This is a genomic window from Polyangium jinanense (assembly GCF_028435365.1).
Map to the genome: position 1 here is coordinate 344,459 of NZ_JAGTJJ010000003.1, position 57,671 is coordinate 402,129.

The window sequence follows — 57,671 nt, forward strand, 5'->3', positions numbered from 1 at the left end:
ACCCGCGCGGAGCAGCCAGCGTGCCTCGCTCGGCAACGCTTCGAGGCGCGCTTGCAGCATCGCGAGCACCGTCTTCGGCAGCGCGGTCTCCTGGCCCTCGGCGACGGCGCGCAAGAGTTCCTCCAGGTAAAACGGATTCCCCGCGGCCTGCGCCACGACGCGCGCGAGCAAGGACGGCGGCGCGTCGTCGCCGAGCACGTGCCGCGCGAGCCGCTCGCTCGCGCGCCGCGAGAGCTCGCCGAGCCGGATCTCCTGCATGCCGCGATCCGCCCAGAGCCCCGGAAACCTCTCGTGCACGTCGGGCCGCGCGAGCGCGAGGACGAACAGCGAGCGCTCGCGCGCGAGCCGGAGCGCCGCATCGAGGAGCTGCACGCTCGGCGTGTCGGCCCAGTGCAGATCCTCGAGCACCAGCACCACGGGCCGCGCCGCGCTCGCCGCGCTCACGAAGTCCTCGAAGCCGCGGCGGAGTTGATCACCCATGAGCACGGGATCTTTCCGTGCCGCGCGCAGGAACGTGCTCGCCTCCTCGGCCGCCCACGGCGCGCCCACGAGCTCGCCGTAGAGCTCCATCACGCGCCCCGCGTCCACGCCGAGGTGCCGCGTCACCGCGCCGCGGATCTTCTCCCGCCGCACCTCGATCGGATCCTCCTCGTGCAGCGAAGAAGCCCGCCGCAAGAGCTCCGCGGCCATGCCGAAGGGCGCACCCGTACGCGTCGGATCTCCCTGCGCCAGCCAGATCTCGGGCCGCGGCTCGGAGGCGGCGAGCTTCTGCAAGAGCTCGTGCCGGATGCGCGACTTGCCGATGCCGGCCACGCCCGTCACGAGCACCGCGCGCGCCTGGGGCTCGCTCGCGCACTCCTCGTAGAGCGCGAGCAGCGTCGAGAGCTCACGCTCGCGGCCTACGCACGGCGTCAAACGCCCGAGCAAAAGCCGCGATCCATCCTGTGCCTGCGCCTCGCCGAGGAGCGACCGAACCTCCTCGCTCCCCTCGATCACGAAGCGCGCTTCGAGCAGCTCCGCCGTCAGCTCGTCGAGGCGCACCGGCCGACGCGCGCCGCTCTCCGCATCCTCGCTCTTCGCCCTGCGCAGCTCCTCCTCGCGCAAGAGCTTCGCCGCGCGATCGATGCCTTCCCCGACGGGCAGCGCATGCGACAGCACCCCTCGTCCCGTCACGAGCACCATCGGCGCATCCGGCACCATCGCCTGCAATGCGAGCGCGCACCGCGCGGCTTGTGTCGCCTGATCCGTCGCCATCCCCGCGCCCGACAGCACGAGCGCCGCCGACCCGTCTGCCAGCGCCTCCACGCGCGCCCCGTACGATCGCGCCACCGCGCGCAGCGCCGCGAGAGGCGCGATGCCGGTCGAATCCATCGTCATGCCCAGCGGATCGATGGGCAGGACCTCCTTCGGCGCGGACACCAGGATCACGCTCACGAGACGTTGCTCCCCGCTGCCGAGCGCGCCCTTCGATCGCAGCGTATGCGGCGGCTCGCTCGTGGTCTCGTCGTTCGCCACGCGCGCGAGCGCGCCCATCACCGCGTCTCCATCGGCGAGCCGCTCTTCCGGCTGCTTCGCGACCATCCGCGCGATGAGCATGTCGAGCGCGGGTGGCACGCCGGGCCGGAGTGCCGAAACCTTTGGCACTTCCTCGAAGAGCACCTTCGCCAGCACGGCCACCACGTGTTGCCCGGTGAACGCGGGCTTGCCTGCGAGGCACTCGAAGAGCACGCATCCGAGGGCGAACACGTCGGCCCGCGCGTTCACCGCGCGATCTCCGCGGGCTTGCTCGGGCGCCACGTAGCCCGGCGTCCCCATGAACACGCCCGTCTTCGTGACGACGTTCGGATCCGAGGCGCGCCGCGCGATCCCGAAGTCGAGCAGCATCGCGCGCCGCACGTCGCCGTCGAGCAGGAAGATGTTGCTCGGCTTGATGTCGCGGTGGACGATCCCGTGCCGGTGCGCGATCGCGAGCGCGCCGGCGATGCGCTCGGCGAGCGCCATCGTCTCCTCGACGCTCAGCCGTTCCCGTGCGATGCGCGCGTCGAGGCCTTCGCCCGAGAGCCACTCCATCGCGAGGTACGGCTCGCCCGAGTCGAGCTCGCCGTAGCCGAGGTATCGCACGATGGCCGGGTGCGAGAGCGTGGCGAGCACGCGCGCCTCGCGATCGAACCGCGCGCGCTCCTCGACGCTCGCGCCGTTCATGATCTTGATCGCGACCTTGTCGCCGGTCTCGCGGTCGCGGGCCTCGAAGACGGCGCCCATGCCGCCTTGGCCTGCGAGACGCACGAGCTCGAAGCGCTCGCCAACCGACACTCCTACCCGCATCTCCAGCATTATCGCACGTCAGGCGTGGGCTTCGAGGAGGCAGTTCGGTTGCGCTGCTTCTTTCCCGGTCTGTCGCGACCGGATATCTTGCGCGCCCCTTTTCCCCATGTCCATCCCTCTCGGAGAGATCGCGGCCCTCGGCACGGCCCTTTGCTGGACCGCGAGCTCGCTCGCGTTCGCGGCCGCCGGCCGCCGCATGGGCTCCTTGTCGCTCAACCTCGTTCGCCTCGTCCTCGCGTTCGTTTTTCTCGGCTTGTACAATTTCGCTCGTCGTGGCCTCCCATTGCCCCTCGACGCCTCCGCGGAGGCGTGGGGCTGGCTCTTCGTGAGTGGCCTCGTGGGATTCGTCTTTGGCGACATGTGCCTCTTTCGGGCATTTTTGCTCATTGGCCCGCGCGTCGCGATGCTCGTCATGTCGCTCGCCCCGCCGATGGCGGCCGTCCTCGGGTGGCTCGTCCTCGGCGAGCGGATCTCGAGCCTCGGCATCGCGGGAATGATCGTGACGCTCGTGGGGGTCGCGATCGTCGTGCGCGAACGAACGGACCTTACGAATACCGCGGGCACCGGGCCGAAAGGGGAATCGGGCAAGGGCGTCCTGCTCGCCTTGGGCGGCGCCACCGGCCAGGCTGTGGGCCTCGTGCTGAGCAAGATCGGCATGAAGACCTACGACCCGTTCGCCGCGACGCAAATCCGCATCATCGCGGGCATCGTGGGTTTTTCCTTCCTGTTCACGTTCATCCAATGGTGGGGCCGTGCGGCCGTGGCGGTCCGCGACCGCACGGCGCTCGGATTCGCGGCGCTCGGCGCGATTGCGGGCCCGTTTGTCGGCGTATCGCTATCACTCCTCTCCATTCAGCACACGGAAACGGGCGTCGCGGCCACGATCATGGCGACGACCCCCGTCCTCCTCATTCCGGCCGTCATTCTGGTCCACAAGGAGTACGTGAGCCTGCGCGCCATCCTCGGCGCGCTCGTCGCCGTCAGTGGCGTCGCGCTGCTTTGCATCCGGTAACGGAATGCGGTCACTGCACCCGGTAACGGAATGCGGTAAGCGCCTCCGGTAAGCGAATGCGGTAAGACGATTGTGCACTGGTTTCACGAATTTCCATAGCGAAATTCGTGCTGGACCCGGCGACATGGCTTCGGACCTTTGTTATGGTCTCGTTGTCGCTTTGCGAAAACCAATGGGAGGTCCTTCCTGATGAACTTCCGAAAGCTTTCTTGGCTGAAGGGCGCTGCGTTTTCCCTCGCTTTTGCCGCCATCGGCTGCGGGCCCACGCCCGAAAAGATCGGCGATGCGTGCGAGACCGACGGCGATCCGTGTCCCTCGGGCGCGGTCTGCGCTCCCGGCGGCGAGGACCACATCTGTCAGATCCCTCCGGGCGGCTCCTGCACACAGGGCGGCACCGACTATTGCCAGGGTAGCACCGTCTGCGGCCCCGATAACACGTGCTCGATCCCTCTCGGCGAGGCCTGCGAGTCGGCCACCCCCGATCACTGCATCGCCGACGCCGTGTGCACCGACGCGAAGATTTGCGAGATCCCCGTGGGCGGCGCCTGCGACCCGGCCGGCCCGGACCACTGCCAGGGCGACAACGTCTGCGGCCAGAACCTCGACGGCACGGGCACGTGTGGCATCGCCGAGGGCGGCGCCTGCGACCCGGCGAATAACCAGTGCGCCGGCGGCCTGACCTGCGCCGAGCTCGCCGCGGGCGGCAACGCTTGTTATCCGCCCGTCCTCATCAAAGGCATGGTGTTCGACTCGCAGACGAAAGGCCCCGTCGTCGATGCGCAGGTCATGGCGCTCGACGATCAGGGCGCCTCCGTCAGCGACGTCGCGATCACCGACGACAAAGGCAATTACCTCCTCGCGGTCCCCGTGCCGCGGCAGGACGACGGCGTGCCGGCCCCGGACGTCGCCTTCACGCTCCGCGCGAGCGCCACCGATTACCAGACCTTCCCGGGCGGCCTGCGCACGGCGCTGCCCATCCTGTCGAGCGAGGCGAAATCGGACGTGGATGGCTGGAACATCAAGTCCACGCTCACCGACATCGCGCTCATCGGTGTGCCCGCGGATCAGAAGGGTTTGCCCTCGATCTCCGGCAAGGTCGCCGCCGACGACCTGTCGGCCGGCGTGCTCGTCGTGGCCGAGGACGCGATGAACCGCGGCTTCTCCGCGATCACCGACAAGAGCGGCGCCTACACGATCTTCAACGTCCCGGCCGGCGCCTACACCGTGCGTGGTTATGCCGCGGGCCTGCAGCTCACGCCCGCCTCGGCCGACGTGGCCATGGCGAACCTCACGGGCATCGACCTCGCGCGCTCGGACAATGGCCTCGGCGTCGTGTCCGGCAACCTCAACATCGTCAATGCGCCCGGCGGCTCCGCCACGAGTGTCGTCCTCGTCGTCGCCTCCACGTTCAGCGACACGTTCGTCCGCGGCGAGGTCCCGCGCGGCCTGCGCACGCCGCTCTCCGGCCCGCCCAACGTCACCGCGGCCTTCAGCATCAAGGACGTGCCCGAGGGCCGCTACAAGGTCCTCGCCGCGTTCGAGAACGACAAACTCGTCCGTGATCCGGATCCGAACATCGCCGGCACGCAGATCGTCGAGGTGAACATGCCGAGCCCGGGCGTCGACATGCCGCTCTCGGATTCGTTCAAGATCACCGAGGCCCTGACCGTCGTGAGCCCCGGCGCCGACAAGGCCGAGGCCGTCACGACCGCGCCCATGCTCACCTGGGCCGACGACAGCAGCGAAGATTTCTATACGGTCGTCGTCTACAATGCCTACGGCGAGCTCGTCTGGTGCCTCTCCGACCAGATGATGGGCTGCGCCGGATCGAGCATCCCCGGCGTGAGCGGCGAGCCGAACGTCTCCGTGCCTTACGGCGGCCCGCTCGAGACCGGCATGTATTACCAGTTCCGGGCCACCGCGTGGCGCGCCTCCGGCGGCACGCCCGGCCCGATCTCGAACACCGAGGATCTCCGCGGCGTGTTCTACGTGGACGTCATGCCCTGAACGGGCGTCTGTCCCGTAAAACCTGAGCCGATCTACGCGCCCGGGCCGAGCCAGGCCCGGGCGAGTTCCAGCGTCCGCGCATTCTCGGGTGCGTCTTCGAGGAAGCTCCGCCGATACGCGGGGTCCGGCGTCCGATCCGCCATCCAAAGGAGCTTTTCGCGCGCCGCCGCGAGCGTCGCCCGTGCCTCGTCCCGCGCGCCCGCCGCGTCGAGGCATTCGGCGAGCACGAGCCGCAAAAACCCACCACGATAACCGAATCCGCGCACGGCCTCGTACCGCGCATGGGACTCCCGCGCCGCCGCGAGCGCCTCGTCCACGCGCCCCTCCGAGAGCAGCGCCCGCGCGAGCACCGCGCCTGCCGCGGCGCGATCGAGCGGCAGCACCCCGCCGAGCGCCATCGCCGCCCGCGCGTGCCGCGCCGCCTCCTCGTGATGGCCCGCGCGACGCGCCACCTCGGCGAGCCCCCAGCGCCCGCGCGCCTCGTCCGCCTCGTTGCCCGTCATCTTCGCCGCCGCGAAGAGCCGCATGGCCTCATCGCGCGCCTCGTCGAGCCGCCCTCCGTCCGAAAGCGCGAGCACCCGGAAGAGCGCGCGGAGCGAGGCCACGATCGCAAAATCCTCGTCGGTCCGCGCCTCCGGCCGGAGCGTCTCGGCCGCGCGCGCGTTCGCCCCGAGCATCCACTCGTTCATCCCGACGAACACCCGCGCGAGCACCACGCCCCGCCGCGAGCCGGCCTCGTTGAAGGCCTGGAGCGCCGCGAGCGACCGAGACAAACTCTGCCAGGGGTCCTCCTTGATCCACGCCTCCCAGCGTGGATACGAGAGGTGCCAGAAGGCCCGGGCCATCGGGTCGCGATCGGCGACGGGCTCGACGAGCACGTCGAGCCTGCGTTGAATGGGCTCGACAATATCGGTGCGCCCCTCCGTCAGGAGCAGGACCGTGGCCATCGCGAGCGCGAGCGAGACGGTGCCGAGGACCTCGGGCGCTGGCTCGATCGTGGCGATTGCGTCGAGAATCGCGATCGACTCGTCGACGTGCTTCATGCGGAGGGCGTACGTGAATTGCGCCAGCGCGCCGCGCACCCAGGGCGCGCTGCCGGGCGGGGCCCTGCGCGTGAGCCGCGCGCCGTGCGTCGCCGCCTCTTCGAGGTGGTTTTGCCACATGCGCGCCTCGGACACGATGCCGAGCAGCCCGATTTCGGTCTCGGGGTCGGGGCCGAGGGCAAGGGCGCGCTCGGCGCGGCGGACGGCGTCCTCGTCGTCGCCGGCGCGATGCGCCTGCTCGGCCGCGCGCAAAAGGTGGCGCACGGCGCGGCTCGGCTTCTGGCCACGCTCGAAATGGGTCGCGAGGACGAGCGGGTCCGTCTCGCCGTGGGATTCGAGCCACGCCCCCGCAAGCCTGTGCCCGAGCTCGCGGTCCTCCTCGGTCAGCATGGCATAGGCGCCCTCGCGCACGAGCGCGTGCCGGAACGCGATCTCTTCCTCCCCGGGGAGTCGGCTCTCTCCGCGGAGCGACAGAAGCTCCCGCTCTTCGAGCGCCACGAGCCGCTCGCGGAAGGCATTCTTGCCGACGCTTTCGCCGAGCAGCGCCCGCGCGCCGCCGGCCCAGAACACGTCCCCGAATACGCTGGCCGCGCGGAGCAGCCGTCGATCCTCGTCGTCGAGCGAGGCCAGGCGCGATTGCACCATCGCCACCACCGTCTCCGGCAGCTCCGCGTCCCGCCCCTCCGCCGCGGCGCGGATCAGTTCTTCCAGGTAAAACGCATTTCCCTGCGCGCGCTGGACGATCCGCTCGACGACCTCTTGCGGCGCGTTCTCGCCGAGCGCCCCCCGCACGAGTTTCTCGCTCGCCCGCTTGCCGAGCTCCGTGAGGCTGATCTCCTGCAATCGGCGCCCCTCCCAGAGCCGCGGGAATCGCTCCCGCACGTCGGGCCGCGCCGTGGCGAGGACGAAAAAGGGTTTGTCGGAAAGCGTGCGCAGCGCCGCGTCCACGAGCCGCACGCTCGGCAGGTCGCCCCATTGCAGATCCTCGAGCACCAGGAGCACCGGCGCCACGTCGCACTCGGCCCCGAGGAAATCGAGGAATGCCGCGCGGATCTGGTCGACCATGAGCTGCACGTCCGCGCGCGCGGCGCGGAGCGGCAGGTCGTCCTCGTCCGGGAACGGCGCGTCCACGATCTCGCCGAGAAACCGCGCCACGCGTCTCGCCTCCGCGCCCGAGAAGCGCGCCGACACCCGCGCGAGGAGTTTGTCACGGCGCACATTCGGCCCATCGCCGGCCGCGATGCCGAGCGCGGTGCAGAGCGCCGGCGACACGAGCCGGAACGCAGATCCCGCCCGGCGCGCGTCTCCGCCCGAGACCCACGCGTTCGCGAGCGGCGCCTCGCGCAGCACGATCTGCACGAACTCCTGCGCGAGCCTCGATTTGCCGAGGCCCGCGGCCGCCGTCACGAGCGCGGCCTGCGCGGCCGGCTCCTCGATGCAGTCCTCGAACAGGCCCGCGAGCGTGCGCAACTCGCGATCCCGGCCCACGCACGGCGTGGGATTGCCGAGCAGCGTGCGTGTGCCGAGCAGCGCCGGACGCTCGCCGTGCAGCGAGAAACCCGTGCCGTCCTTTCGCACCTCGAAGCGCGCGTCGAGCAGGCCCGCCGTGAGCTCGTCGAGCGCGATCGGACACTCCTCGTAGCTCGCGCCGCGATGCTCCGCGAGCGCGTGTGCCGCCCTGTCGATCGCGTCCCCGAGCGGGCTCGGCCCCGCGAGCGAGCCCCATCCGACCGCGAGGGCAAACGGCCGCCCGCCGCCGATCGACCGGAGCTCCATCGCGATGCGCGCCGCCCGCGCCGCGAGGTCCTTCGCGCCCGCGCCCGCGGTCCAGAGCGCGAGCGAGCCGTCCCGGAGGATCTCGCACGGCACCCCGCGCGCCTCGGCCTCGGCTTGCAGCAATCGATCGAGCTCCGAGGCGCGACGCTCGCGGCTCTCGAACGATCGGCCGAACGCCGGCGGCGGCAGCGAGTTTTTCGAGCGCCCGATGAGCAGCGCCGCGACGGGCCGGCGCTCGGTGCTCGTGAGCGAAGGCGGGCGGAGCGAGAGGGGCACGACGGCGCGTACCGTGGCCGCGCCGCTCTCCAAAAGCTGGAGCTCCTCCACCACGGCGCGCCCGTCGCGAGGCCTGTCCGCCGGGTCCTTCGCGAGCATGCGCATCACGAGTGCTTCGAGCTCGTACGGAATTTCCGGCCGGAGCTCCACGAGCGACGGCGGCTCGGCGAAGAGCACCTTCGCGAGGATCGCGTGCAGGTGATCGCCGGGGAACACGGGCGCGCCCGCGAGGCATTCGAAAAGAAGACAGCCGAGGGCAAACACGTCGGCCCGCGCGTCGACTTCGGCCTCGCCGCGCACTTGCTCGGGCGCCATGAAGCCCGGCGTGCCGACGATGCTGTCCGTCCCGGTGATGCGCGTGCGCCGCCCGAGCTTGGCGATGCCGAAGTCGAGCAGCTTCGGCTGGTCGGGCCGGCCGTTCACGAGAAAGACGTTCTCGGGCTTGAGGTCGCGGTGGACGATGAGTTTTTCGTGGGCCGCGGCGAGCGCCTCGGCCACCTTGCGCGCGAGGGCGATGGTGTCCTCGACCGACAGCCGCCCGCGCGCGAGCGTGCGCGCGAGCTCCTCGCCGTCGAGCCATTCCATCACGAGGTAGCGCGTCCCGTTCACGAGCGTGCCGTGCCCGAGGTAACGGACGATGCCCGGGTGATCGAGTGATCCGAGCGCCTCGATCTCGCGGTCGAAGCGCGCGTCGTCCACGGGGCTCGCCTCGGTGACGAGCTTCAGCGCGACCGGCGTCATGGTCTGCCGATCCCGCGCCCGGTGCACTTCGGCCATGCCGCCGGTCCCTGCAAGATGCAGGATCTCGTACCGCTCGGCGAAGACCGTGCCTTCCCTCATCCGTAACGAATCAGTCTACTTGCAGCGCGAGGGCCTTGCAAACCTGGAAGCACGCGCGCGTCCGCGCCGCCCCGAACATCCCTCGCTCAGCGCGCGGGCGGCATTTTCGCAATCTTGCGCTGGAGCGAACGCCGGTGCATCCGCAGACGCCGCGCGGCCTCGGAGATATTGCCGCCGCAATCGCCGAGCACCCGGTGCAGATACTCCCACTCCACACGATCGAGCGAGGGCACGTCGTCCGGCGCGCCCTCCGCGGACGGACGGCCGGCGAGGGCCCGCTCGCACGCGGCCGCGTTCACGGGCTTCGTCAGGTAATCGAATGCCCCCGCGCGCATCGCCTCCACCGCATTCGCGATCGTGCCGTATCCCGTGAGCACCACGATTCGTGTCCCCTCGTCGAGGGCTCTTAGCGAGCGCACGAGGTCGATCCCGCTGCCGCCCGGCATTCGCACGTCGACGAGCGCATATTCGAAGACCTGTCGCTCGGCGAGCGCGAGCGCCGCCGCGGGGCCTTCGGCGAGTGACACCGAAAAACCCCGACGTTCGAGGGCTTCCCCGAGCGCGGCTCGGAACGGGTCGTCGTCGTCCACCACGAGCAGCGTGGGTTTTCCCTCGGCCGCCGTCACGCCCGCGCCTCCGCGAGCCGGATCGTCACGCGTGTCCCCCGCGGCTCTCGTGGCCCGATATCGAGCGTGCCTCCGGCGATCTCCACAACGCGCCGCACGAGCCAGAGCCCGAGGCCCATTCCCTCGCCGGGCTCCTTCGTCGTCAAGAACGGCTCGCCGAGCCGCTCGCAGAGATCCGCGGGCACGCCCGTGCCTTCGTCCTCCACCGCCACGAGGATCCGCTCGCCTTCGCGCCGCACGTGCACGCCGATCGGCGCCGTCACCGACCCGGCCCGGCACGCGAAGAGCGCATTGTCGAGCAAGGCCCCGAGCGCGCCCTCCACCTCGGCCGCGGACAAACCCACGCGCACGCCTGGATCACACGTCGCGGTGATCGTGACATTCGCGTCCGGGTGCGCCGCGCGCCACGCCGAAACCGCGCGCGTCGCGGCGTCCGTGATGCTCGCGCGTTCGCTCTCGGCCCCGCGCGTGCTGCCTGCGGACAGACGCGTGATCACCTGCCGGCATCGCTCCACCTGCGCGCCGATCGCTGCGCCGTGCCGCTTCGCCGCGTCGGGCTCGCAGCCGTCGCCAATCTCGTACGCGAGCACGGCGATCGTCCCGAGCGGCGTGTTGAGCTCGTGCGCGGTGCCTGCGGCGAGCGTCGCGAGCGCGCGGAATCGAGCGTTCGCCTCGGCTTCGCGGCGCAGGCGCGCGATCTCGCGGCCGCGGGCGGCGAGCGCGCCGCGCACGTGCGTGACGAACGTGGCGATGATCCCTGCCGAGATCGCGAAGGCGAACCACATCCCGTAGAGGTGCGTCGAGAAGGCTCCGTTCTCCGGGTGGCTCGGACAGCAGGCCCCGGACGGCACGCTGAAGAGCGCGAGGAAGAGGCACGCGGCGAAGCCCGAGAGCGCGAGCGTCGTGCCGAGCGGCAAGACCGCGGCCGCGAGCGCGACGTGGATCAAGAAGAGCGCGCTCCACGGATTCGCCGCGCCGCCCGAGCACGCGAGGACCACGAAGATGCCGGCGAGGTCGAGCGCGAGCCCGGCCGCGAGCGCGCGGGGCGACGGCGGCGGGCGGCCTTTTCCCGCGCGCGACGCGACGAACGCATTCGCCGCGGCGACGAGCAGCGTCGCGGGCACGGCGATCTCGTAGCGGACGTGAAAGCCAAGGATGTGCTCGCTGAAGGGCAGCGTCGCGAGCAGGAGGACGGAGATCGCGATGCGCAGCCCGGACAGGCCTCGCTCGACGATCCCGATCGCGTCGTCTTCCTCGTGGGCCGCGGGCAGGCTGAGGGGAGCGCCTGACATGGGCGCGAGCGTAGCAACCACAAGGCGCGGCGGGGTGCGTCGGATCGTCGCACCGGGCCGTTCGGACGTCATGCGACAACGTGTCTCATGGATCTTCGGGCCGTGCGGCTCCATGGATGCACTCGTGCTCGGCGCCCGCAAGACCTTCGCCTCGGCCCTGCTTGGCTGTGTGCTTCTTCTGGCCTCCCGTGATGCCTCGGCCTCCGCTTGTTGCGGCAGCGGTCACGGCCTCGGCCAGCGGCTTGGCCCGCTCGAGCGCGCGGCGGTCGGGCTCTCGTTTCGCTTCTCGGATCGGTTCGGCTCGCACGGATACGCGGGCGGCTTCACGCTCGCGCCGTCCGGCACCCTCGACGCCGAGGGCCGCGCCGAGCTCGGCGTTTTGTTCGCGCCGGTGCCGCGCCTGCAGCTCGGCCTCGTCGCGCCGGTCCTCCTCAACGTCCGCAGCTCGCGCGAGGACACGTTTGTCGGCGGAGGCTTCGGCGACCTCGCGTTTTCGGCGCGCTTCGACCTCGTCCCGCTCACCACGACGAGCGCCTGGCCCGCGATCGCCCTCACGGCCGGCGTCGGCCTCCCGACGGGCCGATCCGCGGCAAACGCGAAGGACCCGCTCGCCACGGACGCGACAGGCCTCGGCGCGGCCGAGGTTCGTCCCGGCGTGTTCGTCGAGAAAAACTGGTCGGGCGAGGCCACGGCCGTCTTCAGCGCGTCGATCGGCTTTCGCACGCCGATGACGGGCGCGCGTGGCGAGCGAATCGAGCTCGGCCCGCGGGCGCGGTTTGTCGCGGCGGCGGGGCCGGTGTTCTCCTCGGGGTGGTCGCTCTCGGCGGGGCTCGTGCACGAACGCGAATCGGCGCCGTCCATCGGCGGCGTGACCACGCCCGATGCGGATCGGCGACGCACGGCCGCGCTGCTTTTTGCGGGCTACGACCTCTCCACGCGTTTCACGGCGCTCGCATCGCTTGAGGTGGACCTGCCGGTCCCCTCGCTCGGCAAGAACGAACCATCGGCCGTGGCGTTCGCCATCGGCCTACGGAGATCATTTCCGCGATATGAATGAGACGAACCGCATCTCCCGCGCCCGTTTTTCGAGGATGCTCCTTTGCGCGATCGTCTTCTCGTCGCTCGCCGCGTGCGGCGGCGCGGAGGGGACGTCGGGGAGCCCGGACCAGGAGTCGATCGGCCTGCGCGGCGCGCTCGAATTCACGCTCGTCCCCGAGGCGCCGATCATACAAGGCGAAAACGATCTGCGATTGACCCTGCACGACGCCGCGACCGGCAAGGTGATCGAGGGGGCTTCGATCCAGGTGACGGCGATCATGCCGGCGATGGGGCACGAGGCGGCGGGCGTGCTTGCGATCGAGGAGGCGGGCGACGGCGCCTACGCGGTGCGAGGCCTCGCGCTCTCCATGCCGGGACGCTGGGACGTCCACGTGAAGGTCGAGCACCAGGGCACGACCGACGAGGTCCATTTCTATTACGACGTCCCCTGAGCCCCTCGAACATTCACGAGCACCTGGGCCAGCGCCTCCACGAGCGCCGGCTTCGACTCCTCGAACAGATAAAAATGGCCGCCCTCGAAGATCCGCGAGGTGAAGGCCGCGCTCGTGTGCTCGCGCCACGGCTCGACTTGCTCGGGGCGCGTCGAACGATCGTGTCGCGCGCCGAACGCCGTGATCGGGAGCGCGAGCGGCGCTTCGGGCTCGAACGTGTTTGTCTCGTAGATCCTGAAGTCGGCGCGGAGCGGCGGCAGGAAGAGATCCATGAGCTCGTCGTTCGACAGGACGGCTTCGGGCGTGCCGCCATAACGACGGAGCTCCTCGATGAGGCGCGGCCTCGAAAGGTCGTGCAGGGGCAAACGTCCGATCGGCAGGTGCGGCGCGCGGCTGCTGGAGACGACGAGGGCCCGGGGCGCTGCGGACCCTCGTGCGCGGAGCGCCCGCGCCATCGCGAATGCGACGTGCCCGCCGAAGCTGTGCCCGAAAAACACGAACGGGAGGTCGAGCTTCGGCGCGAGCACGGGGAAGAGCGCCTCCACGAGCGGGGGCATCGACTGGTAGGGCGTCGCCGAGAAGAGCGACTCGCGGCCGGGGAGCTGCACGGCGTGGAGCTCGACCCAGGGAGGCAAACCCACGGCGAGCGCGCGGTAGGGGAATGCGCCGCTCCCCGCATGCGGGAAGACGAAGAGGCGAAGCGCGGGCGCTTCTTTGCCGGGGACGCAGACGAGGGCAGGGGACGGAGGCGGGGTCACGGCCATGGGTTCGTGAGCGTTAGGCATCACGAAGGCCCGCGGAGGTCAAGCCCGCCGTGTTGACGGCCCGCGCGCGTGTCCGTAGCCTTACCGGTCCATGGCGAATTCCTCCGAGGTGCTCGCGCACGATCCCCTCCTTGCCCGGCTCGTGAACGAATTGGTCACGCGCCATGGCTGCCACACGGTCGTTCTTTATGGCTCGCGCGCGCTCGGGGCGGCGGCGCCGGAGAGCGACTGGGACATGCTCGGGATCCGCGCGGAGGGCGAGGCGACGCGGGACGCGAGGCTCGTGGACGGGGTTTTTCTCGACGCATTCATCGTGCCCGAAAAGGACGTCGTCGACGCGGGGGCGAATTTCCTGCACGTGCGCGGGGGCGTGGCCGTGCTCGACCCGCGGGGGCTCGGCGCGCGCCTCGTCGAGGACGCTGCGGCAGCGCTCGCTTTGCCGCCGAAAGGTTTGCCCGAGGCGGAGATCCAGGCGCGGCGGGCCTGGTGCTGGAAGATGCTCGGGCGCATCCGGCGCGGCGGGCCCGCGGACGTGGAGGCGCATTATCGGCGCGTGTGGCTGCTCTTCGATTTGCTGGAGCTCTATTTCGTGTTCCGGGGCCGCCATTTCCTCGGGCCCAAGGAGAGTTTTCGCTGGCTTCACGCCGAGGATCTGGCGGCGCACGCGGCGTTCTCGGCCGCGCTCGCGCCCGGCGCGCCGGTTGAGGTCATCGAGGCGCTCGTCGAGCGCGTGCTCGAGGTCTGAAGGGCGCCCGTCAGAGCCCGCAAAAGATGCCGGGTCGCGACCGCTGCGAACGAAGGAGCCCTGCCTGAATCGCCCCGAGCCGGGCGCCTTGCGACTGAAGAAGGAGGCAAGCGGGCGTGTCGTGGACGATCACCGCGTGCTTGCCGAGCGCCTTCACGAATTGCACGGCCGTCTCGACCACGGTAGGCTGCGTCCGGTTCGTCACGGACACCTCGCAGAACCCGGCCAGCACCGGGGGGGCGAAGAAATGCAGTCCCACGAAGTTTTCACGTACGTCGAGGCGCGTCGAGAGCGTCCGGAGCAGCGCGGTCGGGGCCGTCGTGGCCAGAATGGCGCGACCGTGCGTGGCGCGCTCGGCTTGCGCGAGCAGGGTTTGTCGCGCTTTCCAGGCCGAATCGGTGGATTCGAGGACGAGGTCGGCGCTCGCCGCGGCGCTGATGTCCCCGGACGCACGGAACAGGTCGAGGGCGCGCTCGACGGCGTCCCGGTCGAGCCGGCCGCCATGGCGTTTGTCTTCGAGCGAGGAGGCCAATCGGCGGCGGGTCTCGGAGGCGCTGCCGGGCGTGGTTCGAATCATCGTGGCGAACAGGCCGGCGAGCAGGCAGGCCTCGATGACGCCGATGCTGCTCGCGGCTCCGCTGATGATGGCCACGTCCGTGATCGCGCGGGCCGTCGCATCGCCGTTCGCGTTCTCCAGCGGCTCCATGGTCCCCCTCTCGAAATACCTCCGGAACGCCCGCGTCCGAGCGCCCGGGGTGGGATGTCGTATGGGTCCTACATGGGCACCGTCAATACGGCCGCGTTCGTCTGGGCCAGGCGGCATCGCGGGCGCAATCGGGGCGGTACGTGCGTGCGAGGCGTAGGCGCATGAGCCGCGGCGGATCGTCTGTGCGAGGGGTGGACGAGGCGCTCCGGCGCGCGCTCGACGACGTGCGCGCGCGTTGCGACGTCGAGGCGCGCAAGGCGGCCGATCCGGTGCATTTCGTGCACCGGTATGCCCGCCGCGACGATCAGGAGATCGTGGCGATGATCGCGTCGGCGCTGGCGTTCGGCAACGTGAAGGCGCTTTGCGCGAAAATCGAGGATGCGCTCGCGCGGCTCGGCCCGCGTGTCGCGGCGATTGCCGACGATCCGGTGGCGGTGCGCGCGCGGCTCGCGGGGTTCCGGCATCGCGTGTATCGGGACGAGGATCTCGCGGGGCTCGTGATTGGCGCCCGCGCGGTGCAGCGCGCCCATGGCTCGCTCGGCAAAGCGCTCACGGACAAACTCGCGGCGACGGGCAATTTGCGGGAGGCGCTCGGGGCCTGGGTCCGCGAAATTCGGGAGCGGGGTGAGCTCGGCGCCGGCGCCGGGGGGCGGCGGGGCGCGGAGCATATCTTGCCGGATCCGAGCAAAGGCAGCGCCGTGAAGCGGATCCTGCTCCTCGTGCGGTGGATGGCGCGGCCGGCGGACGGGGTGGATCTCGGGTTATGGGACGTGCCGACGTCGCGGCTCATCATCCCCGTGGATACGCACATCCACAAGCTCTCGCGAAACCTCGGGCTCACGGAACGCAAGTCGGCCGATTTCCGGGCGGCCGAGGAGATCACGGCCGCGCTCGCGCGGCTCGACCCCGACGATCCAGTGAAATACGATTTTTCCTTGTGCCACCTCGGCATGCTCCAGACGTGCCCGTCGAAGCGGGACCCGGATGCGTGCGAGGGATGCGGGGTCAAGCCAGTCTGCCGGCACTGGAGGCGTGACGAGACGCTTGGTCGGCGCGGGACGCGACGTCGTTCGTAAATCGATCCAAGCCGGACGAATCTGTATACAATGCGTCCTTCCCGCATCCAAGGAGGGACTTTCCATGCTTCGATTCATTCGCCCTGCATTCGCAACCGCATTCATTTTTTGCACCCTCGCTGCCTGCTCGGGCGGCGGAAGCGGCGACGACGGCTCCGGCGCCTCGGGCGCGTCCGGGGGCTCGGGCGGCGCGGGCGCGTCGGGCGGCTCGGGCTCGGCCTCGGGCGGCGGTGGAACGGGCGGATCCGGGGGCGGGGGCGCGCTTGGCGGGCCGTTCCGGTATGGCATCAATTATGGATTTCCGAACCCTGGCTGGAACGATCAGGACCTCGCCTTCCCCTCGCACGAGGCGGGCGCGAACAGCGCGCGCCTGAAGCTTTCCGAGGGGCACCTCGAGACGTGGGGCTACGACATCGAGGTCGGGGACATGCAAGGGTACGGGTCGCTCGGAATGGGCGAGCACGTGGCGTTCCTCGGCGCGCCCACGGCCGAGCACTCGACGGCGCCGGAGGGCATTCCGAGCTGGGAGCTCGAGCATTACATCCCGAAGAACCTGTACGAGCCCGTCTTCGACGAGGATGGGTCGATCAACCCGAACAATTACTGGGGCGCGTACGTGTACCAGACCGTGACGACGTACAAGCCCTGGGTGCGGGTGTGGGAGGTGTGGAACGAGCCGGACTGGGTCTCCGATTGGCAGGTCACGCAGACGTGGGAGACGGAACCGCCGACGAAGGAGCATCTCGTGCGCTTCGGCGGGTCGATCTACGATTACGTGCGCATGCTGCGCGTGAGCTTCGAGGCGGCGAAGAAGGCCGATCCCGAGGCGCGGATCGCGCTCGGCGGGATCGGATATCCGAGCTTCCTCTCGGCCGTGCTGCGCTACACGGACAACCCCTCGGGTGGTGCCGTGACGAACGACTATCCGAAGACGGGCAGCGCGTATTTCGACGTCGTGAGTTTTCATTATTATCCTGTCTTCGGGCCCGGCGGCTCGGACGAGGGCGTCACGGGGTTCTTGAACCTAAAGTCGGAGCTCGAAAAGAAACTCACGGCCGCGGGCGTGACGGGCAAGGGCTGGATCGTGACCGAGACCGGCGCGCCGCACGTGTCCGTGGGCGGCGCCCCGGGCGGGCCCGAATACGCGCCGAATTACCTGGTCAAGGTCATGACGGCCGCGCAGACGGTGGGGATCGACCGGATCGATTGGTTCTGCCTGTCCGATGGAAAGGCCGTCGGGGAGAGCACCAATGCATTCGATTACATGGGCCTTTACGTGGACGTGTCGAAGCTCGGGCAAACGAGCGAGGCCGTGCGCACCGAGGCCGGCCGCGCGTACCGGACGCTCGGCAAGCTCCTCGAAGGCGCGCTGTTCGACCAGGCGGGCACGACAGCGCTGGGTTTGTCCGATGCGATCGGCGGCGCCGCCTTCCGTTTGCCCGACATGCGTCGCGCGCTCGTGCTCTGGGCCCGAACGTCGGGCGGAAGTGAGTCCGCGAGCGCATCGTATTCGCTCGCCGCGGAGGGCGCGTACGAGTCGTACGGGCTCGATTTCAGCGACTCTGGCGCGGTGGAGACGCTCACCCCCGAGGGCGGAAAGATCACGCTCACGCTCGGCGGCGCGCCGCGGATCTACGTGCAGAAGCCCTGATCAGCCGGGCCAATCGAGGCGAAATCGATCCATCGGCGAAACGTGCGGCGCGCCCTTGGCCAGGCCGAGGGCGCGCACGTCGAGGCCGGTTTCGTCCGGGGCGAGGGTCAGGAAGTGAAAATCGCGAATCGAGGGGCCGTCGAAGAGATCGCGGAACGTCTGCCGCTCCTTCGGGAGGAGCCGATGCCGCGGCCCTCCGCCGCCGCCGCAGACGACGAAATGGCGGCCCTCCCGGACGAAATGCTCGTAGGCGTGCACGTGCCCCGAGAGCATCAAAACGGTCTTTCGGGAACGTAGAAACGAGGGGACGAACGAGCGCTGGGTGAGGGCCGAAGGCCCGGTGACGGTGCCGTTCGTGAACGGCGGGTGGTGAACGAGCACGAGAATGCCCCGCACGTCCGGATCGGCGTCGAGATCGGCGAGGGTTTTGTGGTACCAACGGGATTGTTCGTCCCATTGGGATGACGGGAGGAAAAACCGGTTCGAATCGAGTGCGACGATGCCGAGCGGCCCGAGGCGCGTCGTGTAGAATCGGCGTCCTCCGAGCCGGGGGAACCGCGCGAAGTAATGGCGGAGGCCCCGCGGCCCGATCGACCAGCAATCGTGGTTGCCGAGGATCGGCAAGAGCTCGACGCCCGCGGTGCGGAGCGGCTCGACCAGTCGATCGAAAAAGGCCCAGGCCCGGGACGAGGCGCCGAGGAAGACGTGATCGCCGAGCAGGAGCAGGGCGTCGGGGCGTGCCGCCGCGAGCGCCGCCATGATGCCCGTCCGCTCGGCGTCGTTTTGCTCGGCGAGCAGGAAGAGACGCTCGACGAGGGCCGTGCGTTGCAGATCGGAGACGACCGCGACGCGCCCACCTTCGGGAAAAGGGGTGACGATCGAGGTCGAGCGTGTGGTGGCGGCGGTCATGGGCGAGGGAAGGGATCCTAGCGTGCTTCTTGCGCGGAAGACGTTGACCGGATGCCCGCGCGCTGGAACGTTCGTAGCCGAATGATCACCCCCGATGCGTCCCCCGGCGTCCCCGTCGCTCCCGGTCCGAGCCCGTCCGCGGCCCTCGCGCCGCTCGAACGCCCCGGCTTCGTCGCGGGACTCAAGGCCGTGCTCGGCGGCTACGGCTACCTCTTCCGCACGCCGGACATCTGGCCGCTCGCGATCGTCCCCACGGGCATCGCGCTCGTGCTCACGGCCGTGCTCGGCTTCGCGGGCGTACAACTCGCGCCGGCGCTCGTCGCGTTGATCGTGAAGGAGCCCGGGACGGGCGCGCTCTGGGCCGTGCTCACTGTGCTGCTGAAGGTCCTCTCGATCGTGGTGATGCTCGTGGCCGCGCTCGCCACCTCGTTCGCGCTCGCGAAGCCGCTCGCCGGGCCTGCGCTCGAGCGGATGGTGCGGCGCGCCTCGGCCGATCTCGGCGCGCCGCCGTGGCCCGAGGTCCCCTTTTTCGTGGACATGTGGCGCGCGCTCCAGTCGTCGCTCGTGGCGCTCGCGTTCACCGCGCCGATCCTCATCGTGCTCGGCGTCCTGAGCTTTTTCTTCGCGCCGGTGAGCGTCGTCGCGTTCCCGCTCCAGCTCGCGATCACGGCGCTCGCGGGGGCGTGGGACCTCTGCGACTGCCCGCTCTCGATCCGCGGCGTACCCGTGGGCGCGCGCATCCATTTCGTGCGCCGCAACATCGGCGCCGTGATGGGCTTCGGCCTGGGGCTCGCACTGCTCTCGTTCTTGCCGTGCGCGCTGCTCATCGTGCTGCCGGCCGGCGTCCTCGGCGCGGCGCGGCTCGTCGTCATACTCGAACAGCACGAGGCCGCGGGGCAGCAGCCGCGCTGAGCTTCGCGAGAGGCGCTTCGTCGTTGCCACGGGCGGGGCCCGAGGTCACTGTTCGGGCCATGTTCGATCGGTTTTTGCGCGCCTGCCGCCGCGAGGTGACGGACGTCACGCCCGTCTGGTTCATGCGACAGGCCGGCCGCTACATGGCGGAGTACCGCGCGCTTCGGGAAAAACACACGCTGCTCGAGATCTGCAAGACGCCGGAGCTCGCGCTCGAGGTCACGCTGCAGCCGCTGCGGCTCGGCGTCGACGCCGCCATCCTGTTCGCGGACATCCTCCTGCCGCTCGAACCGATGGGCGCGCCGTTCTCGTTCGAGAAGGGCGAAGGGCCCGTGATCCACGCGCCGGTGCGCGATCGCGCGGACATCGATCGGATGCGCGTCTTCGAGCCGGAAGAAGGGCTCGGCTACGTGCTCGAAGCGATTCGCCTGATCCGGCGCGAGCTCGACGGCAAGACGCCGCTCATCGGCTTCGCGGGCGCGCCGTTCACGATGGCGAGTTACCTCGTCGAGGGCGGCAAATCGTCGGACTATTTCCGCACGAAGCAGCTCATGTGGGGCGATCCGGAGTCGTTCTCGCTGCTCATGAGCAAGATCTCCGAGGTCGTGCGGCGCTACCTGCATGCGCAGGTCGAGGCCGGCGCGCAGGCGGTGCAGCTCTTCGACTCGTGGATCGGCGCGCTCTCGCCCGAGGACTACCGGACGCACGTGGCGCCGCACGTGAAGAACATCCTGCAAAGCATCGAGAAGACGGGCGTGCCGGTGATCCACTTCGGCACGAACACGTCGACGCTGCTCGAAGCGCAGCGCGATTGTGGCGGGACGGTGATCGGCGTCGACTGGCGTTTGCCGCTCGGCGAGGCGTGGAAGCGCATCGGCTACGATCACGCGATCCAGGGCAACCTCGATCCGCTCCTGCTCTGTGCCCCGCGCGACGTGGCCGCGGCGCGCGCGCGGATCGTGCTCGCGGAGGCCGCCGGCAGGCCGGGACACATCTTCAACCTGGGGCACGGGATCGTGCCGCAGACGCCCGTCGACAACGTGAAGGCACTCGTCGACGTGATCCACGCTTATCGGCACGAGGGCGCGGCGTGAGCGTTCGCCGCGTCGTCGTGGTCGGCGGCGGCATCACGGGCCTCGTCGTCGCCTACCGCTTGCTCGCCGCGCAAAAAGGCCAGCGGTTCGAGGTCACGCTGCTCGAATCGCGGGCGCGGCTCGGCGGCAACATTCAGACCGAGCGCGAAGGCGGATTCGTGATCGACGGCGGGCCCGACTCGTTCGTCGTCGCCAAGCCCTTCGCCACGGATCTCTGCAAGGAGCTCGGGCTCGGCGAGCGGCTGATCGGTACGACACCGAAGAATCGCCGCGTCTACATCCCGCGCCGCGGCGCGCTGCACACGATGCCCGAGGGCCTCGTGCTCGCGGTGCCCACGCGCTTTTTGCCGTTCGCGCGGACGCCGCTCTTCAGCCTGACGGGCAAGGCCCGCATGGCGCTTGACCTCGTCCTGCCGCAGCGCCCGAAGGAGAAAGGCGACGAGTCGATCGGGAGTTTTTTGCGCAGGCGGCTCGGCCCAGAGGCGCTCGACGTGCTCGGTGAGCCGCTGCTCGGCGGCATCTACGCGGGCGATGTCGACCTGCTCAGCATCCGCAGCACCTTCCCGCAGCTCGCCGACCTCGAAGATCGCCACGGCAGCCTGATCCGCGGCGCGCTCGCCGAGCGCCGGAAAAAGCCCGCGACGAAGGGACCACCGCCGAGCCCGTTCCATTCGCTGCTCGGTGGCATGGGCGAGCTCATCGAAGCGCTCGCCCGGCGCATCGAGAAGGCGGGCGGCGACATTCGCGTGGGCGCGCCCGTCGTATCGGTCGAGCGATCGAGCGGCGCGGAATCGAATGCTCCGGCGCGCTGGGTCGTGCGGTACGGGGCGCGAGACGGGCAAACCGAGTCGATCGAGGCCGACGACGTGGTGATGGCGGCGCCCGCGCACGCCGCCGCGAGTGCGCTCGGGCCCCTCGACGCGGAGCTCGGCGCGCTTCTTCGCGGCATTCCGTACCTCTCGACGGGCACCGTCGTCCTTGCGTACGCGCGGCCTGACGTCCCGCACCCGCTCGACGCGGTGGGCGTCGTGATCCCCAAGGATGAGCGGCGTCGCATCCTCGCGGCGACGTTCATTTCCAGCAAGTGGGCGGGTCGCGCCCCGCAGGATGCGGCCCTCGTGCGCGTCTTCGTGGGTGGGCATCGGGATCCTGGCGCGCTCGCGACGAGCGATGAATCCCTCGTCTCGCTCGCGCGTGAGGAGCTCGGCTCGCTCATCGGCGTCCGCGCCGCGCCCATGCTCGCGCGTGTTTTTCGGTACGAGCAGGCGAACGCGCAGCCGATCGTGGGGCATGCGGCGCGGGTGCGGCGCATTCGCGACATCGCGCGCAGGCTCCCCGGCGTGCACTTTGCGGGTGCCGCGTTCGACGGCGTCGGCATCCCCGACTGCGTACGGCAGGCGAACGAGGCCGCGGAGGCCGTCGCGGCCCGCTGAATTTTGCCTATACTCCGGAGCGCGCGGAGATGTGCGAGCTACTCGGGATGGAGTGCAACGTCCCCACGGACATCGTCTTCTCGTTTTCTGGCTTGTGCCAGCGAGGCGGCAAGACGGGCCCGCATGCGGACGGCTGGGGCCTATCGTTTTACGAGGGGTACGCCGCGCGCGTCTTCCTCGAACCCACGCCGGCGGCCGAGAGCCCGCTTGCGCGGTTCCTCTCGCAAAACCCGATCAAGACGATGCTGGCGATCGGCCACGTCCGCAAGCGTACGCGCGGGCCCACGAGCCTCGCGAACACGCACCCGTTCGCGCGTGAGCTCTGGGGCCGGCACTGGGTCTTCGCGCACAACGGCACGCTCCCGCGCGTGCGGCAGCGCAAGCTTGGCCGCTTCACTCCGATCGGCACGACCGACAGCGAGTACGCTTTCTGCGTCCTGCTCGAAGAGCTCCGACGCACCTTCGACGATTATCCGCGCAGGCCGAGCGAGCTCTGGCAGGTCGTGGCGAACGTCGGCGCGCGTCTCGCGAAAGATGGCACGTTCAACTTCCTGCTCGGTGACGGACGGCACCTGTTTGCCCGGTGCGGCACGCGGCTCTGCTACATCATCCGGCAGGCCCCTTTTGGCCTCGCGCACCTTGCCGACGACGATCTCGCGGTCGACTTTTCGGCCGTGACCACGCCGCGCGATCGCGTGGCCGTCGTGGCGACGGCGCCGCTCACGAAGAACGAGACGTGGACGCAGGGCAAACCCGGCGAGATGTGGGTCTTCGATCATGGCCGGCTGCTCGCGACGTTACCGTCGGGCGCTCCGGATCGACGGCCTGCGCGGGCGTCCCGGGAGCCACGCGCGACCGCGGCGCGAGGCCTCACGGCTTGACGTACTTCGCGACGTCCCGAGCGCACGAGTCCGTCGCTGCTGTCCCGAGCGGGCACCTTGCATTCGTACAATCGTCGCACAACAATGATGCAAATCTCGCCGTGGTAGCACTTGGGCAACCGGGCTTCCGCGACGAGACGTGATGAGGACGAAACCCAGTAATCGAATTCACCTTGACGCCTGCGCGGGGGGATGGATACGCTGAAGCTGGAAGACTGGCTGGATCCGGGTGATTGAGCTTGGAAAGGGCGTCTTTCGAGGGGCCCAGCTTCGATTGCTTGTCGACGAGACCGAAGTAGCAGGCAGACCGGGCTGAAACCGCGTGAACGACTTCGACGAAAAGACTCGCGTTACCACGGTGGTGCAGCCCCCGCCGGGTGGGGGTGAGGCGCCTCGGCTCGGGACCGACTGCCTCGTCGTCATTTACACGAAGGAGCCGACGTTGCTCGGCAAGCGCTTCGTGCTCGAGCACAACCCGACGCGGGTCGGTCGTGGCGCGGACAACCACGTGGTCCTCGACGGCGACTCGGTGTCGCGCCGCCACGCGCAGTTCCGCCAGCAGGGCGGCTACTGGGTCGTCGTCGACGACGGCAGCACGAACGGCACGTACTGCAACGATGAGCAGATCTCACGCGAGGTCGTCCTGAAGAACGGCGACCGCGTGAAGATTGGCCCGACGATCTTCAAGTTCCTCTCCGGCGCCGACGTCGAGGCGCAGTACCACGAAGAGATCTACCGGATGACCATCATCGATGGTCTCACGCAGATCTACAACAAGCGCTACCTCTACGAGGCCCTCGAGCGCGAGATCATCCGCGGCCGCCGCCACGATCGGGATCTGTCGATCCTGATGTTCGACATCGACCACTTCAAGCGCATCAACGACGTGCACGGTCACCTCGCGGGCGACTACGTGCTGAAAGAGGTCGCGCGCGTCGTGCAGTCGCGCATCCGCCGCGACGAGGTCTTCGCGCGCTACGGCGGCGAGGAGTTCTCGATCGTCCTGCCCGAGACCTCGCTCCAGGGAGCCATCGCGCTCGGCGAGACGCTCCGGCAGAAGGTCGCGGACAACGCGTTCGTTTTTCAAGCCGACAGCATCAAGGTGACGATCAGCCTGGGCGCCGCCCTCCTGCAGGAGAGCGATCGCTCGGCGCAGGACCTCATCAAGCGCGCCGACGAAAAGCTCTACATGGCGAAGAGGACCGGCCGAAACAGGCTGTGCTCGTAGCCCCCAGGGTCCCTCGGTCCCCCGGGGGACGCTTGTGTCCACGCCTGCCCGCCACGCTCGTGCGTGCTAGTTGAAACGACATGCCCCTCAGCGAGTTTCCCGCCCCCGCAGAGGAACAGACGGGTGATCAGCTTCCCGAGATCCGTGTACCACCTCCGGGCCCTGCATCGCGCAGCCTCCTCGGCAGGCTCGAACGCGTCGAGTGCCCGGCGTTCGGGACGCGGAGAAAGACACGCGAGGAGTCGAGCGGCGCCGAGATGACGCCGATCGTCCTTGCCTCGGGCAAGGGCGCGAACCTGTTCGACGTCGACGGCAACCGCTACGTCGACCTCGTGGCCGGCTTCGGATCGCTCCTGCTCGGTCACGGCGCGACGAGCGTCACGCGCGCGATCGAGGCGCAGACCGATCGGCTCATCCAGGCGCTCGGTGACGTGTACGCCGCCGACATCAAGGTCCAGCTGCTCGAGCGGCTCGCCTCGCTCCATCCGGGCACGGCGCCGCGCGTGCTGCTCTGCCAGAGCGGAAGTGATGCCATCACGGCCGCGCTGAAGACGGTGACGCTCGCCACGGGCAAACCCGGCGTCGTCGCGTTCGAAGGCGCGTATCACGGCCTCGGGTACGGGCCGCTCGCGGTGCTCGGGCTGCGCGAGAGTTATCGCGAGCCGTTCAACCTGCAGCTCAACCCGCACGTCTCGTTCGCGCCGTATCCCGCGGCGGAGGCCGATCTCGATCGCTCGCTCGGCGCCGTGGAGAAGGCGCTCGCGGCGGGCAACGTCGGCGCGGTGCTGGTCGAGCCGATCCTCGGTCGTGGCGGCATCATCGTGCCGCCCGAGCGGTTCTTGCGGGACCTCTGCGAGCTCGCGCATCGGCACGGCGCGCTCGTGGTCGCCGACGAGATCTGGACCGGGCTCGGTCGTTCGGGCTCGATGCTTCGATCGACAGCCGTGGGCGCGCCGATCGACATACTCGTGCTCGGCAAGGGCCTCGGCGGAGGCTTGCCGATCGCGGCGTGCATCGCGGCCGACGAGGTCATGCAGGCGTGGGCGCGCGAGGGCGAGGTCGTGCACACGTCCACGCATGCGGGCGCGCCGCTCGCGTGCGCAACGGCGATCGCCACGCTCGACTCGCTCAGGTTCCGGCAGCTCGTCACCAAGACGCGTGAGATCGGCGCGCGAACGAAGGAGTATCTCGCGGCGGTGCTCGCGGGCGCGCCCGGCGTCGTCGAGGTGCGCGGCGAGGGCTTGATGCTCGGCGTCGCGTTCGAGAGCGGCGCGCTCGCCTTGCAGACGATGCGTCGCATGCTCGAGGCCGGTTACGTGGTGATCACGGGCGGACAGAAGGGCGAGGTGATCACCTGGACGCCGCCGCTCACCATCGCCGAGGAGCAACTCACGGCCGCGGCAAACGCGATGAAGGCGTCGCTCGGTTGACGGTGTGGGTGAGGGCCGCTCGCTTGGCGGCCTTGCCTCGCTCCTGCTAGGAATCGCCGCGTGACGGTACGGCCCACGAGCGAAGCGCTGCATGAGCGCGTGCGGGGGTTCGTCGAGGGTATCTTGCGCGGCGCGCCGCCCGAGCCCTTCGACGAGCTCGCGCTCGCCCTCGCGCGCTTCCAGGCCGCACACGTGCCCGCCCTCGGGCGCCTCGTTCGCGCGCGCGGCATCGACCTCGCGAGTGCGCGTGACGCCTCCGTGATCCCCGCGCTGCCTTGTGACGTCTTCCGCCTCGCGCGCATCGCCGCGCACGCGCCGGACGAGGACATGCGCGTGTTCCGAACGAGCGGCACGTCGCAGGGCAAGGAGGCGCGCGGGGAGCATCCGTTCCGCACCACCGCGACGTACGAGCTCGTCGCGCTGCGCTGGGGCGAGCGGATGCTCTGGCCGGATCGTCAAAATCTTGGCGTCCTCGTGCTCGCGCCGTCCCTCGATGAGGTCGCCGACTCGTCGCTCGGCTTCATGCTCGACCTCTTCGCCCGCGAGCACCGCGGCCTCGGGGGCTTTTACGTGCGTGAAGGCGTGCTCGACATCGAAGGCGTGGCGCGTGCCGCGGCTGAAGCGCGCGCCTCGGGAAAACCTGTGCTCGTGCTCGGAGCATCCTTCGCGTTCGTGCATCTGCTCGACGGCGCCGGTTCGAGAGATCTCTCCCTGCCGCCGGGCAGCCGCGTCATGCAGACCGGTGGCTTCAAAGGTCGCTCGCGCGAGGTCGAGCCGACCGAGCTGCGGCGTGCGATCGCCTCCCTGTTCGCCGTCCCCGAGGCCCACGTGGTGGGCGAGTACGGCATGACCGAGCTGTCGAGCCAGCTCTACGAAGGCACGCTCGCGGCCGCGCTCGGCGCTCGAACCCCGACGCGGCACGGCGTCTACGTCGCGCCACCGTGGATGCGCGTGACGGCCTGTGATCCCACGACGCTCGCGCCGCTCTCGCCGGGCGAGACGGGCATCCTGCGGTTCGTCGATCTCGCGAACGTCGACTCGTCCGTGGCGATCCAGACGTCGGACCTCGGGCGCGTCACCGACGAGGGCGTCGAGCTCTTCGGCCGCGCGCCCGGCGCCACGCCGCGAGGATGCTCGCTCGCGATCGACGAGGTCCTCTCGCGCGGTTCGTCATGAGCGCCGAGACCGAGGCGCGGGCGCGCGTTCTTCGCGTGATCGCCGCGGGCCGGCGGATCCAGGATCCGAACGATCCGCTCGGCGCCGAGGCGCGGGCGCGTTTGCCCGAGGTCACCGGGCTCGATCCGAAGGGCGTCGAGCTCGCGCTCTCCGCGCACCTGGAGACGCATCCGACCGATGCCGAGATCGACGCGCTCCTCGCGCGCACGGGCCGCGCGCCCCGCTGCCACGTCGTCCTCGCGGCCAACGTCTGCACCGCCCCGCTCCGCGCGCTCGCGCTCGCCGCCGCGACCTCGCCCGACATCGTCGTCCGTCCTTCGCGCCGCGATCCCGTCGTCACCGATCTCCTCGTCCGCGCGCTTTCTACCGACGAAGCGTTCGTCCAAACGCACCACGCCTCCCTCACGCGCGCCTCCTCCATCGCGCCCGCGCCGGGCGACGAGCTGCACGTCTACGGCTCGGACGCCTCGATCGAAGCCGTCACACGAGGCCTGCCGGCAGGCGTCTGCGTGCGGGGACATGGTACCGGCATCGGACTCGCGATCATCGGCAGGGACGCCGCGCTCGAGGACGCAGCCGAGGCCCTCGCGTGGGACGTCGTCCCCTTCGATCAACGCGGCTGTTTGTCCCCGCGCTTCGTCCTCGTCGAGGGCGGCGAACACCACGCGGAGGAGTTTGTCCAAGCGCTCGACGCGGCCCTCTCCCGCGCCGCCGCGCGTGTCCCCCGCGGCTCCCTCGACCCTGCGCTCGCCGCGGAAATCGCGCTGTATGGCGCCTCCATGGACGCCGTCGGCCTCTTCCTCTCACGCCCCTCGCATGCCGTCGGCTTCGATCCCTCCCCACGAGCGCTCGTCTTGCCTCCGGCTGCGCGCGTCGTGCACGTCGTCGCGCTCGCGCCTACCGATGCGCCAAACCTCCTCGCCCCGTGGGCCCCGTACGTCACGTCCGTGGGCCTTTGTGATGACGGTGCCCTCGCGCGCGCCGTCCTCGATCGCGCACCGTTTGCGCGTCGCGCGCCGCTCGGTGGGATGCAGCGCCCGCCCCTCGATGGGCCTGTGGACTTGCGCCCGTCCCGCGCTTGATCGGGACCGTCCGCGACCGCTTTCCAAGACCGCCCCTCCTGGTATGGTACGGCCCGAATGCCGTCGCGTCCCTCCGACGAAGTCCTCGAAAGCGACCCCGCCGTGACGCCGGTCGTCTCGACCTTGCCCCCGCCGCCCGAGTCGCTGAACCCCACGCGACGCGAGGCTCGCCTCGACCGCGTCCTCGACTTCGTTTCGTTTGTGGCCAAACCGATGCCGCTCTCGGTCTTCCTCGACGAGGCCCCGAAGCGCATCGCCGCCATCGCCCAGGCCGAGATCGTCTCGCTCTACCTGCTCGAAGGCGACGGCGACGCGCTCGTCCTTCGCGGCAACGTCGGTTTTCCCGTGGGCGCGCGCGGCACCGTGCGCATGTCCGTCGGTGAGGGCCTCACGGGCACGGCCGTCGCGACCCGGCGGCCCGTCGCCGTCGTGAAGGCGCCTGGCGATCAGCGCTGGCGCGCGTTTCCGTTCATCGACGAGGACCGCTACCCCGTCTTCCTCGCCGTCCCGATCCTCGGCTTCGACCGCGTGCTCGGCGCGATCGTCGTGCAGCGCGCGGGCGACAAGGCGTACCGCCCGAGCGACGTCCGCCTGCTCGTCGCGCTCACCGCGCCGATCGCCTCGGCGATCCGGCATGCCGAGGTGCTCCGGGAGCTGCGCGACAAGAAGCTTCGCCGCACGGGCGGCGGCACGCGCAAGGTCACGCTTCCCGGAGTTCCTTCGGTCCCGGGCCGCTCGCTCGGCGCCGTCGCGGCCTTGCGCCGCCCGGCCACTTCACCGCAGCGCAAGGCCACGGCCGAGGATGCGAAGCTCTTGCGAGGTGCCTGGGGCGCGGCCGAGAAGGCGCTCTCCTCGCTCGTCGCCCGCGCGCAGAACCTCGGGCTCACGCGCGAGTCGGCGTTCCTCTCGACGTACGAGCTCATGATCGGCGACCTGCGCTTGCGTCAACGCGCGTTCGAGCTCGTCGCCGAGGGCCACGGCGTCGCGCAAGCGCTCGGCCTCGTGGCGCGCGAGGGCGTGCGCGCGGCGAACGGCATCGTCGGCGATCCCTTCCTGCAAGAGCGCGCGCGCGACATGGAAGACCTCTGCGACGCGCTCGTCATGCTCGCGACGCCCGACGCGCGCGCGGAGCTCCCGACGAAGGCGGTGCTCATCGGCGATCGTCTCACCGTCTTCGACCTCGTCGTCTCGGCGCGCACGCGTCCCGTGGGCGTCGTGCTCAGCGAGCGCGCCTCGGATCCTCGTACGCCCGTGCTCTTGCGGCTCCTCGGCGTCCCGTCGATCACGCAGGTCGAGGGCCTCTTCCAGTGGGCGTCTCCCGGCGACGTGGCGCTGCTCGACGCGGATCACGGCTTCCTCGTGATCAACCCGTCACGCGCGGAAATGGCCTCGATTCGCGCCGAACGGAAGAAGGGCAGGGTGCCGCCGGACGCGTCCGAAACGACCGAGGTCGAGGCGGACAGCGGCGAGATGGAATGAAGCTTCCACGCGCGGCGTGCTCACGCGCGCTCGGCTTCTTCGTGCGTCGAGAACGTCCGTCCGGTGCCGTGCGCGCGGAGACGCACGGCACGGACGTCGACTTCAGGAGGCCGGCTTCGGCGCGGGGCTCTGCTGCGCCTGCGTCTGGGCTTCGGCAGCCTTCTTCGCGCGCCAGCGGGCGAGCCTGCGCGTCTGGCGGACCTTCTCTTTGGCACGAACCTGCGGTTTCTGAGGCATGCCCCCCGTATAGCCGATCCCCCCGGGGGGGCGCTACCATCCCGCGAGAGGTTCGCGCATGAAAACCCTGGTTTGCCGCTGTGAGGACGTGACGCTCCACGAGCTCGAAGCGGCCTTCGAGCGTGGCTACCGCGACATCGAGTCCGTCAAGCGATACACCGGCTTCGGAACTGGCTGGTGCCAGGGCAAGTGGTGCCTCGCGCTTTGCGCGCGCCTCGTGCACGAACGCGGCGGCGACGTCGACAAGCCCATCACGCCGCGGCCCCCGTACCACCCCGTCTCGCTCTCCGTCCTCGCGGGCCTCGACGACCTCGACCTGCCCGGCGGCGGCCCGCACCACGACGAGGGCGAGGGCGCGGCCCCGAAGGCTGAGTCTCCGTCTCACGCCGGCACGCTGTTGACCTCGTCCCCGCCGAACCGCTCCACGTAGTCGGGCCTGAGCCCCGGGCACGCATCGAAGAACCGGCAGCCCTCGCAACCCGCGAGCTTCACGCCTCCCGTGAGGCGCGAGTTTTTCAGATCGAACACCTCGTCCGGCGTCACGACCCGCACGAGGTCCGCGCCCGGATGCCGCACGTGCTCCTCGTATCCCGGCAAAAAGCAGCGCGGGATGTGCAGCGCGTGCACCTCGTAGCCTTTTTCTCGCGCCGCCTCGAACGCGCTGCGCGCCTTCGCGGCCACGTCCGTGAGCCGCGGGAGCTCATGCACGTTCGCGCGATTGTTGTCCGTCAGCGACACGAGCCAGAGCCGAAACTGCCGGATCCCCTGGGTGAAAAGTGCTTCGACCCAGGCGCGCACGTCCCGGTACGTATCTTCCTTCAGGATCAGATCCGCGATCGGATCGAGCCTGCGCGCGACCAGGTTCTCGATCGCCTTCCGCCGCAGCTCCGCCGTGCCCTCGCGTTGCACCGTCTCCTCGTACGCCGCGTCGCTCGGCGCGTGCATCGACACGTGGAACTGATCGACACCCGCCTCGACGAGCAGATCCAGGTACGGCGCGTGCGCATATCGGAGGCCGTTCGACGCGACCTTCACGTGCTCGAATCCGCGCTTTTTCGCGTACCGCACGAGCGCTGGCAGATCGCTCCGGATCGTCGGCTCGCCGCCGGTGAACGCGACGTCGCGAAATCCTCGTGTGGCGGCCCGATCGATCTCCCGCGCCACCTGCTCCGTGGACAGCGCGCGACGCCGCATCGCTTCGGTGATCGTGCAGTAGGTACACGCGAGGTTGCAGTCGTAGCCGAGGACCACGTCGAGCAGCGGCACGCCTCCATCGTATCAGACGCGCCTTCCAAGCCTTTCGACGCTTGGGGCTACGCTCGGACGAGCCGAGCTACGCCCCAAACCCCCTTGCGCGCCCGCGGCCCCTGGTCCACGTTCCCGCCCCATGGCAGCCCTCGCTGGCCGAGTTTCCGTTCTCCTCGCGCTCGCGTTCGTCTGTCCCGCGTGCACCTCGCTCGCCACCGGGCCGGACTGGACGGGGGGCGGGCTCGAAACGATCGGGCCTGCGCGGGCGGCCGAGCGCGAGGCCGTCGAGGAGCGTGAGCGACAGCGGCTCGCGCGCCTGCCGACCCGCATCGGCGCGCGCCACATCCTCGTCATGCACCAGCGCTCCCAGCAGCGCCCCGAGGACGTGAACCGCACCCGCGAAGAAGCGAAGAAAAAGGCGCAGGAGTGTTTGCGCGCACTACGCTCGGGCGCGGCGTGGGAGTCGGTCGTCACCGAGTGCTCCGACGAGCCCGGAGCGGCCGAGCGCGGCGGGGATCTCGGCCAGTTCGAGCGCGGCGCCATGGTCAAGTCCTTTTCGGACGCGGCCTTCGAGCTCCAGATCAACGAGATCAGTGAGGTTGTCGAGACCGCTTACGGTTTCCACATCATCCAGCGCACCGAGTGATCGTTCCCCTCGGGCGCTTGGGGGGCCCCGAATCCTGTTATGTTTGAGGCATGCAGGCGTGGAGGACGGAGGAGCACCATCGACTGGCCCAGGAGCGCGAGCGCGTCCTCCGCTGGAAGGACTGGGGCCCCTACGTCGCGGAGCGCGCCTGGGGCACGGTGCGCGAGGACTACAGCGCGAGCGGTGATGCCTGGGGGTATTTCCCGCACGACCACGCGCGGAGCCGCGCCTATCGCTGGAACGAGGATGGCCTCGCGGGGATCTGCGATCGCACGCAGATCCTCTGCCTCGCGCTCGCCCTGTGGAACGGCCGGGATGCCATTCTGAAAGAGCGCCTCTTCGGCGTCACCAACGCCGAGGGCAATCACGGCGAGGACGTCAAGGAAGTCTACCATTACGAAGACGCGACCCCGACGTCGAGTTACCTCCGTTTCCTCTACAAATACCCCCAGCGCCGTTATCCCTACGAGGAGCTCGTCGCGGGAAACCGGATGCGCGGCGGCGACGAGCCCGAGCTCGAAACCTGGGACCTCGGCCTCTACGACGAGGGCCGTTATTTCGACGTCCGCGTCGAATACGCGAAACGCACGCCCCATGACATCTTGATGGTCGTCACCGTCGAGAACCGCGGCCCCGAGGACGCCCCCCTTCATCTCCTGCCGCACCTCTGGTTCCGCAACACCTGGTCGTGGGACGAGGTCGTCGTCGCGCCCCCCGAGATTCAAGAAGGCGAGCGCGGCGAGGGGTTTGTCTCTCTCCGCTCCAGCCACCATGATCTCGGCTCTTTTTACCTCTACATCGAGGGCGACGACACGACCCTCCTTTTCACGAACAACGAGACCAACACCGAGCGCCTCTTCGGCTCGCCGTCGCGCACGCCCTACGTCAAGGACGCCTTCCACGCGCGGGTCGTCCACGGCGACGAATCCAGGACAAACCCCGAGGGCCGTGGCTCGAAGGCGGCGGCGTGGCGCGTCTTCAACGTTCCTGCCGGCGGCCGCGTCGTCCTCCGCGCGCGGCTTTGCCCCGGACCCGAGCGCGCCCCGTTCGAGGGCTCGGACGAGCTCCTCGCGAAACGCAAGGCCGAGGCCGACGAGTTTTACCTGGCCCTTCAAGGCCCGCACATGTCGGACGAGCGCCGATCGATCCAGCGCCAGGCCTCCGCGGGCTTGCTCTGGTCGATGCAGTTTTACCATTACGACGTCGACGTCTGGCTCCGCGGCGACGCGATCGCGCCGCCGGCCGCGCGGCTCCGCGGCCGGAACAAGGATTTCCACCACCTCTCGGTCGCCGACGTCATCTCCATGCCCGACAAGTGGGAATACCCCTGGTTCGCGGCCTGGGACCTCGCCTTCCATGCGCTCGCGCTCGCGCCGATCGACATGGACCGCGCGAAAAACCAGCTCAAGCTGATGGTCAAGGAGTGGTACCAGCACCCGAACGGCCAGATCCCCGCCTATGAATGGGAGTTCGGCGACCTCAATCCGCCGATCCTCGCCTGGGCCGCCTACCAGCTCTACAAGATCGAGCGCAAGCAGCGCGGCAAGGGCGACCGCCTCTTCCTCGAGCGCATGTTCCACAAGCTGCTCATCAATTTCGCCTGGTGGGTGAACAAGCGCGACGCCGAGGGGAACAACGTCTTCGAGGGCGGCTTCCTCGGCCTCGACAACATCTCCGTCTTCGATCGCAGCGAGCCGCCCCCGCCCGGCATGAAGCTCGAACAGGCCGACGCCACCGCCTGGATGGCGATGTATTGCATCGACCTCATGCGCATCGCGCTCGAGCTCGCCCTGGAAAACTCCGCGTACGAGGACGCCGCGAGCAAGTTCTTCGAGCATTTCCTCCGCATCGCCTACACCTTCCACCACGCCGAGCCCCCCGAGATCCCGCTCTGGGACGACGCCGAGGGGTTTTACTTCGACATCCTCACGATCCACGGACAGCCCCACCACCTGCCCGTGCGCTCCATGGTCGGCCTCATTCCGCTCTTCGCCGTGCACGTCATCGGCCCCGAGGTCTATCGCAAGCTCGACAACTTCCGGCGCCGCATGGAGTGGTTCCTCGGGAAAAACCCCCACCTCGCCGAGGCCCTCGTCAAGCGCCCCGACGGCCGCTACGTCCTCACGGCCGTCCCGCCCGGCAAGCTCGAACGCGTGCTCGGCCACCTCTTCAACGAGGACGAGTTCCTCTCGCCGTTCGGCCCACGCTCCCTCTCGAAGGAACACAAAAAGCGACCCGTCGTCGTTTGGCAGGGCGAACGGCGGCTCGAGGTTGGTTACGAGCCGGGGGAGTCGAAGAGCCGCATGAAAGGCGGGAATTCGAACTGGCGCGGGCCCGTCTGGATGCCCACGGCGTACATGATTTATCGCTCGCTCCTTCGCCTCGAGCACGGCTTTGGCGACATCCTGCGCGTCCCGGCCACGCGCACGCACGGGCCGCGCACGCTCGGCCAGGCCGCCGACGAGATCGCGGCCCGCCTCGTCGCCTTGTTCGAGCGTGGCCCCGACGGGAAACGGCCCGTCTACGGTGACACCGACATCTTCCAGTTCGACCCCCATTTCCGGGACAACCTTCTCTTTTACGAATACTTCCACGGGGACACCGGTGAGGGGCTCGGGGCCTCGCACCAGACCGGCTGGACGGGCCTCGTCGGGGACCTCGTGCTGCGACTCGAACGGCATCGGAGGCACGATTCGGCATGAGCCGCCTGGGCAAAGGAGACGAGCGTGAGCAAACGACCCTCGCCGCCTTCCTCGCGTCGTCCATGCAACCCCCCGACGCGGCCGCGCGGCTTTCGCTCGCGCTCGCCGTCACGCTCGACGAGCTCCACCGCGCGGGCCGCGTCCACGGCGATCTGTCCCCCGCCACGATCGTCGTCGAGCCTGGGTCGGAGGACGCATTCCTCACGGATTCCGGCCCCCGCAGCGGGGCCGACGGGCGCGGGCCTTCCCGCGAGGCCTCGCTCGCGTATGCGGCCCCGGAGCGCACGAGACGCGCGAGCCGCGGATTCGACGGGCGCGCGGATCTCTATTCGCTCGGCGCCGTCCTTTACGAAATGCTCACGGGCGCGCCGCCGTTCGTCTCCGCTGACCCTTTGGCGCTCGCCCACGCGCACCTCGCGCGCGCGCCCGTCCCCGTGCACGAGCGTATGGCGTCCGTCCCGCGCGTGCTCTCCGACATCGCGCAGAAGCTCCTCGCGAAGGCGCCCGTGGATCGTTATCAAACGGGCCGCGCGCTCGCGCTCGACCTCGAACGATTCCTGCGTGAAGGCCCCGAGGTCGCGCCCTTTCCGCTCGGCACCGGCGACGGCCCCGATGATCGTCGTATCTGGGACAAAACCTTCGGCCGCGAGGCCGAGGCGCGCGCGATTGCCGAATCCGCGCGGCGAGCCATGTCCGGCGCGCCCGAGCTCGTGCTCATCGTAGGCCCGGCCGGCTCTGGCAAATCCACGCTCGTCGCCGAGGCGCGCGAGCGAATCATCCACCAGGGCGGCCTGTTCGTCGCGACAAAACCGGGCGAAGGCGCGGCGCCCCGCGCGCCCCTCGCCGAGGTCATGACGGCCCTCGCACGCCGCGCCCTCACCGAGCCGGAAGAGCGCCTCGATGCGATTCGCGCCCGCCTCCTCGAGGCCCTCGACAGCCAGGGCGCCGTGCTCGAAGACCTCGCGCCGGACGTCGCCCTCGTCCTCGGAAAATCGCCGCCGCTCCCGGAGCTCGGCGCCGCAGAATCACGAAGGCGCGTGGGGCGCGCCGTGTCCGCCTTCCTCCGCGTCTTCTGCGAGCATTGGCCGCTCGTCGCCGTCTTTTTCGACGACCTCGATCGCGCCGATTCCGACACGCTTTCCATTCTCGGCGACGCCCTCGCCGAGGAGGGCCTCTCGCATCTGCTCGTCCTCGGCGCGGCACACGAGGAAGACACCGCGCCCACGCGGCCGCTCGGCGCGTTCCTCGAATCCATTGTCCCGCGCGGGGTCGCCCTTCAAAAGGTCCTCCTCGGTCCGCTCGAGCCCGAGGACGTGGGGCGCATCGTCGCCGACGTCCTCTCCGTGCCGGAGCACGAGGTCGCGGCGCTCGCGCGGCTCTTGCACCGCAAATCGCGCGGCAATCCATTTCTCGTCCTGCACGTGCTCGACGCCCTCTTCTCCGAGGGCCTCGTCGATCGGGACCCAGCGACAAACGCTGTTCGCTGGGACGAACGGCGCATCCTCGACGTGCCCATTCCGGACGACGCCGCCCGCTTCGTGGCCGAGCGTCTGAGCAAGCTCTCCCCCGAGGCGCGCCGTGTCCTCGGCGCCGCGGCCGTGCTGGGCCATGGATTCGAGGAGGACAAACTCGACGTCGTGCTCGGCGCGCCCGAGGCCGGCTTCTCCGCGGCGCTCGCCGAGGCGATCGATCTCGGGATGATCGTCCCGGGGACCGGCACCTACCATTTCGTTCACGAAAAAGTGCGCGAGGCGGCCCGGTCGTTCCTCGAAGGAGACGAGCGGGCGCGCGTGCACCTCGCCATCGGCCGCGCCATGCGCGCCGAACCCGGCGCCGAAGGCGATCGGCTCTTCGAGGTCGCCCACCATTTCCGCGAGGGCGCCTCGCTGCTCGACGACGAAAACGAACGCCGCTCCGTCGTCCGCCTGCTCTTCGAGGCTGGCCGCAAGGCGCAATCGCAGGCCGCATTTCGCGTCGCCGTCGATTTCTACGACGTCTCGGCCGCCCTCCTCTCGGCGCCCGCACTCGCGGTAGACCCCGCATTCGCCGTCGGGCTCTTCTCCTCGCGGGCCGAATGCGCATACATCGAAGGCCACGCCGAGCGCGCCGAGGCGCTCTTCTCCGAGGCGCTCTCGCACGCGCAGACGCCCCTCGAACGAGCGCGCGTGCACGGGCAACGCCTCTCCCTCCGGGTCTCGCGCGGCCGATACATGGACGCGATCGCCGCCGGGCGCGAGGGTTTGTCCGAGCTCTCCGCCGTTTTGCCCGAGCGAGGGGCCGAGGCCGCGTCCCTCCCGGCGGCGCTCGCCGAAATCGCGCGCCTCGTCGGCGGGCGTTCGCCGGAGGACCTCGCCCGCGCTCCGCGCATCGAAGATCGGCGCGTCGTCGCGCAGCTCGACCTGCTCACGGCGCTCGTCCCGCCCACGTACATCGCCGATCAAGCCCTTTATCTCGTGGTCGTCGTGCGCCTCGTCGCCGCCTGCGTCGAGCACGGCCACGCCGACGTCGCGGCGTATGCGTATGCGAGTTACGCCCTCATGCTGGCGATGATCCTCGGCGACGCGAAGGCCTCGCGGGCGTTCTTCGACCTCGCGGTGCTGCTCGAAGATCGCATCGAGAACCCGGCGCTCCGCGGCAGGACGTCCTGGACCATCGGCGCGTGTGCCACGCCGTTCTTGCCCGTCCGGCGCGTGCTCCCGTTCGTCGAGCGCGGGCTCGTCCATAGCCTTCAAATGGGCGACATCCCGTACGTCTCGTATTCGCTCCACCTCGGCGTCGCCTTGCGATACTGGTCGGCCGATCCGCTCGCCTCCGTGCGGGAGGCGTGGAGCAAAGCGACGGGGATCTTGCCGGACGTGCGGGACCCGATCGCCACGCACACGCTCACCGCACTCGGTCGGATGCTCCACGCCCTCGAAGGGCGCACGCAGACGGAAACTTCGTTCGACGGCGACGATTTCGACGACACGGCGTTCGTCCGGACGATCGAGCCGAATTTCGGATATGCGGCGTGCATGCACCACGCCCTCCGGACGCAGCTCTGCTTGCTCCACGGCGATCTCGATGGCGCGCTCGTATGGGCCGAGCGCACCGAGGGACAGATGGCCGCGGGCATGTGGCTCTACCTCGAGACCTTTTCCACCTTCACCATCGCCCTCACATTCGCGGCGCGCCTCTCCGGCGCGGACGAGGTCGAGCGCGCGCGCCTCCGGGAGCGCCTCGCGCCCCACCACACGAAGCTCGGCGCCTGGGTCACGCTTTATCCGGACCACTGGCTCCCGCTGCATCGCCTCGTTTCTGCGGAAATTCAGGTCGCGGACGGGCATCACGGCGAGGCCCGCGAGCTTTACGACGAAGCGATCGAGGCGGCCCGGAAAAACGGGTTTTCCCATCACGAGGCGCTCGCATGCGAGCGCGCGGCCCAGTATTACGCCGGTCGCGGAAGGCCCGAGCTTGCGCGGCCGTACCTTGAAGCCGCCATGCGCGCGTATACACGCTGGGGCGCGACGGCCAAGGTGCGCGACCTCGAAGCGCGGCACCCCGACGTCTTCGGCGGAAAATCGTCCGAAGATGGGGGGAGCGGCCCCGCGGACAAACCGACGCGCCTCACCGATCGTCCCTTGCGCGGCGGCCGGTCGCTCGATGTCATGGCCATCGTGCGCGCGGCGCAGGCCATTGCCGGCGAAATCGACCTCGATCGCCTGCTCGAACGCCTTCTCCGCACGGTCCTCGAAGTCGCGGGCGCCGATCGCGCCGCGCTCGTCCTCGTGCGCCGCGGCGAGCTTTTCGTCGGCGCCACGTTGACCGTCGACGGCGCGGACGTCGGCGCCATGCGCCCGCTTGCCGAGGCGACGGGCGTCGCGCCGAGCGTCGTGCAATACGTCGCCCGCACGCGCGCGCCTATCGTCATCGGTCGCGGCGCGGCCGGAACGCCGTTCGAGGCCGATCCGCACCTCGGGAGCGCCGCGCCCCGCTCCTTCCTCGGATTGCCGCTCGTTCACCGCGACGCGCTCTCGGGCGTCCTTTATCTCGAAAATCGCCTCGTCGAGGACGCATTCTCGGAAGACCGCGTCGAGCTCCTCTCGCTCCTCTCGTCGCAGGCGGCGATCGCGCTCGAGAATGCAATTCTCCTCGCTGACGTCCGGCGCCGGACGGACGACCTTGCGCGGGCGAACGACGGACTCCAGGCGGAGCTTTTGCGCCGGGCCAAGGCCGAGGCGGAGCGCGCCTCGTTCGAGCAGGCGATGATCGAAATGCAGCGCGCGCGCCTCGCCGAGCTCTCTGCGCCGCTCGTGCCGATCACCGACAACGTCATGGTGATCCCGCTCGTCGGCACGGTGGACGCTGCGCGCGCCGAGGATCTCCTGCGCGTCGCGCTCGAAGGCGCGAGCAAGCGTGCTTTGCGCGCTCTCATCATCGACATCACGGGCGTGCGCGTGGTCGACAGCCACGTCGCGAGCCGCCTGCTCGACACGGTGCGAGCCGTCGAATTGCTCGGCGCCGAGGTCGTGATCACTGGTATCCGCGGTGACGTCGCGCAGGCGCTTGTGAAGCTCGACATCGACTTCGGCGCGAAGGTCCCCACGCGGAGCACGCTCCAGGCGGGGATCGCGTATGCCCTCTCCCGCTGCCGACGCTAAAATCGATTCGAACCAGGACCCCTTACCAACCTTAGCCGATCCGTCCCTTGCGCTCGTGCGTCTCCGCGTGCTCCACGCATGACGAACGTCCGCTCGGTGTGGTAATGCATAACGAGGAGCCATGCGAACGACGTACTTCCTTCACGCATGGGTTTTGGCGCTCGGGCTCGCCTCCGTGGGTTGCGGCGGGCCCGAGGTTCCGCGGCGCGATTGCACGACCGTGATCTGGGCCGAACCCGGTTCGGGAGGCGACATACGTGTCGAGGGGAGCTGGGACGACTGGGCCGAGGCGAAGCCTCTGGAGCAGCGCGACGATGGATGGTTTCTGCTCCCATTGAATCTTTCTCCCGGTGAGTACGGATACCGCATCGTTCGCGGCGGCGAGAGCTCGCTCGATCGGCTCAATCCGTTGACCACGTGGAAGGGCGAGGAGGAGGTTTCGCTCGTGATCGCCGAGAGCTGCGGCGCGCCCGAAATTCGTGTCGACGCGGTCGAGGTCTCCGGCGACGAGGTCACGGTGAGCGGGGTTTTTCTGGCCGCGCCCGAGGGATCCGCGCTCGACCCCGCGTCGCTGCGGGCCGAGCACCGCGCCGGCGGCGAGATTTTGCCCTCGAATGCGCAGGCGTCCGACGGTCGATTCACGTTTGTCGCGCGGGGACTCGGCCGCGGCAAACATACCTTCACGCTTCGCGGCGCCGACGAATCCGGCAAAGAGGCGAATCCCGAGATTGCCGTCGCATGGGTCGATCCGGCCCAGGCCTCGTGGCACGAGGGGCTTTTGTATCATCTCATGATCGACCGATTCCGGGGCGACGGCGGCGCGCCGCTCGCGCCGCTATCTCCGGACAAATCCGGCTCGCGCGCGGGCGGCACGCTCGACGGTGTGCGCGCGGAAATCGAGCGCGGCACGTTCGACGAGCTCGGCGTCACGGCAATCTGGATTTCGCCCGTCTACACGAATCCGATCGAGGTCCGCGAGGGCCGCGGCGATGGCCGGCCTTATGAAGGATATCACGGCTACTGGCCGCTCGAATCACGCGGGGTCGAGCCGCGGATCGGCGGCGAGGACGCCCTCCACGCCATGGTCGACGAGGCGCATCGGCACGGGATCCGCGTGATCTTCGACCTCGTGCCGAACCACGTCTACGAGCACAACGAGCGATACATCCAGAACCGGAACAAGGGCTGGTTCAACGACGGCGTCGACAAATGCGTGTGTGGCTCGCCCGGCTGCGGCTGGAGCGAGAAGCTCCCCACGTGCTGGTTCACCTCGTACATGCCCGACGTGCGATTCGAGCACCCCGATTCGATGCGCGCCGAGGTCGACGATGCCGTCTTCTGGATGAAGGAGTTCGACGCGGACGGCGTGCGTATCGACGCCGTCCCCATGATGCCGCGGGCGGCCACGCGCCGGATCACGCACGCATTCAATCGCCTCGAGACGGGCAAGGACGCGCTTTTTTCGATCGGCGAGGTCTTCACTGGCCCCGGCGCGATTGGCATCGAGAGCATCCGCTATTTCCTCGGCCCGCATACCCTCTCCGGCGCATTCGATTTTCCGCTCATGTGGAAGCTTCGCGAGGCCTTTGGCCTCGACCGCGGCAGCCTCTCCGAGCTCGAAGAAATCCTCGTCTCGACCGACGCGGCAATCGAAGGCTCGGGCGCGGCGCTCGGCCGCATGATCGACAACCACGACACCTCGCGGTTCGTCTCGGAGGTCACGGGTGACGGCGCAAACGACCCCTGGTACGACAAACCCACGCAGTCCACGGATCCGGTCGTGTATGCGCGGGCGAAAATGGCGCTCGCGTTCATCTTGACGCTTCATGGTCTGCCGGTGCTTTATTACGGCGACGAGATCGCGCTTGCCGGCGCGGGGGATCCGGACTCGCGGCGGGTGATGCCGGATCCCGCGAGCGTCGGGCCGCTGCAATCCGAGGTGCGGGACCTCGTCCGCCGGCTCGGCCAATTGCGCCGCTGTTCGCCTGCGCTCCGCACGGGCACGCGCAGGCCCATCGTGGCGACGAAGGACGAATATGCTTATCTGCGCGACGCGGGGGATGGGGATCCAGTGCTCGTGTTTTTCGCGCGCAAGACGGCGCTCGTCTCCGTGCCGACCGGCGCCGTGCCGCTCGGCAGCTACGTCGACGTCATGACCGGCGAGACGATCGAAATCACCGCCGGCGGCGCCGTCCCGCTCGAAGCCCTCTCCTTCCGCGTGCTCGTGCGCGCGGGGAGCCCTTGCCGTAACCCCTCACCCTGACGGGCCTCCGAATGAAAACTTCGATGAACACGTTCACAGCGCTCGCCCTCTCGGGCCTCCTCGTCGCGCCCTTGCTCGGCGCGGCGTCGTGCTCGAGCGACGACCTCAATGGCTACCAGCCGCCCGATGGATTCGGCGGCTACGATCCGGGGGAAAAACCCCCGGTGCTCAGCGGCTCCGGCTCCGGCGTCGGCGCGGGCGGCCCCGGCCAGGGCGGCGCGGGCGGCGGCGAGCCTCCGGGCCCGCCCATGTGTGACGATAGCTTGAAGCGCTGCGATTACCTCTTCACGCTCGCCGACATGGGCCAGAGCAGCGTCGTCGTGCGCGGAAACTTCGCGGCGGACGGCTGGGACGTCGGCGTACCCCTGGAGAAGGCGAACGGGCAATGGGAGGCCACCGTCCCGATCCCGTACAACCAGCCCGTCCAGTACAAGTTCGTCATCGACGGCAGCAACTGGATCACCGATCCGGGCAATCCGAACACGATCGACGATGGGTTCGGCGGGAAAAACAGCCTCGTCTCGCTCACGACCTGTGACCCCTGGACGTGCGACGATCCGCCGGAGAACAGCCCCGTCGAGGCCTGGCGCGATGCAGTGCTTTATTTCGTCTTCGTGGACCGCTTCCTTGACGGCGACGCCTCGAACAACGGCGCGCCCGTGGCGAACGTCCCGCAGGCGTCCAACTACCAGGGTGGCGACTGGCAGGGCGTGATCAACAAGATCAAGGAGGGGTATTTCACGAAGCTCGGCGTGAACTCGCTCTGGCTCACGGTCCCGATCGACAACACCGAGCTCGCCGGCTTCGGCAACGACGGCAAGAACTACAGCGCTTACCACGGCTACTGGCCGAAGGATTTCTACAAGGCCGAGGAGCGTTTTGGCACGATGGCGAAGCTCAAGGAGCTCGTCGACGAGGCGCACAACGTGAACATCACCGTCCTCATCGATTACGCGGCGAACCACGCGCACGACTCGGCCCAGGTCTACAAGGACAACGCGAGCTGGTTCTGGCCGAACACGAACGGCAGCGGCGGCAACTGCGTCTGCGGCGAGGGCTGCTCCTGGGACGGCGCGACCACCGAGAAATGCTGGTTCACGCCGTATCTGCCCGATTTCAATTACGAGAACGCGGCGGCGCGCAAGTACAGCATCGACAACATGGTCTGGTGGTGGCAGCAGACCGGCATCGACGGCTTCCGCCTCGACGCGCTGAAGCACATGCACATGTCGTGGCTCACCGATCTCCGCTCGCGTGTGACGGCCGAGATCGACGCGGTCACGGGCAAGCATTTCTACATGGTCGGCGAGACGTACACCGGCGATAAATCGCTCATCAAGAAATACGTCAATCCGTCCACCATGCTCGACGGCCAGTTCGACTTCCCGCTCCGCGCCGAGATCTGCTCGAAGGTCCTCATGCGCCAGGGCACGATGCAAGATCTCGAAGGCTTCCTGAACGGCAACGACGACGCCTACGGCAATGGCGTCATGAGCACGTTCATCGGCAATCACGACCTGCCGCGCGTCATTCACCTGGCCCAGCAAACGCCGCTCTGGAGCGACGCCTGGGACGGCGGCAAGAACATGAACTGGCAAAACCAGCCGGGCTTGCCCTCCGGGACGGACGCATTCGAGCGCATGGCGAACGGGTTCACGCTCATCATGACCACGCGCGGCGTGCCGCTCATCTATTACGGCGACGAGATCGGCCTGCCCGGCGCGGGTGACCCGGACAACCGGCGTTTCATGCAATGGAACGGTTACTCCACCGGCCAGACCTGGCTACGCACGCACCTCGAAAAGCTCGGGCAAATCCGCAAGGATCACATCGCGCTTCGTCGTGGCAAGCGCTCGTCGCTCTGGGCCTCGGCCGATACGATGGCCTACAAGATGGTGCACGCGACCGAGACCGTCTACGTCGCCATCAACCGCGGCGACATGGAGGGCTCCGTCGGGAACCTGCCGAGCGGCAACCTCACGAACTTGCTCACGGGTCAGACCGTGAGTGGTCCCACTGTAAACCTCCCTCCACGCAGCTCGATGATTCTCGTGCAGTAATTTTCCACGTCAGTCATGCGCATCATGGCGTGCTATGAATACGCCCATGATGACGACGACGATCCCTCCTCTGCGTTACGATCCGATGGATCCTTCCTACGCGAAGGATCCGTACCCCTTGCTCGCCCGCTTTCGTGAAGAGGCTCCCGTATACTACTGGGAGCAGGGAGGCGGGCCGGTCTTCTTCCGTTACAAGGATTGCATTGCCCTGATGAGGGACGCCCGGCTGGGACACGATCCCACCCTCGGGGCCGGCTTCCCGCAAGAATTGAAGGCCGCCTATCCCGACTTCGCGACGCTGCGCGAAAATGACCTCTTCATGGTCCCCTCGGAGGCGCACGCGCGGCTGCGCAGGCTCCTGAACCCAGCGTTCGGCCCGCGCGCGGTCGAGGTGCACCGCCCGAAGGTGAAGGCCATCATCGAGGGGCTGCTCGAGAAGTTTCCTCTCGAGGGGGTGATCGACGTCTCCTCGGATTACACGCGGCAATACCCCGTTCGCGTGATCGCCAGCGTCCTCAACATCCCCCCGAACCACGAGCCGGAGTTCATCGCCTTCGCGGAGAGCCTCATCTCCACGATCATCCCGGGGCTCCCCCCCGAGCGATTCGCGGCTTGCATGCCGCCGGTCTCGCGCGGCATGGCGCTCGTGCGCGAGATCATCGCCGACCGTCGGGCGCATCCAATGGAAGACGACCTCATGACCCAGCTCATCAACGCGTGTGACGAGCAGGATCGGCTGAGCGATCCCGAGCTCGTCTCGCTCGTCGCGGGGCTTCTGGTCGGCGGCACCGACACCACGTACCACGGGACGAACCAGACCCTTCTCTCGCTGCTCCAGAACCCGGAGCAGCTCGCGATCTTGCGCGCGGAGCCGAGCCTCGCGCGCAACGCATTCGACGAGACCCTCCGGTACAACATGTTCGGCCGCGTGCCGTTCCCCCGGTACGCGACCGAGTCGTTCGAATTCGCGAACGTCTCCATCAAGCGCGGCCAGCCCGTATTCATGTTCCTGATGTCTGCATTCCGGGATCCGGAGTATCTCCCCGACGCGAACGTGTACGACATTCGTCGCCAGCACACGGGGACCCACTGGTTCGGCCTCGGCCCCCATTTCTGCCTCGGCGCCTCGCTCGCCCGCATGGAGGCCGAGATCGCGCTCCAGAGCCTCCTCGCGCGGTACCCCAAGATCGAGCTCGCCGGCGAGCCGGTCTGGGGGAAACACCCGATCATGCGCACGATGGATAAATTCCCCCTCCGCGTCAGCGCTTCGGCCTGATCGTCATTCCGGACAAACCGTCCGCTCCGCGATCGTCTGCCCGTCGATCCCGAAGACCGCGATGTCCTTGCCGGTCACGACAGCGCCGATCGCCCCATACCCATAACTCGACAGGAGCTTCCGTTCGGGCCGACGCACCTCGCCGTTCGGGCCGAGCTCGATCGTGATCACCTCGCGGGCGAAAGGCCCGGTCGATGCAATCAAGAAGCCCTCGGCCGTGCCGATCACGAATGGATTCCGGAGGAGCGCATTGGGCTCCGACGCGAGCGAGGGCGCGCCGATCGCCTTTCCTGTCTCATCGAGGCGCAGCACGCGGATCACGCTGGTCTCGGTCCGCTCGGTGCCGGTCACGCACGCGAGGAGCAGCCCCTTCGGGCCCTGGCCGAGCGCGCAATCGCCGGGCTGGAAGGGCATTCGCGCCGCTGGCGCGGGCTGGGAGACGATACGCGCGGCGCCGTCGAGCAGCGCCGTCACGACCGCGCCCCCGCGCGCGTAGGCGACCACGAGGCCCTTGCTCGTCCAGGCGAGCCCGGGCTTGCTCGTCTTTGGATCCCCGGGCAGGCGCGTCGTTTTTCGCATCGCGCCGGCCTCGTCGAGCCGCCCGACTTCGATTGCGCCATTCTCGTCGATCCACGCCGCCGCGAATCCCCCGGGGACACGCGCGAGCGTGGGTTCGCGTCGCCCGGTCGCCGCGGGAAGGACAGCGCGCGTGATGGTTTTTCCGTCACGATCGACGCGCACGAAAACCGCCTCGTCCTTCTCGAAGAGGAGCGCGGCCCATGCGCCGTCGTCGAGTTGCAGGACGGAGGCCTCGACTGCGCGCGGAGGCAGGCGTAAGGCCTCGGGCGCGGGGCGTGTGCGCGCGTCGCACGGGCCGTTCGAGGTCACCTCGCTCGGCGCCGGCGCCTCGCGGCACGCGAGGCGGGCCGCCACGATCTCCGGGGTTTTCCCTTTCTGCAATCGATCCCGATTGTACACGACGAGCCATTCCTTCCCGGTCCGCAGGACGGCCGGCATTTCCCCGGAGGAATCCTCGTCGTGCAACGTCAGCGGCGGGGCGGCGGCGCCGCTCGGATCCACGACCGTGATCAGGGCCTCCGGACCCCGCGCGACGAGGACCGACGCGTGGAAATGCGCCTCGTAGGCCACCGCGAACCGCGCGCCGTCCCAGCCGAGGATGGGCTTGCGCGGCGTCGCAATGGGATCGGGGTGCGTCGCGACGATCCGCGGCGAAAGCTTGGGGTTCCCCGCGGCGTCGAGGACTGCGAGCCATATCTTGCGATCCTGATCCCAGGCGACGGCGAGGCCCGCCGGCGTGGGCAAAAGGACGGGATTGAGCCCGCTCTGGAGCGTCGCGCCCACGCCCGTGAGCCCTTCCCCCGTGAGCCGCCGGATCTCGACATTGCCGCGCGTCTCGCGCGAATGCCAGCCGACCCAGTACGCCTCGCCGTCCCACACGATCGAGGGAACGCCGGGATTTTCGCCCGCGGAGAGCTCGAACGTGCGCTTGACCTTGCCCGTCTTCGTGTCGACGAGCGCGACGCGCACCGATTCGTGCATCGGGTAAGGGCCACGCGTCCAGGCGACGGCGATGTCGTCTCGGCCCCACGCGAGCGCGGGCGTGCCGTCGAGCAGCGGCGAGGGATCGATCCGGGCCGACCAAAGCGGTCGATCCTGCGCGTCGAGCCGCACGAGCTCGATATCGGCCTCCTGCTGGGCGTGATACACGACGGACGCGACCACGACGTCACTCCCCCGGAACGCCCCCACGACGTGCGAACGCTCGTGTTTGTCGGGGAACACGATCTCGTGGACACTCTTCGCTGCGCCCGACGATTCGATCCGCGCCACGAAGGCTTTTTGCGTGTCGTGATCGAGGTACACGTACCCCGCGCCGGAATCGAGCCGGCCGAGCGAGGGCCGGTCCTCGTAGAAATAGGCCGCGGCGCCGCCCGCGATATCGACGGAGGCGCGCTCCTCGAGCCCGTGCGCGCACGAGGCCGGCGGCGGTGCCTCGGCGCCCGAGGCCGACTGCGCGGGGCTCTGGCCCTCCTCGGGCGTCGTCGGCGCCGGGGCCGGGCCGCTCTTCATGGGCACGACGCTGGGGGTGCCACATCCGAGCCAGAGACCCAGGAGCGCGGCCGGGAGGCCGATGGAAAGGCGCTTGCCTCTAGAAATCGTCAACATCGTGTCCTCCGGATCTTGCGACGGGCAGGCTGAGCCTAACGCGCGGCGCGCGACCCGTCCACGGTCCCTGCGCCGCGCCCGCGGCCCCGAACCTGGGGTTTCTTCGAATTCGGAAGGCGGGATGATTCCACATTCCGGGTCCGCGACGCTGGAAAAGCGGAATGCGTGGCTCCGCCTGGTCGGCCCGGGTCTTGCCGGGCACCTCGCCCCGGGGGAATCATGAAGACGTTTTCCCGGAAGAACGTGCTCGGCTGGGCTCTCGTGGCGATCGTTTCGTGCACGGCCCTCGGTGATGCCTTGGCCAGGGAGGGGGCGGGACGTCCGCCGCGGGCTCCGAACCCGGGCGAGATCGCCCTGCCTTTCCGAAAGCTCGAAGTCAGCGCCTTCGGCCGGCGGCGCGGCGAGCACCGGACCCTCTTGACGTCGCCGCGGATGTATCAGACTTTCGTCGGCAGCCCGCCGCCGGAAGGCCTCGATTTCCAGCGAGAATGGGTGTTTCTGTACGCGCCCGGCACGATGCCGACCGGCGGCTACGAGGCGGATATCTCGTACATCGGGCGATCGACGGACGGGCGCACGCTCACGATCGAGACCCGGCTCTTCGAGCCGGGCCACCATTGCTTCGTGACGCAGGCGCTCACGAATCCGTACGTGCTCGTGAGCTTCCCACGTCCCGAGGCCGTGCAGCGCGTGGTGTTCACCCACGTCACGGAGGTGCGGGACTGCCCGTCGGAGCCGACGCTCTCGAGCCCGGACGTCGAGGCCGAGCCCGAGTGAACGCGTGACGAGGTGATCGAAGCGCGCACGCCCGCGGCCCTGTGCGAGCCGCGGGCGTGCGAAGAATGGTGTGTCCGGACGTTACGCTTCGATCACTGCGCCATCTTGATGAGAACCACGTCCTCCTGGCCGTTGTTCACCGTGAAGTTCCCGTCGCCGAAGAGCACGTTGGTGCTCCGGTAGCTGCCGCCGAGCCATACGGCGGCGTTGCCGTCCGCGGCGACGGTCTCGCCCGATTCGCTCAGACCGCCGCCGAACTTCTTGGTCCAGGCCGCCGTCCCGGCGGGGTTGTACTTCGCGACGAAGATGTCGTGCTCGCCGTTCGACGAGACATTGCCCTTGCCGAAATCGGTGCTGGCCCAGAATTGACCCGTGACGATCACGTTGTTGAATGGGTCGACCGCGATGTCCTTGCCGCGCTGTGTGCTCACGCCGCCCATGGCCTTGCTCCACATGTGGAAGCCCGAGGGGCTGTACTTCGCGATGAACACGTCCTCCGAGCCGCCGCTCGTGACAGTTCCGTTGCCGAGGTCCATCGAGCCGTTGTACTCGCCGGTCACGAGCACGTTGCCCGCGCTGTCGAGCGCCACGGCGTTCGCGCGCTGGAGCTCGCCGTCGCCCGCGCCGAGCACGAAGATGGGGTTGCCCATCGTGTCGAGCTTCGCGACGAAGATGTCATAACCGCCGGCGCTCGTGAGCGTCTTGCCGCCGCCGAAATCGATGCTGGTCTGGAACGCGCCGGCGAGCGCGATATCGCCCGCGGGCGAGACCGCGAGGTCGTAGGCGTATTGCGTCCCGGGGCCGGTGATCGCCTTCGCCCAGAGCGGCGTGCCACTCTTGTTCAGCTTCGCGACGAACACCTCGAGGCCGCCCCCCGCGATCGGCGAGATGACGTTCGCGCCGATGGTGAGGTTGCTCGAGAACGTGCCGGAGACGTAGACGTTGTCCGCCGCGTCCACCGCGACGCTCGCTTCCTCCTGCGTGTACGCGTTCGCGATCGCCTGGCTCCAGACGTGATCGCCCGTGGCGGCGGCGAGCTTCGCCACGAAGATGTCGCGCGAACCATTGTTGCTCGTGAGCGCCGTTCCGCCGAAATTGATGGTGCCGAGGAACTCGCCCGCGATGAGCACGTCGCCCGCGCTGTCGATGGCGACGCTGGTGACGTCCTGCCCGGCCGCATCGCCGTACTTCTTCGCCCACACGACGGTGCCCGTCGAATTGTACTTGATGACGAAGAGGTTGTCGTTGCCCGTGGCGGTCAGCGTGCCGATCGGCGCGGGGAGGGTGATCGCCCCCGAGAACCTGCCGACGAAGACGCCATTGCCCTGCGCGTCGGTCGCCACGGCCAGACCGATCTGGTTCTGGTTGTTGCCGAAGGTACGCACCCAGGTCGTGTCGCCGGTGCACGCGGGCGCCTGGCCATTGCAATCGTCGTCGCCCGTGGTCGCGCAGTTCTCCGGCGTCGGAAGGACCTCGCCCGTGCACGGACCGTATCCGGAGCCGTCCGGCGCGCACGTCTCGACGCCCGACTTGCAGAGGCCGACGCCCGACGTGCCCATCGGGCCCGTGTAGCAGGCCTTCGTCGAGTTCGGCGCGCACGCGCAGCTCGCACCGTCGTCCACGAAGCTGTCGCAATCGTCGTCCGCTGCATTGCAGGCCTCGGCCTGCGGCAAGACCTGCCCCGCGCACGCGCCGTACGAGAGGCCGTCGGGCGCGCACGTCGCGGTGCCTTCCTTGCAAATGCCCACGTTCTTCGTACCCGCGGGACCCGTGTAGCAGGGCATCGTGTTGCCCGGCGTGCACAAGCAGCCCGCGCCGTCGCCGACCACGCCATTGCAGTCCTCGTCGGTCAGGCCGCACGTCTGGACCCCGGGGACGACCTCGCCCACGCACGGGCCATACGAGAGGCCGTCGGGGCTGCACGTCTGGACGCCGGCCTTGCAGGCGCCGACGCCCATCGTGCCATCGGGGCCCGTGTAACAGGCCTGCGTGCTGCCCGGCGTGCAGCAGCCCTCGTCCGTCTGGCCGTCGCAGTTGTTGTCGATGTTATCGCCGCAGACCTCGTCCACGGGCTCACACACGATTCCGCCGACGCCGCCGGTCCCGCCCATGCCGCCGCCCACGCCACCCATGCCGCCAGTGCCGCCTTCGCCGCCCACGCCGCCGGTGCCGCCGCCGCCCTGTCCACCGGCACCGCTCGACGAGCTGCTCGACCCCGTGCTCGTGGTGCCCGGGGCCGGGTCGTCGCTGCAGCCCGCGAGGCCCGCGCCGACGATCAGCGCGAGGGACGAAAATGTGAACGAAGCAAGGTGACGCCGATGCAACATGGAACGAACCTCCGGAATGGAAGTGGCTGCAAGCCAAATGCAGCGCATCATCCACGAAATAGGGCCTCCCGCACAATAGGCCAGGCAAGAAATGCGCGCCCGCGCGGAGGGTTGGGGTGTGGCCTGTGTTACTGTCCCGTCTTCGGGAAGATCAGCACGAACGAGCCCTTTGCGGGCCGAAAGACCGTGGTCTTCGTGGGATGCGCGTCTCGCTTGAAATGCGGCATCCAGGGCAGCGCCTTCCACGCGTCGTTGTCTTGAATGAACTCGGGCACCACGAGATCGAGCTCGACGTACCGGTCTGCCGTGGCGGCCGCGAGATCCGGCCCGAACGTCCACTTCTCGCGTCCGGGGCGCGCGGTGAGGTCGTTGTGAATGGCGCCGCCGTACGTGAGGACCATCTTCCCCGCGCCGGCGTTCGCGTTGCGCGAGGCGAGGGACTTGGCCTTTTCATCCATGAGCCGCGCGATCATCTCCAGCATCACGAGGACCGAATCCGGCCCCGCCTTCACGATCGCGTCGTAATCGGCGCAGCTCGCGCGCAGGATATGGGGCTTCACGCCGAGCGCGTACGCCGCGTCGCCGAGCGTGACGAACTCGTTCTGGTTCGTCTTGGCTTGGCTCTGCGTGACGGGCTTCTGCTGCTCGGCGACTTGCGCCTCTTTTTCCTTCCCGCATTTCCCCTCGGACACCCAGATCTCGAGCACGATGTCGCTCGCTTTGCCCGCGACCATGGGCAAAAACGTCTCGGTGAAGCGCTTCGTGGCCGTGGGGATGCCCTCCTTGCCCTTCTGCGCGTGCGACTCGCCGATGCCGAGGATGAGCGGGTTTTCCGCGAGGATCGCGGCAAACGCGTCCTTGGGCGTGTCGTAGAGCATGCAGCCCATCTCGCCACAAGGCTCGGGCGGGGCCGCGGAGACGGGGGCCGCGGCGCTCGCGGAAGGCGCGGGGGCGGGCGCGGCGCTCGGGGGCGGCGCGGCGGAGGCCGTCGCGGGCGGCGGAGGCGAAGCGCTGTCGGGCGTGCGGCACGCGGCGACGGTGGCGAGGCAAAGGAGCGGAAGGAGGCGAGCGCTCAGCATGGCGTGGAGGAGTGACGCGAGGACACGGAAGTTCCTCGGCCCTGTCAAGCGCCTCGGCGGTTCAGCGGTGCCCGTCGATTCGTTCGAGCTGCATCTGGTACGATTTCGAGAGCTTCGACTCGTCGACGCGCGGCCGGAGCGCCTTCAGCGCCGAGCGCGTCGCCACGTCCACGTCGGCGCCGAGCCGCGCCGCTTCGAGGTGGAGCTCGAGGGCGCGTTTGTAGCCCGCCTGCGCCTTCCACACCTCGCCGCGCAGATCATCGAGCTCGGCCCGGTGCTGGGTGAGCATTGCGCAGGCCGAGACCTTCTCGCGGCTGCCGAGCATCATCGCCGCGCTCGAAGCGTCGTGCCGCGTCAGCGTTTCCCACATGGGGCCGAACAGATGGAGCGAGGTCGTTTGGACGAGCTCCACCGCCTCGTCGAGCCGTCCCGCGCGCTTCAAGCCGACGACGCGGCCGAAGACGTCGGCGAGCTGTTGGACCATGCGGACCTTGAGGTCCTTGTGCGTGCTCGACATGCGCTTCCCCGCATCCCCTGGCGGAATGTGCACGTTACCAAACGAAGGCCCGGGGGTCGACATTCCGGCGACGGTTGACGGCGCGGCGCCCGTGCATGGTAGCTTCGCCGCGCAGAGAGGAGCGTATGGCCACACATCTCCGCGAAGACATGGCGGCCCAGACCGCCGCTGATATCTGCGCCGCGATCACGAGCGCGCTCGACAGCGATCCGATCACGCGGCCGCTCGCGCCGTTATGGGATGCGCTGGCGCAGAAGGGGGACGGGCTCGCCGCGCAGCGCCGCGCGCGGGAGCGTACGCTCGGGCGGGCGAGGGCGCGGCTCTTCGTGGCCGACGCGCGCTGGGACGCGGAGACGGCGAGCTTCGGTCGATATGTCGTCAACGAGTCGGAAGGGCGGCGCGATCGGCCGCCCTACACGCGGTTCTTCGTGGGCGTGACCCCGTCGGACGCGCAGGCGTTCGGGATCGATCGGGAGGTGAAGCAGGGGCGCGCGTGGATCGAGGAGCTCGGGCGGGAGCCGGGGTCGGCGCTCGCGGAGAAGTGGACGCCTCGGCTGACGAGCGCGACGGACACGCTGGAGGCGAACAGCAAGGAGCGCGAGGCGGGGATGTCGGCGCTCGCGATGCAAGGGACGTCGGAGCTGCTCTACATCGGCGAGATCAACGTGGAGATCGACAAGCTGGAGGGCGCGCTGCTCCAGCTCTTTCCCGGGCAGCCGAAACGGGTCGCGTCGTTCCTCACGGCGACGAAGCCGCGCCGGAAGCGGAAGGACGACGACGGCGAGGACGAGGGGTCGGGGGGCGGCGAGGGCTGACGGACGGCGAGAGAGCGTCGCTCGAAGGAGGGAGCGAGCGACGTGCGTTACGCAAGAGGGGGGATCGACGCGGGGAGGAGGGATCTTGCGTGGCGCACGGGGGGTGCTGGGCGCGAGGAAGGCAGGGGCGTGCGTGACGCACGGAGGTCACTCGGGGCGCCGAGGGACCATCTTGCGTGGCGCGCGGGGGTGGATCCTTACGTCGATGCACCGTCGTGCGTGACGCACGAGGGGCAGGGGAGGCGGCGAGGGACGGCCGTGCGTGCGGCGGAGCCGAGGCATGGGCTCGGGGGGGTGTCAAGGTCACGAGGCGGGCGGGGGTTCGTCGAGATCCTGGTCGCGTTGGGCTTCGACCTCGGCGGCTTCGAGGTGGCGACCCTGGGCGCGGAGGGCGGCGGCGAGCTCGTTCCAGAGTTCCTTTCGGGCCTCCGGGTGCATCCCAAGGAGAAGACGTGTGTCGTGCACGAACGCGACGAGCGCATCGCGGGACACGAGACCGAGGAATCGTGCGTCGAGGTCCACCTCGACCGGGAGCGCGAGGAGCTTGCGGAGCAAGACCTCGGCGTCCGCTGCGCGTCCCGAGCGGTTGAGCGCGATGGCGACGAGAGGAATGCGATGGCCGCCTTCCCCCCGGATTGACCACGCATAAGGAGTTTCGCGTTTCAAGGAGGCATCTGCGACGGTGAGGGCCTCGCGAGGCTCACCGCGTTCCAGACGCAGTCGCATCCGGAATTTGTCGATGTCGAGCAGCAATCGCTCGTACGCCGATCCCCCTCGGCCGGCAATCTCTTTGGCGATGCCCTCCGCCATGGTATCGGCCTCGTCGAAGCTCCTTCGCGTGAACGCGCACCATGCGAGCGAGAAACGAAGCTTGGCGCGCTCTTGGTGATCCTTCGTCTTGTCCAGCGTCGCCTTCAGGATCGCCTCGGCGCGCTCCACGTCGCCCGTACGTCGGAGGAGACCCGCGATGCGCCGCAGATCTTTCGGTCGGGTGCGCGGCTCGTCCACGAGCATGAGCGCACGCTGGAGCTGCCAGACGTGGCTCGGGTCGACGCCGATCTCGAATCCGATCTCGGCCAGCAGCGAATAAAGCGTGAGCAGGTCCTCGGGCGGCATGTCGCCATCGAGCATCGGCTCTGCGTGGATGAGCGCCTGCACGCCCGCCCGACGTAGCGTCGCCGCGGCAGGATGACCTGCTTCCCAGTTCAAGTGCGAGAGCTCCGTCAGGGCGATTCCCTGCAAGAAATATCCGATTGCGCTTTCCTGTATCTCCAGCGCTCGGCTCGCCCACGTCTGCGCAGCGTCGAAGTCGCCATGGTCGTACGCGAGCCGCGAGAGCTCGATCCAGCGCTCCGGCGTACGCTCGCCCTGGCAGAGGAGGAATTCGATCCGGGGCGCGCGGTCGATGAGGAGAGGAAACCCGCCGTTCCCGTCCAAGATTTCAATACCCTCGACCTTCCGGGCGGGGCGGCGCGAGAGGCTCCACAGCCCGATGCGTTTGCCGAGGTGGCGCTGGACGTGTGGAGGGATGAAATAACCTTGAATGGGCGCCCGCGCGAGGCCGGCGCTCAGGATTCTCTCGCCGAGACCTGCAGCCGCATCCGTGGAGCGGAGCATCGCCGCGAGTAGCTCCTCCTCGGCATATCCCCTGGACAATAGGCCGATCAGGCATCCGATCACGCCCGTCTCCTGTCCGGAGACCGCAGCCAGCCTTCCTGGGTGTCTCGCGCCTGCGTTTGCAAGGTGCTTCGTCACCATGTCGAGGGGGCCCCAGACATGGTCCGAGATGTTCCAGAAGCGATCCTGGTAGTAATTGGGGACGAGCAGGATCGCCCGCGTCTTGCGCCGCGCCTCCGCGAGCGCCCACCGGAACCGCGCGGCATGCTCGTATCCCACGGCGTCGCACGCGACCCACGCCCGCCCCGCATTCTGGATCTCCGACACGACCTCGGCATAAGCCTTCATCGTATCGATCCACCGGATCGTCCGTCCCGGCAGAGCCTCCCGAAAGACTTGCTCGAACCGCTCGATGCGCTCTTGCGGGTCTTTCCGGTAAAGCTTGTCCGCGTGTGCAAACAAGATCCCCGGCGCCCGACACCGGAGTGCCTGCCGGATGCCAAAAACCGCATGCTCTGCGACGCCGGGCGGGCACTCGTGCCGCTGCGCGATCCAATCGTAAAAGTCGGGCGCCTCCCGAGCCAGCACCTCCGTGACCTCGCGCCGGCAGAAGAGGACGACCTTCAGCGATTTCCGCGCGAAGACCGGCCGGTTCATGTTGAGCCAAAACGCGTCCTCCGCCTCGGGGACGAGCACCACGGCCGAGCCGTCGGGGAGATCCATCAGCCCGCTTGGCTTCGCCAGCACTTCGAGATCGGGGTGATCGACGAGGAGCGCGCGCACGAGACCGCCGAGCCGCTCGGGCACCGCTTCGTCCACCAGGATGAGGACGCCTCGCGGGCTCAGCCGGAGCCCCAGACGGATCTCTTCGATCCAGTCGCTCACAATTTGATCATGTGGCGGAGGAGGAGCGGATGCGGGAAATACCACTCCGAGTCGTTCGGATACGGCAAGAGCGTGCCGTACGTGAGGAGCTCCTGCGCCAGGTTTCCTTCGGGCAGCCGATGGTCCGGGTCCTTTGCGATTTCCTCCAGCGTCCGAATGTGACCCTTGTTGAGCCCCGTCTCCCGCTGTCGCCGCGCCTCTTCGAGGACACGCTCCACGAGTTCGTCCGTTGCCTGTGCGAGGTCTTCACGATGGGCGAGCCCGGCGATACGAAAGACGAATTTCACGAACTCCCGCGCTCGACCGCCGGAATGGTAGGCGAGCTTGTCGATCTGCTGGGGCGTGAAGAGATCGGGTCCGCCTGGGAGATCGGCCACGCGTCGCGCGAAGAGCTCCCGGAAGAACGCCACGCCTGGTCCCAGCTCCCTCGGCTTGTCCTTGCGGAGGACCGGCTCATTGACGAGCGACGGGACGTCGTGAAACCCTCGGATCGCCGCCGTCGCCGGGTGGTGCCGGAGCGCGAACGGCCCGCAGATCACCATGGGGCAGGCGAGCTGCGAGATGAGCACCGAGTCCAGGAAGAGCGCCTTCGCGCGGTTGAAATCGCGGATCCGGTCGAGCCCGTCGATGATGAAGAGGACACGCGAGCCGCGCTGTTGTACCAGGCCAATCAGCGTGTTGACGCAATCGAGCAGGGCCTGGACGTCGGACTCCTGATCCGCGAGCGCTTTCTGCGTCCTGCCAAAAGGCGCCGTCCATTTCACGGCCTCGGCGCCGGCCTTGAGGAGCTGGAGCCCCGTGCCTACGGCCGCGGGCGCGCCGGTGGCGGTGGAAGATGCCAGCACGACCATTGATTTCGCGAGGGAGGCGATGTCGATCTGTGGCGGCGCATCCGCGTTCGTCCTTCCCGCGAGCGCCGCCCATCGTTTTTCCAGGTCCTTGCGGTGTTCCTCGGGGAGCACGTACGCGAGGCGCTCCTCGGCCGCGCGAAGAAGCGCGACGCCCATGAGGAAACACACCTCCCAGGGGCTCACGCGCTCGATCGCCTGCGCGTCGTGCACGACCTCGGAGCAATGGCGCTCGAGGTCGACGAAGACCACGAACTCTTTGCCGGCCCGCTCCTCCGCGATGCGCTGGAGCTCCGTGGTTTTGCCCGTCCCGATCGTGCCCGTCACGAGGAGCCGCGGGATGCCACGCGGAATGTCCAGCCACTCGCAGATCGTCCCCGCAGGGCTCCGGCTTCGCGGCGCGCGCCACGCAGGGTTTCGTGGCGAGAGCTCCGGATCGAAACGATCGATCACCGCGAGCCAGGTTTCACGCCGAGACATGCGTCGAAGGCTCCTCCGACGCGCACTTCTGCACGAAGGCCCGCCGGACGTCAAGCAAGCGGCAGAGCGCGCTCTGCCTTCGCATCCGCTCCCGACTCGTGCCATGCTCGCGTCCGTCCTCGGCGCCGCGAACTTTCCGAATGATCCACACGATCCGCTACGGTAGGCTCTTCGACGATTTCGTTCCCGGGGCGATCTACGCCCATCCCTGGGAAGTGACGGTCGACGAGGGCATGCTCGCCTTCTTCGCCGCCTCGTTCCAGGACGCGAACCCGACCTACGCGAGCCGGCGCGCCGCGCGGGAGCTCGGCCTTCGCGACAGGCCCGTCCACCCGCTCTTGCTCCTGAACCTCGGCCTGTCGTTCAGCGTGCACGACGTGAGCGAGCAGGCGATCGCCCACCTCGCATACATGGACGTGCGCTTCCCGAACGCGTGTTACCCGGGCGATACCGTGGTCGCCGCGTCGCGGGTCATCGGCACGCGTCCCGTCTCGACCGGCGACAAGGGCGTGGTGCACGTGCGCACCGAAGTCTCGAACCAGGACGGCGAGGTCGTTTGCTCGTTCGAACGCAAAGTGCTCGTGCGTGTGGGCAACGTCTCGGGGCGGGCCGCGGCCTTGCCGCAAAGCCCGGTCGACGAGCGCCCCGCCGCGCCCATGCCCCGCGCGCCGGCCTCGCTCCTCGGGGACCTCTCGCCCCCGCGCCGCGCCGCGTTTCCCACGTTCTGGGACGATTTCGAGGTCGGCGACGTCTACGCGCACGAGGCCGGGCGCACCGTGAGCGAGGCCGAGCACATGCAGCTCACGACGCTCTTCCGGAACTCGCATCCGATGCACGTCGACGAACGGTATTGCCAGAAGAGCTCGTTCGCGAAGACGCGTGTCGTCTTCGGCGGCCTCGTGCTCGCCTGGGTGCTCTCGCTGTCGAGCCGCGACACCGCGGGCAACGCCGTCTGGGACCTCGGGCTCGACGACGGCGCGCATCCGAGCGGCGTGCTCGCCGGCGACACGCTTTATGCCGCGTCGTCGGTCGTCGCCAAGGAAGAGCGCGGCAAAGATGCTGGGATCGTGGTCCTGCGTGTGATCGGGCTCAAGAACACGCCGGCGCGGGTCCTGCTCGAAAGGGGGGCGGACCTGTTCACGCCCGAGCTCGGCAAGACGGCCGGCCGTGTGCCCGAGAAGGCCGTCGAGATCACCCGCACGCTCCTCGTGCGGCGTCGCACGTGAATTGCATTCATCCCACCGGTCCGGAGAGCAACATGATCAAGATCAAGCGCATCGATCACGTCGCCATCGCCGTCGACAACATTGATCACGCGCTCGTGAAGTGGCAACAGGCGCTCGGCCTCGAGCCCGGCGTGCGGGAGCTCGTCTCCTCGCAGAAGACCGAAGTCGTGCTCCTGCCCGTGGGCGAAAGCAACGTCGAGCTGATCGAGCCCAAGGGCAACGAGGGGCTGCAGAAGTTCCTCGAGAAAAAAGGCCCCGGCCTGCACCACATCGCCGTGGAGGTCGAAGGCATCGAAGCTGCGCTCGCGCTCCTGAAATCGCTCCACGTCCCGCTCATCGACGAGACCCCGCGTGTCGGCGCGCGGGGCCACAAGGTGGCGTTCCTGCACCCGCGCGCGACGGGCGGCGTGCTCGTCGAGCTCGTCGAGCCCGAACCGTCGCATGGATGAGCGAACGATGACGATCACGCCGATCCAGCTCAAGGATGCGCTCCGCGGCGAGGGCGAGCGCGAGGTCCGCACCGTCCTTTCCGACGAGCGCCGCAAGCTCGTGCTCATCGCGCTGCGCGAGGGCGCGGTGCTCGCGGCG

43 protein-coding genes (2 of these 43 running past the window's edge) are annotated in these 57,671 nt (G+C 69.0%); 28 read left to right on the forward strand and 15 right to left on the reverse strand.

Translation table 11 applies throughout. The features are described from left to right. Positions 1 to 2,313 carry the 5' portion of a serine/threonine-protein kinase gene (locus tag KEG57_RS10585; protein WP_272419578.1) on the reverse strand. It extends 1,608 nt beyond the left edge of the window, so the window shows 2,313 of its 3,921 coding nt (coding positions 1-2,313); the start codon lies at positions 2,311 to 2,313; its stop codon lies beyond the left edge, outside the window. A gap of 118 nt (positions 2,314 to 2,431) precedes the next feature. On the opposite strand from KEG57_RS10585, the gene KEG57_RS10590 reads away from it, so the two are divergent. Both KEG57_RS10590 and KEG57_RS10595 read left to right on the forward strand, forming a co-directional pair. Then, the gene (locus KEG57_RS10590) at positions 2,432 to 3,337 is read left to right on the forward strand and encodes a DMT family transporter (protein ID WP_272419580.1); all 906 of its coding nucleotides are present in this window, start codon (positions 2,432 to 2,434) and stop codon (positions 3,335 to 3,337) included. Between the two features lie 189 nt (positions 3,338 to 3,526). Further along, complete coding sequence (locus KEG57_RS10595; protein ID WP_272419581.1) at positions 3,527 to 5,344, forward strand: carboxypeptidase-like regulatory domain-containing protein; 1,818 nt, start codon at positions 3,527 to 3,529, stop codon at positions 5,342 to 5,344. Positions 5,345 to 5,376: 32 nt separating this feature from the next. On the opposite strand, the gene KEG57_RS10600 is transcribed toward KEG57_RS10595, so the two are convergent. From KEG57_RS10600 to KEG57_RS10610, 3 genes are all read right to left on the reverse strand, one after another. Further along, positions 5,377 to 9,279: a serine/threonine-protein kinase gene (locus KEG57_RS10600; protein WP_272458426.1), complete on the reverse strand. Its 3,903-nt coding sequence runs from the start codon at positions 9,277 to 9,279 to the stop codon at positions 5,377 to 5,379. An 86-nt stretch (positions 9,280 to 9,365) separates the two neighbouring features. Further along, complete coding sequence (locus KEG57_RS10605) at positions 9,366 to 9,905, reverse strand: response regulator transcription factor (protein WP_272458427.1); 540 nt, start codon at positions 9,903 to 9,905, stop codon at positions 9,366 to 9,368. Next, a complete protein-coding gene (locus tag KEG57_RS10610) occupies positions 9,902 to 11,197 on the reverse strand; it encodes a sensor histidine kinase (protein WP_272458428.1) in 1,296 nt (431 codons plus the stop codon). The genes KEG57_RS10605 and KEG57_RS10610 overlap by 4 nt, the downstream gene beginning before the upstream one ends. A gap of 70 nt (positions 11,198 to 11,267) precedes the next feature. Here KEG57_RS10610 and KEG57_RS10615 point away from each other — a divergent pair, with 70 nt between their 5' ends. Then, complete coding sequence (locus tag KEG57_RS10615; RefSeq protein ID WP_272419585.1) at positions 11,268 to 12,254, forward strand: hypothetical protein; 987 nt, start codon at positions 11,268 to 11,270, stop codon at positions 12,252 to 12,254. Continuing rightward, a complete protein-coding gene (locus KEG57_RS10620; RefSeq protein ID WP_272419586.1) occupies positions 12,247 to 12,687 on the forward strand; it encodes a FixH family protein in 441 nt (146 codons plus the stop codon). Before KEG57_RS10615 ends, KEG57_RS10620 begins: the two co-directional genes overlap by 8 nt. Here KEG57_RS10620 and KEG57_RS10625 read toward each other — a convergent pair. Next, complete coding sequence (locus KEG57_RS10625; RefSeq protein WP_272419588.1) at positions 12,672 to 13,472, reverse strand: thioesterase II family protein; 801 nt, start codon at positions 13,470 to 13,472, stop codon at positions 12,672 to 12,674. The genes KEG57_RS10620 and KEG57_RS10625 overlap by 16 nt on opposite strands. A gap of 70 nt (positions 13,473 to 13,542) precedes the next feature. Between KEG57_RS10625 and KEG57_RS10630 the strand changes: the two genes are divergently transcribed. Next, positions 13,543 to 14,196 carry a nucleotidyltransferase domain-containing protein gene (locus KEG57_RS10630; RefSeq protein WP_272419589.1) on the forward strand — a complete coding sequence of 218 codons (654 nt, stop codon included), beginning with the start codon at positions 13,543 to 13,545 and terminating at the stop codon, positions 14,194 to 14,196. Positions 14,197 to 14,206: 10 nt separating this feature from the next. Here the strand turns inward: KEG57_RS10630 and KEG57_RS10635 are convergent, their stop codons facing one another. After that, on the reverse strand, positions 14,207 to 14,902 hold the full coding sequence (locus KEG57_RS10635) for a 3-hydroxyacyl-CoA dehydrogenase NAD-binding domain-containing protein (RefSeq protein ID WP_272419590.1): 696 nt from the start codon (positions 14,900 to 14,902) through the stop codon (positions 14,207 to 14,209). 161 nt (positions 14,903 to 15,063) lie between these two features. Here KEG57_RS10635 and KEG57_RS10640 point away from each other — a divergent pair, with 161 nt between their 5' ends. Both KEG57_RS10640 and KEG57_RS10645 read left to right on the forward strand, forming a co-directional pair. After that, positions 15,064 to 15,978: a TIGR02757 family protein gene (locus KEG57_RS10640; protein WP_272419591.1), complete on the forward strand. Its 915-nt coding sequence runs from the start codon at positions 15,064 to 15,066 to the stop codon at positions 15,976 to 15,978. 64 nt (positions 15,979 to 16,042) lie between these two features. Further along, positions 16,043 to 17,629, forward strand: coding sequence for a hypothetical protein (locus KEG57_RS10645; RefSeq protein ID WP_272419592.1), 1,587 nt, complete (start codon positions 16,043 to 16,045; stop codon positions 17,627 to 17,629). Here the strand turns inward: KEG57_RS10645 and KEG57_RS10650 are convergent, their stop codons facing one another. Continuing rightward, a complete protein-coding gene (locus tag KEG57_RS10650; RefSeq protein ID WP_272419593.1) occupies positions 17,630 to 18,538 on the reverse strand; it encodes a metallophosphoesterase family protein in 909 nt (302 codons plus the stop codon). Between the two features lie 81 nt (positions 18,539 to 18,619). Between KEG57_RS10650 and KEG57_RS10655 the strand changes: the two genes are divergently transcribed. The 9 genes from KEG57_RS10655 (at position 18,620) to KEG57_RS10695 (ending at position 29,253) form a co-directional block, all read left to right on the forward strand. Beyond that, complete coding sequence (locus tag KEG57_RS10655; RefSeq protein ID WP_272419594.1) at positions 18,620 to 19,450, forward strand: EI24 domain-containing protein; 831 nt, start codon at positions 18,620 to 18,622, stop codon at positions 19,448 to 19,450. Positions 19,451 to 19,509: 59 nt separating this feature from the next. Beyond that, positions 19,510 to 20,544, forward strand: coding sequence for a uroporphyrinogen decarboxylase (gene hemE, locus KEG57_RS10660; protein ID WP_272419595.1), 1,035 nt, complete (start codon positions 19,510 to 19,512; stop codon positions 20,542 to 20,544). Continuing rightward, on the forward strand, positions 20,541 to 21,977 hold the full coding sequence (gene hemG, locus KEG57_RS10665) for a protoporphyrinogen oxidase (RefSeq protein ID WP_272419596.1): 1,437 nt from the start codon (positions 20,541 to 20,543) through the stop codon (positions 21,975 to 21,977). Before hemE ends, hemG begins: the two co-directional genes overlap by 4 nt. A gap of 29 nt (positions 21,978 to 22,006) precedes the next feature. After that, positions 22,007 to 22,858: a class II glutamine amidotransferase gene (locus KEG57_RS10670; RefSeq protein WP_272419597.1), complete on the forward strand. Its 852-nt coding sequence runs from the start codon at positions 22,007 to 22,009 to the stop codon at positions 22,856 to 22,858. A 322-nt stretch (positions 22,859 to 23,180) separates the two neighbouring features. Beyond that, on the forward strand, positions 23,181 to 24,086 hold the full coding sequence (locus KEG57_RS10675) for a GGDEF domain-containing protein (RefSeq protein ID WP_272419598.1): 906 nt from the start codon (positions 23,181 to 23,183) through the stop codon (positions 24,084 to 24,086). Positions 24,087 to 24,166: 80 nt separating this feature from the next. Continuing rightward, positions 24,167 to 25,516, forward strand: a complete 1,350-nt coding sequence (locus tag KEG57_RS10680) for an aspartate aminotransferase family protein (RefSeq protein ID WP_272419600.1) — start codon at positions 24,167 to 24,169, stop codon at positions 25,514 to 25,516. A 60-nt stretch (positions 25,517 to 25,576) separates the two neighbouring features. Beyond that, complete coding sequence (locus tag KEG57_RS10685; protein ID WP_272419602.1) at positions 25,577 to 26,692, forward strand: LuxE/PaaK family acyltransferase; 1,116 nt, start codon at positions 25,577 to 25,579, stop codon at positions 26,690 to 26,692. Continuing rightward, positions 26,689 to 27,774: an acyl-CoA reductase gene (locus KEG57_RS10690; protein ID WP_272419603.1), complete on the forward strand. Its 1,086-nt coding sequence runs from the start codon at positions 26,689 to 26,691 to the stop codon at positions 27,772 to 27,774. The genes KEG57_RS10685 and KEG57_RS10690 overlap by 4 nt, the downstream gene beginning before the upstream one ends. A 57-nt stretch (positions 27,775 to 27,831) precedes the next feature. Continuing rightward, positions 27,832 to 29,253, forward strand: a complete 1,422-nt coding sequence (locus KEG57_RS10695; protein WP_272419604.1) for a GAF domain-containing protein — start codon at positions 27,832 to 27,834, stop codon at positions 29,251 to 29,253. Between the two features lie 102 nt (positions 29,254 to 29,355). Here the strand turns inward: KEG57_RS10695 and KEG57_RS10700 are convergent, their stop codons facing one another. Next, complete coding sequence (locus KEG57_RS10700; RefSeq protein WP_272419605.1) at positions 29,356 to 29,490, reverse strand: hypothetical protein; 135 nt, start codon at positions 29,488 to 29,490, stop codon at positions 29,356 to 29,358. Between the two features lie 58 nt (positions 29,491 to 29,548). On the opposite strand from KEG57_RS10700, the gene KEG57_RS10705 reads away from it, so the two are divergent. Then, on the forward strand, positions 29,549 to 29,920 hold the full coding sequence (locus KEG57_RS10705) for a (2Fe-2S)-binding protein (RefSeq protein ID WP_272419606.1): 372 nt from the start codon (positions 29,549 to 29,551) through the stop codon (positions 29,918 to 29,920). On the opposite strand, the gene KEG57_RS10710 is transcribed toward KEG57_RS10705, so the two are convergent. Beyond that, entirely contained in the window at positions 29,872 to 30,756 is an 885-nt protein-coding gene (locus KEG57_RS10710) for a radical SAM protein (protein ID WP_272419607.1), read from the reverse strand. The genes KEG57_RS10705 and KEG57_RS10710 overlap by 49 nt on opposite strands. A gap of 121 nt (positions 30,757 to 30,877) precedes the next feature. Here KEG57_RS10710 and KEG57_RS10715 point away from each other — a divergent pair, with 121 nt between their 5' ends. From KEG57_RS10715 to KEG57_RS10740, 6 genes are all read left to right on the forward strand, one after another. Next, a complete protein-coding gene (locus KEG57_RS10715; protein WP_272419608.1) occupies positions 30,878 to 31,384 on the forward strand; it encodes a peptidylprolyl isomerase in 507 nt (168 codons plus the stop codon). A gap of 50 nt (positions 31,385 to 31,434) precedes the next feature. After that, the gene (locus KEG57_RS10720; protein WP_272419610.1) at positions 31,435 to 34,086 is read left to right on the forward strand and encodes an MGH1-like glycoside hydrolase domain-containing protein; all 2,652 of its coding nucleotides are present in this window, start codon (positions 31,435 to 31,437) and stop codon (positions 34,084 to 34,086) included. Next, on the forward strand, positions 34,083 to 38,726 hold the full coding sequence (locus KEG57_RS10725; RefSeq protein WP_272419611.1) for an AAA family ATPase: 4,644 nt from the start codon (positions 34,083 to 34,085) through the stop codon (positions 38,724 to 38,726). The genes KEG57_RS10720 and KEG57_RS10725 overlap by 4 nt, the downstream gene beginning before the upstream one ends. Before the next feature lie 121 nt (positions 38,727 to 38,847). Further along, positions 38,848 to 40,989, forward strand: coding sequence for an alpha-amylase family glycosyl hydrolase (locus KEG57_RS10730; RefSeq protein ID WP_272419612.1), 2,142 nt, complete (start codon positions 38,848 to 38,850; stop codon positions 40,987 to 40,989). Between the two features lie 23 nt (positions 40,990 to 41,012). Then, the gene (locus KEG57_RS10735; protein ID WP_272419613.1) at positions 41,013 to 43,049 is read left to right on the forward strand and encodes an alpha-amylase family glycosyl hydrolase; all 2,037 of its coding nucleotides are present in this window, start codon (positions 41,013 to 41,015) and stop codon (positions 43,047 to 43,049) included. A gap of 46 nt (positions 43,050 to 43,095) precedes the next feature. Beyond that, complete coding sequence (locus KEG57_RS10740) at positions 43,096 to 44,325, forward strand: cytochrome P450 (RefSeq protein WP_272419614.1); 1,230 nt, start codon at positions 43,096 to 43,098, stop codon at positions 44,323 to 44,325. A gap of 3 nt (positions 44,326 to 44,328) precedes the next feature. On the opposite strand, the gene KEG57_RS10745 is transcribed toward KEG57_RS10740, so the two are convergent. Beyond that, complete coding sequence (locus KEG57_RS10745; RefSeq protein ID WP_272419615.1) at positions 44,329 to 46,512, reverse strand: hypothetical protein; 2,184 nt, start codon at positions 46,510 to 46,512, stop codon at positions 44,329 to 44,331. Between the two features lie 219 nt (positions 46,513 to 46,731). Here KEG57_RS10745 and KEG57_RS10750 point away from each other — a divergent pair, with 219 nt between their 5' ends. Then, positions 46,732 to 47,289: a protease complex subunit PrcB family protein gene (locus tag KEG57_RS10750; RefSeq protein ID WP_272419617.1), complete on the forward strand. Its 558-nt coding sequence runs from the start codon at positions 46,732 to 46,734 to the stop codon at positions 47,287 to 47,289. Positions 47,290 to 47,381: 92 nt separating this feature from the next. Here KEG57_RS10750 and KEG57_RS10755 read toward each other — a convergent pair whose 3' ends face one another. From KEG57_RS10755 to KEG57_RS10765, 3 genes are all read right to left on the reverse strand, one after another. Continuing rightward, positions 47,382 to 49,616: an NHL repeat-containing protein gene (locus KEG57_RS10755; RefSeq protein ID WP_272419618.1), complete on the reverse strand. Its 2,235-nt coding sequence runs from the start codon at positions 49,614 to 49,616 to the stop codon at positions 47,382 to 47,384. A gap of 128 nt (positions 49,617 to 49,744) precedes the next feature. Then, positions 49,745 to 50,695 carry a hypothetical protein gene (locus KEG57_RS10760; RefSeq protein WP_272419619.1) on the reverse strand — a complete coding sequence of 317 codons (951 nt, stop codon included), beginning with the start codon at positions 50,693 to 50,695 and terminating at the stop codon, positions 49,745 to 49,747. Between the two features lie 61 nt (positions 50,696 to 50,756). Then, the gene (locus tag KEG57_RS10765) at positions 50,757 to 51,212 is read right to left on the reverse strand and encodes a hypothetical protein (RefSeq protein ID WP_272419620.1); all 456 of its coding nucleotides are present in this window, start codon (positions 51,210 to 51,212) and stop codon (positions 50,757 to 50,759) included. A 125-nt stretch (positions 51,213 to 51,337) separates the two neighbouring features. Between KEG57_RS10765 and KEG57_RS10770 the strand changes: the two genes are divergently transcribed. Beyond that, complete coding sequence (locus KEG57_RS10770) at positions 51,338 to 52,027, forward strand: hypothetical protein (RefSeq protein ID WP_272419621.1); 690 nt, start codon at positions 51,338 to 51,340, stop codon at positions 52,025 to 52,027. Between the two features lie 303 nt (positions 52,028 to 52,330). On the opposite strand, the gene KEG57_RS10775 is transcribed toward KEG57_RS10770, so the two are convergent. Continuing rightward, the gene (locus tag KEG57_RS10775; RefSeq protein WP_272419622.1) at positions 52,331 to 54,529 is read right to left on the reverse strand and encodes a tetratricopeptide repeat protein; all 2,199 of its coding nucleotides are present in this window, start codon (positions 54,527 to 54,529) and stop codon (positions 52,331 to 52,333) included. Next, the gene (locus KEG57_RS10780) at positions 54,526 to 55,857 is read right to left on the reverse strand and encodes an AAA family ATPase (protein WP_272419623.1); all 1,332 of its coding nucleotides are present in this window, start codon (positions 55,855 to 55,857) and stop codon (positions 54,526 to 54,528) included. The genes KEG57_RS10775 and KEG57_RS10780 overlap by 4 nt, the downstream gene beginning before the upstream one ends. Before the next feature lie 140 nt (positions 55,858 to 55,997). Here KEG57_RS10780 and KEG57_RS10785 point away from each other — a divergent pair, with 140 nt between their 5' ends. The 3 genes in view from KEG57_RS10785 to KEG57_RS10795 are tightly spaced (at most 32 nt apart) and all read left to right on the forward strand, a layout consistent with a single transcriptional unit that may run on beyond the window. Continuing rightward, a complete protein-coding gene (locus KEG57_RS10785; RefSeq protein ID WP_272419624.1) occupies positions 55,998 to 57,083 on the forward strand; it encodes a MaoC family dehydratase in 1,086 nt (361 codons plus the stop codon). Between the two features lie 32 nt (positions 57,084 to 57,115). Continuing rightward, positions 57,116 to 57,532: a methylmalonyl-CoA epimerase gene (mce, locus tag KEG57_RS10790; RefSeq protein WP_272419625.1), complete on the forward strand. Its 417-nt coding sequence runs from the start codon at positions 57,116 to 57,118 to the stop codon at positions 57,530 to 57,532. Between the two features lie 7 nt (positions 57,533 to 57,539). Next, a protein-coding gene (locus KEG57_RS10795; protein WP_272419626.1) for a cupin domain-containing protein crosses the window boundary here: on the forward strand, positions 57,540 to 57,671 show its beginning. It continues 183 nt past the right edge of the window; 132 of the gene's 315 nt are visible here — the first part of the coding sequence; it begins with the start codon at positions 57,540 to 57,542; its stop codon lies beyond the right edge, outside the window.

Excerpts from the sequence above, each read along its gene's own strand:
- KEG57_RS10590 (WP_272419580.1), top strand. The coding sequence starts at position 2,432 with ATGTCCATCCCTCTCGGAGAGATCGCGGCCCTCGGCACGGCCCTTTGC.
- KEG57_RS10595 (WP_272419581.1), top strand. The coding sequence starts at position 3,527 with ATGAACTTCCGAAAGCTTTCTTGGCTGAAGGGCGCTGCGTTTTCCCTC.
- KEG57_RS10600 (WP_272458426.1), bottom strand. The coding sequence starts at position 9,279 with ATGAGGGAAGGCACGGTCTTCGCCGAGCGGTACGAGATCCTGCATCTT.
- KEG57_RS10610 (WP_272458428.1), bottom strand. The coding sequence starts at position 11,197 with ATGTCAGGCGCTCCCCTCAGCCTGCCCGCGGCCCACGAGGAAGACGAC.
- KEG57_RS10615 (WP_272419585.1), top strand. The coding sequence starts at position 11,268 with ATGCGACAACGTGTCTCATGGATCTTCGGGCCGTGCGGCTCCATGGAT.
- KEG57_RS10620 (WP_272419586.1), top strand. The coding sequence starts at position 12,247 with ATGAATGAGACGAACCGCATCTCCCGCGCCCGTTTTTCGAGGATGCTC.
- KEG57_RS10625 (WP_272419588.1), bottom strand. The coding sequence starts at position 13,472 with ATGCCTAACGCTCACGAACCCATGGCCGTGACCCCGCCTCCGTCCCCT.
- KEG57_RS10630 (WP_272419589.1), top strand. The coding sequence starts at position 13,543 with ATGGCGAATTCCTCCGAGGTGCTCGCGCACGATCCCCTCCTTGCCCGG.
- KEG57_RS10635 (WP_272419590.1), bottom strand. The coding sequence starts at position 14,902 with ATGGAGCCGCTGGAGAACGCGAACGGCGATGCGACGGCCCGCGCGATC.
- KEG57_RS10640 (WP_272419591.1), top strand. The coding sequence starts at position 15,064 with ATGAGCCGCGGCGGATCGTCTGTGCGAGGGGTGGACGAGGCGCTCCGG.
- KEG57_RS10645 (WP_272419592.1), top strand. The coding sequence starts at position 16,043 with ATGCTTCGATTCATTCGCCCTGCATTCGCAACCGCATTCATTTTTTGC.
- KEG57_RS10650 (WP_272419593.1), bottom strand. The coding sequence starts at position 18,538 with ATGACCGCCGCCACCACACGCTCGACCTCGATCGTCACCCCTTTTCCC.
- KEG57_RS10655 (WP_272419594.1), top strand. The coding sequence starts at position 18,620 with ATGATCACCCCCGATGCGTCCCCCGGCGTCCCCGTCGCTCCCGGTCCG.
- hemE (WP_272419595.1), top strand. The coding sequence starts at position 19,510 with ATGTTCGATCGGTTTTTGCGCGCCTGCCGCCGCGAGGTGACGGACGTC.
- KEG57_RS10670 (WP_272419597.1), top strand. The coding sequence starts at position 22,007 with ATGTGCGAGCTACTCGGGATGGAGTGCAACGTCCCCACGGACATCGTC.
- KEG57_RS10680 (WP_272419600.1), top strand. The coding sequence starts at position 24,167 with ATGCCCCTCAGCGAGTTTCCCGCCCCCGCAGAGGAACAGACGGGTGAT.
- KEG57_RS10690 (WP_272419603.1), top strand. The coding sequence starts at position 26,689 with ATGAGCGCCGAGACCGAGGCGCGGGCGCGCGTTCTTCGCGTGATCGCC.
- KEG57_RS10695 (WP_272419604.1), top strand. The coding sequence starts at position 27,832 with ATGCCGTCGCGTCCCTCCGACGAAGTCCTCGAAAGCGACCCCGCCGTG.
- KEG57_RS10700 (WP_272419605.1), bottom strand. The coding sequence starts at position 29,490 with ATGCCTCAGAAACCGCAGGTTCGTGCCAAAGAGAAGGTCCGCCAGACG.
- KEG57_RS10705 (WP_272419606.1), top strand. The coding sequence starts at position 29,549 with ATGAAAACCCTGGTTTGCCGCTGTGAGGACGTGACGCTCCACGAGCTC.
- KEG57_RS10715 (WP_272419608.1), top strand. The coding sequence starts at position 30,878 with ATGGCAGCCCTCGCTGGCCGAGTTTCCGTTCTCCTCGCGCTCGCGTTC.
- KEG57_RS10720 (WP_272419610.1), top strand. The coding sequence starts at position 31,435 with ATGCAGGCGTGGAGGACGGAGGAGCACCATCGACTGGCCCAGGAGCGC.
- KEG57_RS10725 (WP_272419611.1), top strand. The coding sequence starts at position 34,083 with ATGAGCCGCCTGGGCAAAGGAGACGAGCGTGAGCAAACGACCCTCGCC.
- KEG57_RS10730 (WP_272419612.1), top strand. The coding sequence starts at position 38,848 with ATGCGAACGACGTACTTCCTTCACGCATGGGTTTTGGCGCTCGGGCTC.
- KEG57_RS10735 (WP_272419613.1), top strand. The coding sequence starts at position 41,013 with ATGAACACGTTCACAGCGCTCGCCCTCTCGGGCCTCCTCGTCGCGCCC.
- KEG57_RS10740 (WP_272419614.1), top strand. The coding sequence starts at position 43,096 with ATGATGACGACGACGATCCCTCCTCTGCGTTACGATCCGATGGATCCT.
- KEG57_RS10745 (WP_272419615.1), bottom strand. The coding sequence starts at position 46,512 with ATGTTGACGATTTCTAGAGGCAAGCGCCTTTCCATCGGCCTCCCGGCC.
- KEG57_RS10750 (WP_272419617.1), top strand. The coding sequence starts at position 46,732 with ATGAAGACGTTTTCCCGGAAGAACGTGCTCGGCTGGGCTCTCGTGGCG.
- KEG57_RS10755 (WP_272419618.1), bottom strand. The coding sequence starts at position 49,616 with ATGTTGCATCGGCGTCACCTTGCTTCGTTCACATTTTCGTCCCTCGCG.
- KEG57_RS10760 (WP_272419619.1), bottom strand. The coding sequence starts at position 50,695 with ATGCTGAGCGCTCGCCTCCTTCCGCTCCTTTGCCTCGCCACCGTCGCC.
- KEG57_RS10765 (WP_272419620.1), bottom strand. The coding sequence starts at position 51,212 with ATGTCGAGCACGCACAAGGACCTCAAGGTCCGCATGGTCCAACAGCTC.
- KEG57_RS10770 (WP_272419621.1), top strand. The coding sequence starts at position 51,338 with ATGGCCACACATCTCCGCGAAGACATGGCGGCCCAGACCGCCGCTGAT.
- KEG57_RS10780 (WP_272419623.1), bottom strand. The coding sequence starts at position 55,857 with ATGTCTCGGCGTGAAACCTGGCTCGCGGTGATCGATCGTTTCGATCCG.
- KEG57_RS10785 (WP_272419624.1), top strand. The coding sequence starts at position 55,998 with ATGATCCACACGATCCGCTACGGTAGGCTCTTCGACGATTTCGTTCCC.
- mce (WP_272419625.1), top strand. The coding sequence starts at position 57,116 with ATGATCAAGATCAAGCGCATCGATCACGTCGCCATCGCCGTCGACAAC.